Raw genomic sequence first — 57,444 nt, forward strand, 5'->3', positions numbered from 1 at the left:
GCTTCGGCTTCGGCTTCGGCTTCGGCTTCGGCTTCGGCTTCGGCTTCGGCTTCGGCTTCGGCTTCGGCTTCGGCTTCGGCTTCGGCTTCGGCTTCGGACAGGTCTTCTTCTACGGGTTCAGCCGGGTCAACAGGCGTATCTTCCTGCCGCAGATCAGTTTCAACTGCATCATCCGCTACGAGGGGTTCCACCGGCTTTTGATCGGATTTCTTCTTACCAGCCACCGCAATATTCCCCTTATCGAATCCAAATTCAGATGAATAACAGCCCAGGTTAAGTTAATCGGGGACCTCGCCACCCTCAACCCGCAACACATGTTTCACAAGCTTTTTAACAGCTTTACGCATTTTCTTGGGTGTCGGATGTTTTGCGATCTTCAGGTGCTCATAGCCCAAGGAATAAAGGGGATCAGCCGTAGCCTGGCTGATCGCAACCAGCCAAAGGGGGGCCGATCCGGCCCAGATATCGGCAAAATGTCGCGCCGTGCGCGGCGAGAAAAGCGGAGCAATTATCGGCAGATTTCCTCTGGCGGCCTCGGTTGCCTCGGGTGTTAGCGGCAACAACCGCTGCTGATAGACCGGCTGTTCCCGAACGGTCAGACCAGATTCGGTCAGGCGGCCAGCGACATTGCCCCGTGTATGCTCACCCCGCAGGTGCAAAAGGGGGCTTTTGGGCCGATGCTTGAGCAGATGCCCGACCAATTCTTCTGCCGTGGTTCCGACCATCTTGGCCTGCCACCCATACCCTTTCGCGGTACCGGTTGTTGCGGGTCCCACGCAATAGGCCGGCAGAGTTCGGTCAACACCTTTCGAGACCGCAGCATTCACCGCATTGGCCGATGTAAAGATCAATCCTTTTACACCTTTGGTATCCACTGCAACTGGTAGAGGCCAGATTTCCATGATCGGCGAATAGAGGACCTGAACCCGGGACCTGATGCGGGTTGGCAGCTGCTCGACAAACCTTTCCGAGGCGGAGCGAGGGCGGGTCATCAACAAAAACAACGTGTGGCGCCTTGACCCTTCAGGATTGTTTGCATCCGCGCAGGGTGATACCCCGCCGTATATACATGATGCAACGGATCAGGGTGATGGTGCAAACACTTACCGTATTGGGTTTGGAAAGCAGCTGTGACGACACAGCCGCAGCCGTCGTGCGCCAGACCGAAGGTGCCAAAGCCGAAATCCTGTCTTCTGTGGTGCACGGTCAAACCGATCTGCACAGCGCCTTTGGCGGTGTCGTGCCCGAGATTGCAGCCCGTGCGCATGCCGAAAAGCTGGATGTCTGCGTTATGCAGGCGCTGGACGCCGCTGGTCTGTCGCTGCGCGACATGGATGCCATTGCTGTCACCGCCGGGCCCGGTCTGATCGGAGGGGTCATGTCCGGTGTCATGTGCGCCAAAGGGCTGAGCGCCGCCACGGGCCTGCCGCTGATTGGCGTCAATCATCTTGCGGGTCACGCCCTGACACCCCGCCTGACGGACGGCGTCGCCTTCCCTTACCTCATGCTTCTGGTGTCGGGCGGCCATTGCCAATACCTGATCGCCCATAGCCCCGAGCAGTTTACCCGCCTGGGCGGCACCATCGACGATGCGCCAGGGGAAGCCTTTGACAAGACCGCTCGCCTGCTGGGCCTGCCGCAACCCGGCGGCCCGTCTGTCGAGGCTGAGTCCCGTGATGGTAATCCCCAGCGGTTCCGCTTTCCCAGGCCACTGCTCGACCGGCCCGGCTGTGACTTGTCTTTTTCGGGGCTGAAAACAGCGTTGATGCGGATGCGCGACCAGATCGTAGCCGACAAGGGTGGGCTGACCCGTCAGGACCGTGCTGATCTGTGCGCAGGATTCCAGCAGGCCATAGTGGACACATTGGCCGAGAAAACCCGCCGCGCGATTGATCTGTACCTTGATCACAACCCTGTTGATCCCGTTGTCGCGGTCGCAGGTGGGGTGGCAGCGAATTCGGCTATTCGGACAGCATTAGAGTCTGTTTGTGCGCAGCAAGGCGCTCGGTTTACAGCACCTCCGCTGGCTTTGTGCACGGACAATGCCGCGATGATTGCCTATGCGGGTCTTGAACGCATTCGCACCGGCGCGCGCGACGGTCTGGACCTGACTGCCCGCCCCCGCTGGCCGCTGGATCAACGCAGCCCGGCCATGCTGGGCAGCGGTAAGAAAGGGGCCAAGGCATGAACGTATCTGTCCTGGGATCCGGTGCGTTTGGTACCGCTTTGGCGATCTCGCTGTCAGGCAACGGGCCGGTAACTCTGTGGTCCAGAAACGCCGATCAGGCGCGGCAGATGCACGAGACGCGCGAAAACTCCACCCGGCTGCCTGGGGTTTCCTTACCCACGAACATCGCCGTAACCGCAAATATCGCTGAGGCGTCGAAGGCTGACATTCTGCTTTTAGCCGTTCCTATGCAGCAATTGCGCAGCGCCTTGCAGGATCACGCCCCGGTGCTGCGCGGCAAGACACTGGTCGCTTGCTGTAAGGGGATAGAGTTGGATTCTGGCCTCGGGCCCGTTGCGGTCATCAGGGATGTTGTCCCCGACGCCCCGATCGCTTTGCTGACAGGGCCCAGTTTTGCTGATGACATAGCGCGCGGTTTGCCCACTGCGTTAACGCTGGCTTGCGGTCATACGAATCTTGGCAAAGCATTGCAGACCAAACTGGCCACTGCAAACCTGCGCCTCTATCGGACCACTGACACCATAGGTGCTGAACTTGGTGGGGCGCTGAAGAACATCATGGCCATCGGTTGCGGCGCAGCAATCGGCGCGGGGCTGGGGGACAGCGCCCGGGCCGCGTTGATGACTCGCGGTTTTGCGGAAATGCAGCGCTTTGCCACCCTGCGTGGCGCGCGCTCTGACACCCTGATGGGTTTGTCCGGGCTTGGGGATCTGGTGTTGACCTGCTCCTCAGAACTGTCCCGAAACTACCGTTTTGGCCTTAGTTTGGGTCTGAGCCAACCATTTGACCAACATACTACCGTCGAAGGCGTCGCCACCGCGCGCGCCATGTCAGAGATTGCCGTCAAGGAAGGGCTGGACATGCCCATCAGTACAACTGTGGCGGATCTGAGCCATGGTGCCTACAGTGTGACCGAGGCCATCCAAAACCTGCTCAATCGCCCACTCAAGGAGGAATAACATGCTGATCGCACTCATCGCCCGTGACAAAGCCGGGGCACTGCAGACCCGGTTGGACAATCGCGCGGCCCATCTGGCCTATATCGAAGAAACGGGTGTTGTATCGCAGGCAGGGCCGCTGTTGGATGGCGACGCCATGATCGGTTCGCTGGTTGTGCTCGACGTCGAAGATCTGGCTGCTGCGCAAAACTGGGCAGATAATGACCCCTATGCGAAGGCTGGATTGTTCCAGTCGGTTGAACTGATTCCCTGGAAAAAGGTGATCGGCTGATGGCATATTGGCTTTTCAAGTCCGAACCTTCGACCTGGAGCTGGGAACAGCAAATGGCCAAGGGGGACACGGGCGAGGAATGGGACGGTGTGCGCAACTATCAGGCGCGCAATTTCATGCGTCAGATGGCCATTGGGGATTGGGGGTTCTTCTACCACTCTCAAAAGGACAAATCGGTTGTGGGTATTGTCGAAGTATGCGCCGAGGCACATCCCGACAGTTCCACCGATGATGAGCGCTGGGAATGCGTGGATATCAAGGCCGTCCGACCCTTTTCCAAACCCGTGACACTGGACCAGATCAAGGCCGACGAACGGCTTTCCGACATGGTGCTGGTGAAAAACTCTCGTTTGTCGGTTCAGCCGGTAACAGACGATCAATGGAAAGTGGTTTGCGCCTTGGGTGAAACGCAGCCGGATTAACCTGCCGTCCTGTATCAGGTGCAAAACTTCTCAAACGTCCGGCAAGGTGTTATGTTTCCAAGGGCTACGCCGGGTAGGGATCTGAAGGTTATGATTGCTCTGGTCGTAACCGCTTGGTGTTGTTCGGATAAATTCGATATGTTTTGAAAGTTTGAACCCCGTGTCTGACACTGAAAACGGCAACGGGACACTCGATAACACCGTTGCTGCGAAAAGCACGAAAACCTGGGAAGCGCGCCTGAAAGAGGCGCGGGAGAAGCGCGCGTCGGTGCTTGCGAAGGCGCAGGAAGAACCTGTTTCGACATCTGTCCAGACAGACAATCCTCCCCCTCCGGATGATACAGATACTGAGCAGATCGTTTCCGAGCGGGTCCGTTCGCTATATCTGGACAAACCGCGCGTCAGAAAAAAACGGAAAACTTGGGTCGCGTTAGTACTGCTTGCCCTTTTGTGTGGGGCCGCCTTGCAATGGGTCGTTGCAAATCTTTTTGATGACTGGCCATCCGCAGACGCAGAAGATCAGGCTGTTCTGAATGCGCTTTCTGAAACCTTTCTGGTCCCGGAAGAACCGCCTGAGGCTGCAACCACCAGCCTGCCGGACCCGAAAGACACCCCTTCGCCAGAGGATCTTTTGGTTTCAGGGGCCTCCGAGCCTGAGCCTCTCTCAATACCCGCTGACTTCAGCAAACCCTTGGACGAGCCAAATAGCCGGTCAGTCGATCCGGTTATTTTGGATCAATCCGATGCAACGCCCGCCCAAGAACCGGAAAACGCTGTCTTGCCGGAAAGCGAGTTTGCAACCGGCCCGAATCCTGAAGCGGCAACGGAGAAGCCGGAAGTTTCCTTAACGCCGCCCAAGATTTTCATTCCTGCCCAGATGGAACCCATGTTGGCCGTCGCAACTTCTTCAGACATTCAAGCCGCGATTCCAGCCCGGTTTGATCCACGATTTCGCAATCTCAATCCGCTGAACAAGGGCGGATTATCGCAGACATCACAGATAGCCCATGATCCCGTTCCGCAAGAGATCGACACACCCGCCAATCGACCCTACACCGAGGTGAAACCGCTTCTTTTGGCGCCAGCCATTGGTCTGGAGGTCTCGCTTTTTGTACCGTCGAGAGTTTCGCAAGAGACCAGCAACCGGGCATTGGAACTGCTTGCCCGAGGTCAGGCAACGGTGGTGGCAACAGCTCGGGTGGGATACCGGGTCCGAGAAACCCAGGTCCGGTTTTACCATCCCGATGACGCCGAAAACGCCGCGATGGCCGCCGATGCACTTGGGGGTATCGCACGGGACTTCACAAGCTCGGGCAGCAAGACGCGCCCGGGGCGGATCGAGGTTTATCTGGAAGGCAGCGGCGGAAATGCGGACGATAATTCAACCGTTCAGCCTGACAGCGCAGAAAACCTTATCGCGCGTATCCTAAAAGAGTTCAGATGAATAATGAGGGAAGGTTCTGACGATACAGAACCTTCCCTACCCCCGCGTGCTCCCTACTCACCACACGCGTATGGAAATGTCTGGTTCTGACCGTCCTGGTCACGGTTTGACCTTAGCCCAACCGCGCCCAGCATTTCAAACGCCAAGTCCTTAAAAAACAACTCAAATACAAAACGCCCGCCGGGAAGACGACAGGCGTTTCAGGAATACGCGGTAAGATCAGCCGTAAACGGCTTCTTTTCCGAAATGCTTGGTCAGCATGTAATAGACCACGGCGCGGTATTTGTTGCGCTCGGACATGCCATAGGTTTCCATGGCTTTGTTGATCGCTGCCATCAGCTCGGGACCATCGGACAAGCCCAGTTTCTTGATCAGGAAGTTGTTTTTGACGGTTTCCAACTCGGACTCCTGGCTGGCTGCAACAGTTGCCGCATCTGCGTCATAAATCGCCGGGCCGCAACCGATTGTGACCTTGGTCAGCAGGTCCATATCGGGGTTCATCCCACATTTGTTTTTCAGATCTTCAGCGTATTTGGCGATCAGCTCGTCGCGCTTGCCCATGTCCTAATCTCCTTTATCCGTCAATCCGGCACCAATCACCGATAGCCGAGATTAGACGTGTCACAGGTCTGCCAAAAAGGATAAAAAACTGCGTTTCCTCCCCCTTAACGGGGGCTGGAAGGCACAGGATGCAAGACCTATCTGCAGTACCCCCAGCCAGAACCTTGCAGGTGGAAATGATCCGCGTGCAAGCGATTGAAGTCCGGGCCCAGAACCACACGAAACCAGTCGCACGCGCCCCTCCAGATCTGTCGCAGGAACGCGGGTTCGGCACCAGAGCCCTGCCAGTCATTTAACAGGGTCAGCACGCGGCCATCGCTCGTCTCTACACCGATGATATCGATCGAGTCAGCACGGGCATGGCTGCTCCATCCGTTGTTTTCACCCTTCAGGGTGCGCATGCGCCTGCAATTGTAACTTCCGACATGGCGCAATCGGGCAATACCGGTTCCAAGCAGTTCGTGCGCGGCCGGCTGCACGACATGGTGTTCCCACATCGCCAGACGCAATGTTGTGGCGCAACTGGTTTCAACGGCTTCGATATGCGAGGTGGCCAGGCGGGTCAGAAGGCCGCGTGCGGCAATTCTACAGTTCTGGTCAACGACCAGATCCTCCATCGCCTCGAAATGAACGCCCGCTTCGGCCAACGTAGCCCGACACTGGGTTTCGTCCGCCACGGCGCGGTTCAGTTGATACCTGGTGACCGGCGTGACCGGCGCGCTGACTATTAGGTCGCGCAAAGGGTTCCAGTGTGATGGCACCGGTGTCTTTGGATGCGCCAACAGCACCCAGCCGCCGCCGCCCAGCACGATCAGCACAACCAGAACCCTGAAAACTAAGAACGCCGCCGAGTAAAGAAACCGGCGGCGTCCGTTGTTCTGCGTCATCGTCAGACGACAATCAGTAGCGGTAGTGTTCCGGCTTGTATGGACCTTCCGGTTTGACACCGATGTACGCCGCCTGATCCGCATCCATCTTCGTCAGCTTCACGCCGATGCGATCCAGATGCAGGCGGGCCACTTTTTCGTCCAGATGCTTGGGCAGGATGTAGACCTTGTTCTCGTACTGATCACCCTTGGTGAACAGTTCGATCTGTGCCAGAACTTGGTTGGTGAACGAAGCCGACATCACGAAAGACGGGTGACCTGTGGCATTGCCAAGGTTCAGCAGACGGCCTTCGGACAGCAGGATCAGACGGTTGCCCGAAGGCATCTCGATCATGTCCACCTGCTCCTTGATGTTGGTCCACTTGTGGTTCTTCAGGCTAGCCACCTGAATCTCGTTGTCGAAGTGACCGATATTGCCAACGATGGCCATGTCCTTCATCTCGCGCATATGCTCGATGCGGATCACGTCCTTGTTGCCGGTGGTGGTGATGAAGATATCCGCGCTGGCAACTTCGTCTTCCAGCAAGGTCACTTCGAACCCATCCATCGCAGCCTGCAGCGCGCAAATCGGGTCAACTTCGGTCACCTTCACGCGCGCACCCGCGCCGCGCAGGCTGGCGGCCGAGCCCTTGCCCACGTCGCCATAGCCGCAAACCACGGCAACCTTACCGGCCATCATGGTGTCGGTGGCGCGGCGAATACCGTCAACCAGCGATTCCTTGCATCCGTATTTATTGTCGAATTTCGATTTTGTGACCGAGTCATTCACGTTGATCGCCGGGAACGGCAGATGGCCGTCTTTCACCAGCTGATACAGACGGTTCACGCCGGTGGTGGTTTCCTCGGACACGCCCTGAATCTGGTCGCGCATCTTGGTGAACCAACCGGGACTGGCCGCCATGCGCTTGGCGATCTGCTTCTTGATCACCTCTTCCTCTTCCGAACCCGGAACTGGGATGATGTCTTCGCCCGCTTCGGCACGTGCGCCCAGCAGGATGTACAGGGTCGCGTCGCCGCCATCGTCAAGGATCATGTTCGGACCATCTTCAAACAGGAAGGATTTATCCAGATAATCCCAATGCTCTTCCAGCGTCTGACCCTTGATGGCGAAGACGGGAATGCCCGCCTCGGCGATCGCGGCGGCGGCATGGTCCTGAGTCGAGAAGATGTTGCACGACGCCCAGCGCACATCCGCACCCAGCGCAACCAGCGTTTCAATCAGAACGCCGGTCTGGATGGTCATGTGCAGCGACCCAACGATACGCGCACCTGTCAGAGGCTTGCTGTCCCCATATTCCGCACGCAGGGACATCAGTCCCGGCATCTCGGTTTCGGCAATATCCAATTCCTTGCGGCCGAACCCGGCAAGCGAAATGTCTTTAACGATATAGTCCACGGCCATCAGGCGCTCCATTTTCGGTAAATCACAGTCCCGGCTGCCCCTAGCACTCCTTGGGGCAGGTGGCAACTTTGAAGACTGTTACCGGAAGCCTGGTGGCCGCTTTCAGCTTGGCGTGCCTTCGATTTTTATCTTTGGTATCGCTTCAAAAAAATCGGTGCCAACGGCAACAATACAACTGATCCCGTTCGCATTGGTTACCAAAACGGTATAACTGCCCGTTTCCTTCGAGGCCCAGACCTCCATCACAGATTGCGCGTCGCGCGTCTTTTGCAAACCGCCAAAGGCCAATTCCTCGGCGTAGTTTTCCTGCAATTTGGCGACAATATCGTCGCGATCTGCGCAACTTCGGGCAAAAGCTGGTGGGGCGGTCGCGGCCATTCCAAAGGTCAGGGCAATGGCGAATAAACGCTTGAACATGACAAACTCCTATCGTTTCGCGTTTCACGGTCGAGAGGAGCACACCGGGAGAAGCATGTGCCCCCCTCGGTTTTGATGTCGGGATCATGGCGCGCCGTTTCAAAGCACAAATGCTCAAGAAACTGTTGGCAGCAAGTGATCCAGACAGGTACATCATAGCACAAAAATATGGCGCAATCGCGTCCGGTCAGGCGAGGCATAGCAAAATGGCAACACAACCCAGGGCATGGCAGCGCATGTTATCGGGGCGTCGGCTGGACCTGCTGGACCCGACCCCGGTGGATATCGAGATAGAAGATATCGCCCATGGGCTTGCTTTTGTGGCGCGCTGGAACGGGCAGACACGCGGCGATTTCGCCTATTCCGTGGCCGAACACTCTCTGTTGGTTGAGGAACTCTTCGGCAGAATAGCCCCCAAGGCACCCGTCAAGTGGCGGTTGGCAGCCCTGTTACATGACGCGCCGGAATACGTGATCGGCGACATGATTTCGCCGGTCAAATCCGCCGTCGGCCCCGGTTACGGCGCCTTGGACGACCGGCTGGCGGCGGCGATCCACATCCGGTTCGGTTTGCCTGCTGAGGTACCAAAAGCGATGAAGCGGCAGATCAAGAAGGCCGACAAAATCAGCGCCTGGATGGAGGCCACCCAAATCGCGGGCTTTTCCGAGGCAGAGGCGACAAAATTCTTTGGTCGCCCGGATAAAGCGGTGATGGAGGGATTGGAGATCACGCTAAGACCACCGGTCGAAGTAAGGAAAGCCTACACAGATCGGCACACAGTGCTTCTCGCGCTACTTTAGCGACGTGCAACCTGAACAGCTAAAGGAAATGGTGAAATGAGCGCGAAACGGCCGATTGGGAACCGGATCTTGCTTGCAACAAATTTGGTGCTGATCCTGGCGCTAGCAGCCGTGTTGATCAGAACTGGGTATCTGGCGAAGACAGTACGCAAGCTTACCGGAGCGCATACTCCCGTCACAGAAACTAAACACTATCAGACAATGGTGTGGCTGCACAAACGACCGATTTCCCAAGCTCTAGCGTCACCGAATATTCAAATCGCATTTATTGGTGATTCCATCATCGAGGGATGGCTAACCAGCAACATCGTTTCAAACGCATTGAATCTGGGAATCAGTCGGGACACAACCCAAGGCTTAATAGCAAGGGTACACCCGGAGCTCATCACTCATGTTCCGGTCTGGTACTTGGGTGTTGGGGTTAATGACGCCCTGAACGACACACCTCTGGAGGAGATTCCGAAATATGTTAAGCAGTTAGCGGATGTGTTCACCTCCGTAGACAGATTGATCTGGCGCGCCGTTCTGCCTGTCGCCGGCGAAACTTGGACTATCGAAAACGAAGCGTTTCGAACCGCCTACAACATTGCAGCACAACAAGCTTGCTTGGAAATGGGAAACTGCACGTTTCTCAACTCCCCTCCCGGGTATAGTGATAACATCGACAAGTGGACATCGGACGGCCTACACCCCAATCCAATCGGTTATCGTCACCTGACACAGCAGCTTTGCGCTGAAATAAAGTGCTCCCTTCAGTGACGCTGAGTGGGGTTTTTTGCGGTGATTAGGTTATAGTCTCAACGCGGACTGCGCTTCGCCAGTATCCTCTGCAATGTCCGGCGATGCATGTTCAGCCGACGCGCCGTTTCGCTGACATTGCGGTCGCACAGCTCATAAACCCGCTGGATGTGCTCCCAACGCACGCGGTCCGCGCTCATGGGGTTTTCCGGCGGTGGCGGCAGTTCGTCACCCTTGGCCAGCAGCGCATTGGTGATGTCGGTGGCGTCGGCGGGTTTCGACAGATAATCGGTTGCGCCGATTTTTACAGCGGCGACTGCGGTCGCAATCGCCCCGTACCCGGTCAGAACCACTACCCGGCTGTCAGGGCGTTTTTCGCGCAAAACTTCAACCACATCCAGACCGTTGCCATCCTCCAGTCGCAGATCAACAACCGCGTAAGCCGGTGGGCGGGCGGTGGAAATTGCGCGGCCTGCGGCGACAGACCCTGCAGTTTCGACCTCGAATCCACGCTTTTCCATGGCCTTGGCCAAACGTCTCAGGAACGGCTCGTCATCATCCACCAAAAGCAGGGATTTATCAGGGCCGATATCAAGCTGAGAACTGTCTGCCATATGTTAGGTCTTTCCGCTATTTCATGCCTTTGGCTTAAACATGAGTAATAGCAGCGCAGAAACAAAGGTCAAACAACCTTGTTAAGGCGCGGCCTGGTCCAGAAAGCACCCGACCTTGTCCGCCATCTGTTCGGCGGTGTCATCGCGCTTGAAGAATTCAAGGAAACCATGTTCGGGCGTCACCAGATAGGTGAAGGTGGAATGGTCAACAAGGTAGAATTCGTCGCTTTTATCCTGTGCCTTGTAATAGGTCTTGTAAGCCTTGCTCGCCGCCCTGACCTGTTCGGGCGAACCGGTCAACGCAATCGTCTTGCCGCCAAGATTGAAGGCATAATCATCCACAACCTCGGGCGTGTCCCGTTCGGGATCGATCGAGATGAACAGCGCCGTTGCCGACTGCCCGCGCTGGTTCAGGATATCCACGGCCTCAACATTGCGGGACATGTCAAACGGGCAAACATCGGGGCAGAATGTATAGCCGAAATAGACAAGTGTGGGTTCGGTGATCACGTCTTTGTCGGTCACCGTCTCACCTTTGCCATTCACCAGTTCAAACGGCCCGCCGATAGCAGCGGTCCCCCCGGCAATCTGCCCGGATCGGCACTGTGCAAACTGGTCGCCGGAACCGCCCCCACGCGTCAAAAGCCACATCGCACCAAGACCGATGGCCAGAACGAGAGTTGCAAGAATTGCGTATAGGCGGGTCATTTCGGTTTTCCGGTCGCAAGGAGTTGTTGATCGTTTCGGCCGGGACACCTAACAAGATGACCAGCCTTTGCAACAGGACATAAGCGACCGATGGCAGATTCCAATCAGACTTTTTGGCGCGGCCAGGAACGCAGCAGCTGGATCCGCCTGCGCACCCTGATCCTGTTGAGATGGGTTGCCATTTTTGGTCAGATCACCGCCATCACCGTGGCCCAGAAATACTATCACGTGCAGCTGGAACTGGGCCTGTGCTATCTGGCCATCGGGATCTCGGTCATGGGTAACCTGACTGCCATTCTGTTGTTTCCACAGAACAAGCGGATGTCCGAGTTCGAAAACTTCCTGATGGTTCTGTTCGATCTGCTGCAACTGTCGATCTTGTTGTATCTGACGGGCGGTCTGAACAACCCCTTCGCCCTTCTGCTTTTGGGGCCGGTCACGATTTCCGCCAATGTCATGAGCACACGGTCGACCTTGATAGTTGGGGCTGTTGCGATTGTTCTGACCACCCTGCTGGCGGAATTCCACCTGCCGCTGCGGACCAACATCGGAGTGTTTCTGGACATTCCGGAAATCCTGCTGTTTGGCAATTGGGCGGCTATTATTATCGCCATCGTCTTTATCGGTGCTTATTCTCACCGCGTCAGTTCCGAGGTTCAGTCCATGTCCGAAGCGCTGGCTGCCACCCATATGGCGCTGGCCCGCGAGCAAAAATTGACCGATTTGGGTGGCGTGGTAGCCGCTGCCGCGCACGAGTTGGGCACCCCCTTGGCCACGATCAAACTGACAAGTGCGGAACTGATCGAAGAGCTGGACGACCGTCCCGACCTCAGGGAAGACGCCGCCTTGATCCGTGAGCAGGCTGATCGGTGCCGCGACATTTTGCGCGATATGGGTCGTGCCGGAAAAGATGACCTGCATTTGCGGCAGGCTCCGCTTTCGACGGTGGTGAACGAAGCCGCCGAACCGCATGTCGACCGGGGCAAGGTCGTTCATTTTTCTGAAGGCCCGACGCAGGACGGAGACGTGCTGCAACCCTCGATCCTGCGAAAGCCCGAGATCATTCACGGGCTCCGCAACCTGATCCAGAATGCCGTGGATTTCGCCCGCGCGAATGTCTGGGTCGAAGCCGAATGGACAGACAGCAGGATCACCGTCAGCATCATGGATGACGGGCGCGGCTACCCGTCGCACATGATTGGACGCATCGGTGATCCCTTCATGCGCCGCAGACGGGCCGAAGCCGACCTGCGGACCCGGCCGGAATACGAAGGCATGGGACTGGGACTGTTCATCGCAAAAACGTTGCTGGAACGCAGCGGTGCCGAGCTGAAATTCGCAAATGGCACGGACCCGTATCAGCATCTGACTGATCACAAGGACAGGACAGGCGCGATCGTCAAAGTCTCGTGGCCGCGCAACCTGATTGACGCGCAAAAGGGTGACACGCCGGTTCCATCCGGTTCCAACAAACGCATTCAAGTATGAGTTAAGGAGCCGTTAACCTATCCTGCCCATAGTCAGCCGGGGTTTGTTCTACCTTGGGGATATTCATGGCCGACTGGATCATTCTGGCCGCGATCAGCCTGGTATCGGGATGCTTTGCCGTGCAGTGGTTATTGCCACGCCAGACGCAACGCGACGATGTCTTTGGTTTGTTTTCGACAACATCCCTGTTCGATGCGGTATTCCTGTTTGATGGTGATCACCTGATCAGCCACTCCGATATCGCGCTTGCCGGGTTCGAACATGTTGGAAGCTGGCAGGACTTGCGCCGCCTGCTGCAAAGGGATTTCCCCACCTTCCCCGAAACACCCGAAAAGGTTCGTGATCAAAATGTACTGGTAATCTCGGCCATTGATTGCACAGTCGAACGCGAAGTCGTGTGTGAATGGATCGACGGGATTGTCCGCGTGCGTCTGCACGAACCGGCCAGAGTACCTCCGACTGGGTCAAGCACGCTGAGTGAACCGAGCCGTTTGGCCATGGAACAGGCCCCCTATCCAGTATGGTTGCTGGATCACAACAGCCAGGTGCAATGGTGCAATGCGGCTTATGTCACGCTTGTTCGCCGGGCGCGTGGTCAGGATGCCGATCTGACTGCCCCGCTGTTTCCGGGCACCTCTGATGCGCCGTCGCTTGGAAAATCAAGGGTTTCGGTAGATGTGACTGGGACCAACAGCAAGTTGTGGTTCGACCTGACGCAGATCGAACAGGAAGACGGGCGGTTATGTTACGCCACAGACATCAACGCCATTGTCGAAGCGGAAACCGCGCAACGCAAGTTCGTGCAGACCATGACCAAGACGTTTGCTCAACTTTCGATCGGCCTGGCCATTTTCGATCGCAACCGGCAACTGGCGCTGTTCAACCCGGCCCTGATCGATCTGACCACGTTGCCGCCGGATTTCCTCAGCTGCCGCCCAAATATCAGCAGCTTCTTCGACCGGCTAAGGGATCAGCACATGATGCCAGAGCCCAAGAACTACCGTACATGGCGGCGTCAGATGAACGACCTGCTCGAAGCAGCCGAGGGCGGCAATTACCACGAAACATGGTCGCTTCCCTCTGGCTCGGTTTATTCTGTAAGCGGCAGGCCGCATCCCGACGGGGCTGTTGCGTTTCTGTTCGAAGATATTACGGCAGAAATCACGTTAACGCGCCGCTTCCGGTCCGAGATGGATCTGATGCAATCCATATTGGACAAGCTGGCCGATGCAATCGCTGTATTTGCCGATGATGGCACCCTGGCCCTTACCAACTACGCCTACGAAAAGCTTTGGGGCAGCGCACAGGAAATCGGCTTTCAGACCGACACCATCACCGATGTCACGCGGCATTGGCAGGACCATTGTGTCGCTACGCCGATCCTTGGAGAGATCCGGGATTTTGTCGAAATGCGGGATAATCGGGCGGAATGGACGGCTGAAATCCGGATGCGGTCAGGTATCACTTTGGACTGCACGGTTTCACCGGTTCATAATGGTGCGACGATCGTGCGGTTTGCACCCGTGGATATTCTGACAAAAACAGCTCCTATGAAACAGATCAGCGCCTGAACCGGGGTTGCAGCCGATTGGGCAGAACGTCATTGTGGCGCCATGACGACGCCCCCCCAAACCCTGACCTTCAGATCGCCCGATGAAACCGCAGATTTTGCGACCCGTGTCGGGTCTTCGCTTGGTTCCGGGGATGTCCTGTTGCTTAGTGGTGCAATCGGCAGCGGCAAGACGCATTTCGCACGCAGCCTCATTCAATCACTCATGCCTGAGCCGGAAGATGTGCCGTCACCCACATTCACTTTGGTTCAGACCTACGACACCCCGGCCGGTGAGATCTGGCACTGCGATCTTTATCGGCTGAACGCGTTAGAGGAAGTGGATGAACTGGGTTTGGTCGATGCCTTTGACACAGCAATCTGCCTTGTGGAATGGCCGGAAAAGCTGGGCGCACTAGCCCCTGCCGCTGCGTTAAAGCTGGCCTTCGAAACAGACCCTGACACAGAAGATACCCGCCACGTGTCCTTGTCATGGACCGATCCGAAATGGGTAAAAAAGCTGGAGAGTGCAGGATGACAAACAGGACAGTCCTGGCAGAGGCCCTTATTGCACAAACTCCTTGGGCCGGGGCAACGCGTGCACCACTGGCCGGCGACGCATCGAACCGCCGGTACGAACGCGTGACCGATCCGGTCAGTGGGCGAACGGCTGTCCTGATGGATGCGCCACCTGACAAGGGCGAAAGCGTCGAATCGTTTGTGCGTGTTGCTGAGTATCTGCGTTCGATTGGACTGAGTGCGCCCGAGATTTACGCAGAAGACGCTGAATATGGATTTCTGCTGCTGGAAGATCTGGGTGATGATCTGTTTGCACGTGTTCTGAAAAAAGACCCGTCCAAAGAACGCCTTTTGTACGAGGCCGCGACAGACGTGTTGCTTCACCTGCATCAGGCCCCATTATTGTCGCTACCGTCCTACGACCCGGCCCTGATGACGGACCTGGCGGCGCTGGCGCTTACGAAATATGCCGCTGGAATTCAGGGCAATGTTGATCAGGACGTTCTGGACCGGTTCGAACTTCGGTTTGCCGATATTCTGCACCGAGAAACCTCTGGGGACAAAGTTGTCATTCAAAGGGACTATCACGCGGAAAACCTTCTTTGGCTGCCCGAGCGCGACGGCATAAGGCGCGTCGGATTGCTGGATTTCCAATTGGCCATGCTGGGGCACCCCGCCTATGATCTGGTGTCCTTGCTTCAGGACATTCGCCGCGAAGTTTCGGTCGGGACAGAAATGCAGATGATCAACCGCTATATTGCAGGGTCGGGTATGGATGATCACGAGTTTCGGACCGCGTACAGCGTATTGGGCGCGCAGCGAAATCTTCGCATCCTTGGCGGTTTTTCGCGGCTGGCAACCGATTACGGCAAGCCGCAATATCTGGACATGATCCCGGCGGTCTGGTCGCACCTCATGCGGGATCTGGAACACCCTGCCCTTGTTTCGGTGGCCTCGCTGCTGCACGACGCTCTGCCCCGACCAACACCTCAGAATTTGGCCAGGCTGAGGCCCCAATGACCGGATCACCCTTTGCCGTAATGTTGTTTGCCGCCGGGTTTGGCACCCGTATGGGCGCGTTGACCAAGGACCGACCCAAACCGCTGATCGAAGTGTCCGGGCGCGCCCTGATCGACCACGCGCTGGATCTTGTCGACAACCTTGGCCCTGTTCGCACAGTGGCAAACGTGCATTACCACGCCGATCAGCTCGACGCGCATCTCAGGCCCAAAGGCATTCTGATATCGCGGGAAGAGCCGGAGATTTTGGAAACCGGCGGCGGGTTGCGCGCAGCCCTACCATTGCTGGGCACCGACCCTGTGTTCACACTGAATACCGACGCAATCTGGTCCGGCCCAAATCCATTGATGCTGCTGCAAAACGCATGGGACCCGTCCCGCATGGATGCACTTTTGATGTGTGTTCCGACTGCGCAGGCCATTGGTCACAACGGGCCGGGTGATTTTACCGCTGATCGGTTGGGGCGGATCACGCGTGGACCCGGATTGGTTTACGGGGGTGCACAGATTCTCAAGACACAAGGGTTGCACGCCTTCTCGCAGCCAGCGTTTTCGTTGAACCTGCTTTGGAACCAGATGCAGGATCAGGGGCGTTTGTTCGGCATTGAGTATCCCGGTCGCTGGTGTGATGTGGGTCACCCCGATGGGATCGCTCTGGCCGAGGATTTGCTGGCAGATGTTTGACCCCGGACCCCTGCCCCGCGTCTTCGCCGTCCCGCCCGGTACGGATTTCCCCAAGGCGTTGGTCGACGGCCTGAGGCGGCGTTGTTCAGGCCCGCCCGAAGCTATGGCGCGGGTGGAACTGGTGTTGAACACGCGGCGTATGGAACGGCGCGTACGTGACCTGTTCAATCAGGGGCCGCCTTGCCTGCTGCCCCGCATCTCTCTGGTTACCGATCTGGGGGACAGTGCTGATCTGGCGCATATTCCACCTGCCATTCCGCCCCTTCGGCGGCGTCTGGAGTTGACACAGCTGGTCGCCAAATTGTTGGAACAACAACCGGATCTGGCCGCGCGGTCGTCGGTTTTTGACCTGTCCGACAGTCTGGCGGCGCTGATTGACGAAATGCAGGGTGAAGGTGTGTCGCCGGACACAATCCGGGGGCTGGATGTCAGCGACATGTCCGGCCATTGGGCGCGGGCTCAGACCTTTATTGGTATCGCAGATCATTTCATTGACACGGGCTCGCAGGTGATGGACGCGCAGGCCCGCCAACGCCGCGTGGTCGAAAACCTGATCGCCCGCTGGCAAACCGATCCCCCCCTGCATCCGGTTATACTGGCCGGGTCGACCGGTTCGCGCGGCACCACGCTGATGCTGATGGACGCCGTCGCGCGCTTGCCGCAAGGGGCGCTGGTACTGCCCGGATACGATTTCGACCAGCCGGATCACGTTTGGGAAGGGTTGGATGATGCGTTGACTTCGGAAGATCACCCGCAATACCGGTTTCGCAAGCTGATGCACGGGCTGGGCCTGTCACCCGGTCAGATCACCCCCTGGACAGACCTGAACGCCCCCTCGCCTGCCCGTAACCGTCTGGTTTCCCTGGCTTTGCGCCCGGCCCCGATCACCAATGCCTGGATGAGCGAAGGCCCGAAACTGGCTGATCTACTCGGCGCAACCAAAGACCTGACACTGGTCGAGGCGCAATCACCGCGGGACGAGGCTTTGGCCATTGCCCTGCGCCTGCGAAAGGCTGCTGAAACCGGTCAGACCGCCGCCCTGATCACGCCCGATCGCATGTTGACCCGTCAGGTCAGCGCCGCGCTGGATCGGTGGAACATTCTGGCGGATGACAGCGCCGGTTTGCCGCTGCAACTCTCTCCTCCGGGCCGGTTTCTGCGACATGTGGCTGGTCTGTTCACGCGCCGTCTGGAGGGCGAGGCGCTGCTTACCTTGCTAAAACACCCTTTGTGCCATGACGGCAGTGAACGCGGTAACCATTTGCTGCACACGCGTGATCTGGAACTGGACCTGCGCCGCAATGGCCCGCCATTTCCGGATGGCACCAGCCTCACCGCATTTGCAGTACGCAAAGAAGCCCCCGAGGCCTGGGTTCAATGGGTTGTTCACCACTTCTGCGATCAACAGATCGGTGGCGAGTTGGCGCTTTCCGACTGGGTAGATCGGGTCACAACACTGGCCGAGGCGATCTCGGCTGGCAGTGCAGGTGAAACCGGCACGTTGTGGGACAAGAACGCGGGTCAAAAGGCACTGGCAGTGCTGAATTCCCTCAGGGATGAGGCGCAACATGGCGGGCCGATGACAGCCCATGATTTTGCCGATCTTCTGGGCGCGTTGCTTGCAGGGGAAGAGGTCCGCGACCGCGACGCGCCACATCCGCATATCATGATCTGGGGCACACTCGAAGCGCGGGTACAAGGTGCCGACCTGTTGATCCTTGGCGGATTGAACGAAGGCAGTTGGCCAGAAGCTCCGGCTCCTGACCCCTGGCTGAACCGGCAGATGCGTGACAAAGCGGGGTTGTTGCTGCCCGAACGGCGGATTGGCCTGTCGGCGCATGATTTTCAACAGGCCATCGGCGCGCCCGAGGTCTGGCTAACCCGCGCAACCCGCTCGGACGATGCGGAAACGGTGCCGTCCCGTTGGGTGAACCGGCTGACAAACCTGTTGCAAGGCCTGCCTGAGCAGGGTGGCCCCCAAGCGCTGGCCGAAATGCGCGCCCGTGGCCAAAACTGGCTGAATTGGTCCGACGCTCTGGAAGACGCGCCGCGCATTGACCCCGCGCAACGCCCATCCCCGCGCCCGCCAGTTGCCGCGCGTCCACGTCACCTGTCAGTAACGGAAATCAAGCGGCTAATTCGCGATCCTTATGCCATCTATGCCAAGCATGTGCTGCGTTTGAAACCTCTCGACCCGCTTGTCCAGGCACCCGACGCGTTGCTGCGGGGGATCGTAATCCACGAAATCCTCGAACATTTCGTCAAGGATAGCGTGCTCGACAACGCCTTGCTGACGCGTGAGAATTTCCTGAAGCGCGCGCACGCATTGCTGGAGCAGCATGTCGCCTGGCCCACGGCGCGGCACCTGTGGCTTGCGCGACTGGAACGGATCGCAGACGACTTTATCAGCGCCGAACTTTCGCGCCGGGGTGATGGCGGGCCAGTGGCCTTTGAAGCGGCGATGAAGCTGGCGCTGAACCCGCTGGATTTCACCATAACAGGGCGCGCCGACCGGATCGATCACAACAGCCGGGGGGCCTTGCGGATCATCGACTATAAAACCGGCGCGCCTCCGACAGAAAGCCAGCAGTCCAAATTCGACAAGCAATTGCTGATCGAGGCCGCAATGGCCGAGCAGGGCGGTATCGAAGGGCTTGACCCGATGGCGGTGGCAGAGGCGATCTTCATCGGGATGGGTGGTGCCTATAAAGAGGTGCCCGCGCCGCTGCTGAAAGAACCCGCCGACAAGGTTCTAGCCGAGCTGAAAGAGCTGATTTCGGCTTATTTAGAATCTGATCAGGGGTATTCGTCCCGCCGAATGCTACACAAGGATACGGATATCGGTGACTATGATCATCTGGCCAGGTTCGGCGAGTGGGACCGGACAGCCGAAACGCGCCCCGAGGATTTGACATGAGCGCGCGCAACGAAGCAACCGAACGGCAGGTGCAGGCCGCGCGACCAGATGCCTCGACCTGGCTGGCCGCCAATGCGGGGTCTGGAAAGACACGGGTTCTGACCGATCGGGTGGCGCGCCTGCTGCTGGGTGGCGTCCAACCGCAGCACATTCTTTGCCTGACCTATACCAAAGCCGCTGCCAGCGAGATGCAGAACCGGTTGTTTGACCGTCTTGGCAAATGGGCCATGCTGGAAGATGCCAGGCTGCAAAAGGACCTGGCCGAATTGGGCGTGACTGGCACCATCGATTCAGATCGATTGGCCCAAGCGCGCACCCTGTTTGCCCGCGCCATTGAGACGCCGGGTGGCTTGAAGATTCAGACAATTCACTCTTTCTGCGCCTCGTTGCTGCGTCGTTTCCCGCTCGAGGCCGGGGTCAGCCCGCAGTTTTCGGAAATGGAAGACCGTGCGGCAGCTTTGCTAAGGGAAGAAATTGTTGAAGATTTTGCAGAAGGCCCGCAGGCCGGGCTGATCGAAGACGTGGCCCGGTTTGTCACCGATACAGGCTTTGACAAGCTGACTGCGGCGATCACCCAGAAACGCAACCTGTTCGCGCAGCAACTGGATTGGTCTGATCTTCTGCAACGCTTCGAACTGCCCTCGCATTTCGACGATAATGCGTTGTTCCAAAGCGTTTTTCAGGGTGGTGAGGTCCAGCTGATCCAATCAATGCTGCCCGTATTGCTCGAAAGTGGCGGCAATAATGCCAAGGCTGCGGCAAGGCTGGCAGGGTTCACCGACGCACGATTGGCTCACTTGCCCATGCTGGAAGACGTGCTGCTGACCGGAAAAGGCGCAAAAGAACCGTTTACCGCCAAGACCAACGGCTTTCCCACCAAACCCCTTCGCGAAGGTGCGCTGACTGACCGGATGCCTCAACTCGAAGCTCTCATGCTTCGGGTCGAGGCCGCGCGTGAACGCCGACTGGCGCTGGTTGCCGCCCAGAAAACCGCCGTTTTGCACCGCTTTGCCGCTGCATTTCTACCGGAATATGAACGCCGCAAGCAGTTGCGGGGGTGGCTGGATTTCGACGACCTGATCCTGCGCGCACGTCAGGTTCTGAATGACCCGGCGGTGGCCGAATGGGTGCTGTACCGTCTGGACGGGGGTATCGACCACATTCTTGTCGACGAAGCGCAAGACACCAGCCCCGATCAATGGGATGTGGTCGAAAAACTGGCTCAGGAATTCACCAGTGGGGAAGGGGCCCGATCAGGGGTCGAGCGCACGATTTTCGTGGTCGGCGATAAAAAGCAATCGATCTATTCCTTTCAGGGCGCCGACCCGCAGGCTTTTGACCGGATGCAGGAAGAGTTTGACCGAAAACTCGCTGAATCAGGCTCTAAACTGTGGGATTCGACGCTGGAATATTCATTCCGATCCTCCAGCGCGATCTTGTCTCTGGTCGACACGCTTTTTGAGAACCGCGCCGATGCGGGATTTCAGAAGGAAAGCCAGCACCGCGCCTTCAAATCCGATTTGCCCGGTCGGGTTGATCTTTGGCCCGTCGTCGAGAAAGTCGAAGACGCGGAAGAGGGGGATTGGACCGATCCGGTGGACCGGCCCGGATCGCGGCATCATACCGTTATTCTGGCCAAACGGGTGGCTGAGACGATCAAAGAAATGATCGATGGCGGCGAAACGATCCCTGAAGACGGGGACACGCAGGGCCAGTTTGTTCGACGCAAAGTGCAACCGGGTGATTTTCTGATCCTTGTGCAACGCCGGTCCGACTTGTTTGCCGAAATCATTCGCGCCTGCAAGGTTGCCGGGCTTCCCATCGCCGGGGCGGACAGGCTGAAAGTGGGTGCCGAACTTGCGGTCAAGGATCTGGCTGCGCTGCTTAGCTTTCTGGCCACGCCCGAAGACAGCCTGTCGCTGGCGACAGTTCTGAAATCCCCACTGTTCGGATGGTCCGAGCAGCAGCTTTTCGATCTGGCCCATCGGCGGGAGGAGCAATTCCTGTGGGCTGCTTTGCGCAGACGCGCCGACGATTTCCCCAAAACCCTGGCCGTGCTGAACGATCTGCGCAGTCAGATCGACTTTCTGCGCCCCTATGACCTGATCGAACGCATTCTGACCCGACATGACGGGCGGCGAAACCTGTTGGGCCGATTGGGACCCGAGGCAGAAGACGGTATCAATGCCCTGCTGTCGCAGGCGTTGGCCTACGAGCGGACGGATATCCCCAGCCTGACGGGATTTCTGGTCTGGATGCAGACCGACGATCTGGAAATCAAACGACAGATGAGCGGGGTCGGCAATATGATCCGGGTGATGACGGTGCACGGCTCGAAAGGTCTGGAGGCTCCGATCGTCATTCTGCCGGATACCGGCAAACGTCAGCCGCCACGCGACGCCGAAATCATGGTGGCAGACGGGACACCGCTGTGGAAGGTTTCGGCAGACCAATCGCCAAACCTGATCACTCACGCCCGGTCAGAGGCGCGCACCCGCGAGGAAAACGAACGGCTTCGCCTGCTATATGTGGCTCTAACACGGGCCGAAAAGTGGCTGATCGTGGCGGCGGCGGGTGATTTGGGTAAAGATGGCAACAACTGGTACCAGATGGTAGAAGCGGCGATGGAAAAGGCCGGGGCAACGCAACTGCCTGGTTCAGATAAACGTCGGCTGTCCCATGGCGACTGGGATGGGTTGCCATTGGTCGAGCAGTCAGTTGCATTGGCCAAACATGCAGAACTGCCCGACATGTTCCTGCACCCCGCACCAGAACCAGTTGTACCGGCGGCCTCTATCAGCCCTTCGGATATGGGTGGTGCCAAGGCGTTGCCGGGTGACGCTGGTCTGGATGAAGACGCTGCCAAACTGCGCGGAACCCGCGTGCACCTGCTGCTTGAGCATCTGCCCAAAGTCACGCAGAACCACTGGCCAGAGCTTTGTGCCCGCCTGCTGCCCGAGATGAGGCAAGAGGATCAGGGCGCATTGCTGACCGAAGTCACAGGCGTGCTGACATCCGAAAGCCTGCGACACATTTTCACGCCGGACACATTGGCCGAAATACCTGTTACTGCCGACCTGAACGGGCAGCGAATGTATGGGATTGTCGACCGCCTGATCGTGACAGACACCGAAGTCCATGTGATTGATTTCAAATCAAATGCCACCGTTCCGAACCGGGTCAAAGATTGCCCCGAAGGGTTGCTTCGCCAAATGGGCGCGTATGCGCAGGCCCTGTCGCAGATCTATCCAAACCATAAGATACGCACCGCAATCCTCTGGACAAGAACGGCAAATCTTATGTGGCTGCCACACGATCTTGTGACGGATGCCGTGGCCTGCACCCAGATATCTTGACCTTACCTACTGCCGCCCCTACCTTCACAGCCCAAGCGCATTTCATTCAGGAGACATAATATGTCGACCGTAGCCGTCACCGACGAAACCTTTGACGCCGAAGTCAAGAACTCGGACGTTCCAGTTGTAGTGGATTTCTGGGCCGAATGGTGCGGACCCTGTAAGCAGATTGGTCCCGCACTGGAAGAGCTGGCCGCTGAATATGGCGGCAAGGTCAAGATCGCCAAGGTGGACGTGGACAACAACCCGAACTCTGCCGCCGCCATGGGCGTGCGCGGCATCCCGGCGCTGTTCATCTTCAAGGACGGTCAGGTTGTATCGAATCGCGCAGGCGCTGCCCCCAAAGCCGCGCTGCAAAGCTGGATCGACGAATCCATCTGATCTGGCGATAACAGATTGTTCAAAAGGCGTCTCAGATCGGGGCGCCTTTTTTGTTGAAGCAGCGGGGAAGCCAATGGCAAAAACGCGCGTTCTTGTAGAGTTCGGGATGGGCACATCCCTGCGCCGGATGGACTATACCGAGGCGTCGCTGCGGGCGATCAGAGACGCGCTGTGGCACAACTCGGTCAATATGGCCGAGCTGTTTGGTTTCCCGAAAGAGGTGATGATCATCGATGCCGAAATCGGCGTGCAGCAGCCGGATCAAGTGGATACCGACGCCCTCAAAGCCGTTTTCCCTTATGGCCAGCCCAACATTACCGTCACAAAGGGTGGGCTGGACATCGAAAAACCGCATGGCGACGGCCACACGGTCATCGCCAATGCTGCACTGATCGTTTCTTTCGACATGGAACCGACGCAATGAGTGAAAAGCGGATCATCCTGGAAATGGGCACTGGCAATGACCTTTATGGTCAGGATTATACCAAAGCAGCCCGCCGCGCGGTTCAGGACGCGCTGCATCATTCATCCATCACGCTGTTTTCAAAACTGGGGATCGATCACAACGAAATGCGCGTGCGCGTGACAATCGGCGTTCAGAATCCGGAACAGGTGAACTGCGAGCTGGTTGCTGTCGACTTGCCACGGGGCCGGGCCGAGGTTCGCGCGGTTAAAGGTGGTATGGATATCGCCGATGAAGAAGCTGGCACTCTGCACGTCATTGCAACTGCCGCGGTCGAGGCCTTTTTACCCGATCTTGCCGGGAAATACGCCCAGGGCTGAGCAACGAAAAAGCCGCTCGGAAATCCGGGCGGCTGGTTCGGTTTGACGATCTGTCGGTTGGATCAGATTTTAGCGATATCCGCGCGGCTCAGACCGATATCGTCCAGCTGCGTGTCGCTGAGTTCCGACAGAAGGTTCCGTGTTTTACGGGCTTCATTCCATGCGACAACATTGTCGAATGCATTGATGAAAACGTCCGCCACGTGCAGGATGGTAGCTGCTCCGAGCGGCGCATGAATATTAGCTGTAGTTGCCATGTGCGCAGTCCTTATTGAAGAAACAGCCGACCCGTCGTCGGTTGTGAGCCTCATCTAGTACCGCTTGGCCGGACTCACAATTGCTGGTCCGGTAACCCCGATTTGCATTTTTTGCATATCTTTTGGGCAGTTTGGCAATGGGTTGCGCCAACAACCGGTCCGGCCCATATATACCGCCAGCAAAAGCGGAGACGATCATGGCAGATAGCGACTTTCCCGGTTGGCACGGCACAACGATTATTGGCGTCAAGAAGGACGGTCATGTCGTCATTGCCGGCGACGGTCAGGTGAGTCTGGGTCAGACGGTGATCAAGGGCACTGCGCGCAAGGTGCGCCGCCTGTCTCCCGGAGGGTTCGAGGTCGTGGCAGGTTTTGCCGGATCGACAGCGGATGCCTTCACATTGCTGGAACGGCTCGAAGCCAAGCTTGAGGCTACGCCCGGTCAACTGGCCCGCGCCTCGGTTGAACTCGCCAAGGACTGGCGCACCGACAAGTATCTGCAAAAGCTTGAGGCGATGCTGATCGTGACAGACGGCAGGGATCTGCTGGTCATCACCGGGGCAGGGGACGTTCTGGAACCCGAACACAATGTGGCGGCCATCGGTTCGGGAGGCAATTTCGCTCTGGCCGCCGCGCGTGCCATGATGGACAGCGACAAATCCGCAGAAGACATCGCCCGGCAATCCATGGCCATCGCAGCAGATATCTGCGTCTACACCAATGGCAACCTGACGGTTGAGACGATCTCAGGCTAAAAGCGCCTTGATCTCTTTGCCTTTCCATCGGCGGTGCATGCCGACCAGCCCCAGGATCGCTGCAACGATCACGATGTAATAGGGCACGCGGATATCGATGCTCATCAACCCGCCACCGATCAATGACATGATCCCCCCCGCAAGACAGAACACGGCGGTGGCCACGCCCATGGCCCAGCCCTGATCCGCCTCGCTCACGCTTGAGGAGAACAGGCCCAACAGCGTTGGATAGGCGATGCCGAACAGGAAATAGAAGAAAAACACGGGGACATAGCTGAATACACCGCTTGGGCTGAAGGCAAAGGCAAACCCGCAAATGACCATCACCACAAGCGACGTGTAAATGATCGCGTGTTTGCTGAACCTTTCCTGGGCAGGCTTCACCAGGAACGTACTGGAAAAGGCCAACGCCACACCGATGACAACCATCGCCACGCTGCCCCCGATGACCCCATACCCGAATGCGCTGGTCAGGAAATTGTCGACAAACACGTAGAATGTGACATTGGCGATCATGAAAAACGAATAGACCGGCAAGATTTTCAGAACCAAAGGGTGTTCGCCAACTGCGATCAGACTGTCGGTAATATCGCGGGGACGAAACACAAAGGGCTCGCGCTTGGTTCGGGTGTCCTTGAAAAACAGAAGCACCAGAAGAATCGCGATCAACACCAACACGAACGCGCCATAGAACGGGGTTTTCAGCGTGGCAAAGCCGCCAAACAGCGCCGAATCCGACAAAACCGCGCCGATGATCGGCCCGCCGACAAGGCCAAAGCTGACACCTGTCACGATGTAGCCCATGTTTCGGTCCCGGTCAGACGCGTCAGTGCTGCCATCGATCATCGCTGCCTGCGCGATGGGCTGATTGCCCGCAGTGAACCCGGTAATCGAACGGCCGACGATCAGCAGAAGCAGGTTATTGAGATAAAGCGCCACAATGGTCAGCGCATATCCGGCCAACGCCCCCCCAAGGCAGACCAGCAGCGCATTCTTTCGCCCGATCGAGTCAGACACTTTCGAGACATAAACAACACCCAGAAACCACGACAGGAAAAAGCATCCGATCACCAGACCATAGTAAAAATGCCTACGGCCCACTGGCGTGCTTTCCGGCAGAAAACCCGAGCTCGTTTCCATGATCAACGAATTGATGATGGGAAAGACCAGACCTTGCCCAATCAGATCCACAAACACCACAAACAACAGGGTAATCTTGGCAATCTTCGTCATTCTGTATGCTCCTGACGCTCGTAACCCTGACGCAACCGTAACAGAGGGTTCGTGTTTTCCCCAAGCAAAGGATTTGCAAACCGCATGAGGCATTGTTAACCAACGCGGCCAAGACCCGCGGTTTGCTTGTTTTCATCAAAGCCATGATTACCTAGACCGCATCACGCAAATACGACCGAGAGGATTGCCCTTTGACCGACCTGACCCCGCGCGAGATTGTCTCGGAACTGGATCGATTCATTATCGGGCAAAAGGATGCCAAGCGCGCTGTGGCCGTTGCCCTGCGCAACCGCTGGCGCCGCAAGCAGTTGCCGGACGATATTCGCGAAGAGGTGTATCCAAAAAATATCCTGATGATCGGCCCCACCGGTGTCGGCAAGACCGAGATCAGCCGCCGCCTGGCCAAGCTGGCGCGCGCACCCTTTATCAAGGTCGAAGCCACGAAGTTCACCGAGGTTGGCTATGTCGGCCGCGACGTGGAACAAATCATCCGCGATCTGGCCGATGCCGCCATTCTGCAAACACGGGAATTCATGCGCGAAGACGTCAAGGCCAAAGCCTATCAGGCCGCCGAAGACCGCGTGATTGACGCCATCGCTGGTACGGATGCCCGTGAAGGCACACGAGAGATGTTCCGCAAAAAGCTCAAGGCGGGTGAACTGGATGAAACGGTCATCGAACTGGACGTCGCGGACAGTTCAAACCCAATGCCGATGTTCGATATCCCAGGACAACCTGGCAGTCAGATGGGGATGATGAATCTGGGCGATATCTTTGGCAAGGCGTTTGCCGGGCGCACTGTCAGGAAACGTCTGACTGTCGCCGAAAGCTATGACGTGCTGATTGGAGAAGAGGCAGACAAGCTGCTGGACGATGAGACGGTCACCCGCACCGCATTGGAATCGGTGGAACAGAATGGCATCGTTTTTCTGGACGAGATTGACAAGGTCTGTGCCCGCACAGAAGCGCGTGGCGGTGATGTAAGTCGCGAAGGGGTGCAGCGCGACCTGCTGCCTCTGATCGAAGGCACAACCGTCTCGACAAAACACGGTCCGGTGAAAACCGACCACATCCTGTTCATCGCATCCGGTGCGTTCCATATTGCCAAACCGTCAGACCTTTTGCCCGAGCTGCAAGGCCGTCTGCCCATCCGGGTAGAGCTGCGCGCGCTGACCGAGGAAGACTTCGTGCGCATCCTGACTGAAACAGACAACGCACTGACCCGGCAGTATACAGCCCTCATGGCCACCGAAGAGGTCACGGTTGGGTTTACCGAGGATGGTATTGCCGCCTTGGCACGGATCGCAGCCGACGTGAACCAGAGCATTGAAAACATTGGTGCGCGGCGGCTTTATACTGTCATGGAGCGGGTCTTTGAAGAGCTGTCATTCACTGCACCAGACAGGGCCGGAACAGAAATAACTGTCGACGCACAATTCGTGGACGACAATCTGGGTGAATTGACCAAATCAGCAGATTTGAGCCGTTACGTTTTGTAGCTGCTCGGGTCCGATACTGCCGCTTTTCCCTTTTGCCAACTGGAAGCGTGGCGGTTTGTCTGAGGCACGCCACGTTGGAGGCACGTGGCGATCGAACCTCAACTGGGAAATTGAGGCCGAAATGCCTGGACAATGCGGTCTCAGGGGGCAGGTGTTTAGCGTTTTTTCGCCAAAACGTACCCAGTGGTAGTGGAACAACCTTGAAATTGCGCCCTTAAGTTGACACTAGGCACTTGCATTTATTGGCAAAGGTTATCTGATCGTGTCCATCACTCCTGTTCTTCTTTGCGGTGGTTCTGGCACCCGTCTTTGGCCGCTGTCCCGGAAATCCTATCCCAAGCAGTTTACAGCGATCACCGGGGACGAGACCCTGTTTCAATCCTCGGCCCGGCGCGTGTCAGGGTCGGACTATGATGCACCAGTAGTGGTGACCGGATCTGATTTCCGGTTTATCGTGACTGAACAATTGCAGGCGGCTGGCATTGATCCAGGCACGATTCTGATTGAACCTGAGGGGCGCAACACCGCGCCGGCGGTTCTGGCGGCAGCCCTCCATGTGGCAAAGTCCGACCCCGAAGCCCTATTGCTGGTTCAGCCCTCCGACCATGTTGTACCTGATGCTGACGCCTTTCGTGCAGCCGTGGCTGCAGGTATTCCAGCAGCCCAAGCCGGGCAGTTGGTAACCTTTGGGATAACACCGGATCGGCCCGAGACCGGCTATGGCTATCTTAAACTGGCTGGAGCACCGGAGGGCACCGCTCCTGTCAAACTCGACAGCTTTGTCGAGAAACCAGATGTTGAAACCGCCTCTGCGATGATGGCCGACGGCAAGCATCTGTGGAATGGTGGCATTTTTCTTTTCAGGGCCTGTGACGTCATCGCCGCTTTTGAAACCCACGCCCCGACACTGATGGCTCCGGTCCGGGCCGCTTGCGAAGCTGCCAAAACGGATTTGGGTTTTCTACGGCTGGACCCAGAGGCCTGGAAGCAGGCCGAAGATATCTCGATCGACTATGCGGTGATGGAAAAGGCCGACAACCTGAGCGTTGTTCCATTTTCTGCTGGCTGGTCTGACCTGGGTGACTGGGGTTCGGTTTGGCGTGAGGCGGGACCGGATGACAACGGAGTTGTGGCCACAGGTAATGCGACCTCAATAGACTGTAATGACACGCTTTTGCGTTCTGAGGCGGGTAATTTGGAAGTGGTCGGCATCGGCCTGAAGGACATAATCGCTGTGGCTACATCCGACGCGGTTTTGGTGGCGGACAAATCCCGTGCGCAAGACGTGAAGAAGGCTGTCGAGGCGCTCAAAGTCAAGGGCGCAAGCCAGGCCACCATTTTTCCCAAGGATTTCCGCCCGTGGGGTTGGTTTGAAAGCCTGGTGGTTGGCGGACGTTTTCAGGTCAAGCGTATTCATGTACACCCCGGCGCAGCACTATCGCTACAAAGCCATCACCACCGGTCCGAACACTGGATTGTTGTTGAGGGAACCGCGAAGGTGACCGTCGATGACGACGTCAAGCTGGTCACTGAAAACCAGTCCGTATACATTCCGCTTGGCGCTGTGCATCGCATGGAAAACCCAGGCAAGGTTCCAATGGTGCTGATCGAAGTGCAGACCGGAAGCTATCTGGGCGAAGATGACATCATCCGCTATGAGGACGTCTATTCCAGGGTCTAGGACACGGTTGGATAACCGCTTTAGACTGACCGGGTGGCCGAAGGAAAACGGAAATGGAAAACGATCTCAATGCAGCCAAGAAGCGGCAGGTTGTCTATGACCTGACCGAGGTGCTTTTAGCCTCGACCGGTAAGCTGCGTTATTACGGGATCGCCAGGGTCGTTGCCGAGATTGGCACTGAGCTCAGAAAACAGGACGCGTCCGTCAGATTCGCCGTTTTCTCGCAGGGTCATAATGAACTTCTAGAAGTATTCCCAACCATACGAGCAGATGGTGGCGTTGACCTGAACGTTCCAATCGGTATCCGGCAATTGCGCGTGCGCAGTCACCACTACACCAAGTCAATTATGAGGGATCTGGTGCTGGCGGCCGTCAGACCGCTGGTCGGGCGCAGAAACCGCAAAGCCTGGGAGGCGATAGCCCCAGACATGACGCCCATCGACATGTCTGGAAAGACGTTGGTGAGTTGTGGGCGGCCCAAGTTGATCGTTGAAATCCTGTGCACTCTGGATCGTAAAGGGGTTTCTTGCGATATCATTCCATTGCTGCATGACATGATCCCCATGCACGATTTTGAACACCAGCTGGCAAGTTTCCCGCGCAACTTCATAGGGGATAACCAACTGCTGGTTTCCCGCGCCAAGGCGCTGTTAACAAACTCCGAATTTACGCGACAGGAAGTTCTGGACTTCTCCGAAAAAGGTGTTCTGCCGGAAGCGCCAGAGGTCTACGCAGTCCCCTTGGTTCATGAATGCCCCGAGGGAACCGAGCAATCCGAGCAAGATATTCCGGATAATCCATATATCATGACAGTTGGATCGATGCTGGGCCGCAAGAACCTGGATGTCGTATTCGAAGCATTGCGCATTCTGAAGCGTGACGGGAAAGACGTACCCACTTTGGTTCTGGCAGGGGCGTTGCGTCACAAAACAAGCACCTATCTGCAATCAGACGAATGCACAACGATCCGTGAGCACGTGGTCTTCCGCGAGAACCCCAATCAGACAGACCTTGTAAACCTGTACAAGAATGCTTTGGCACTTGTCATGCCTAGCCGAATGGAGGGCTGGGGTTTACCCGCCGGTGAAGCCTTGTGGTTCGGTACACCAGCGCTTTGCTCTACTGCGGCGGTTCTGAAAGAAGTGTGCGGAGATCTTGGTGTCTATTTCGATCCAGATCGGCCTGATCAACTTGCAAACCATATCACAAGGCTGCTGACAGATCCGGAGTTCGCTCAGAACCTTCGCGCACGCATTGCTGCGCATAAACCGCAGCTTCGCGCTTGGTCGAACGTTGCAGCGGACGTGCGAGCGGTATTGCAAAGACTGGACTAACGGGACCGTTACCCATCCCGGCAATAGAGCCCATAAACTTTGAAAGGACTGTCATGCCTGGCAATTCCCCTCTAAAATGTCACGTGGTTTTGGTCCAATCGACCTCGGCGCTGCGCGCAGGTCTCAGCATTACTCGGCATTCTGTCAGGCAGACGCCACACTCGCCGTCAAGAGTCAGCCCTTCTGTTGTGTGAACCTCAATTTTCCAGAAAAGCGCGATTACTTGCTCATGAAGTCGAGTTAGTCGCAAAAGCCCTTAAAATCAGTACACTTCGGTATTACTGCGAAACAATCCAAGAAGATGAGACCACTTCATCTGGCAGACTGCATGGAGAGTAAGCTATGAACGCCCCTACGTTTAACCAAGATGGCAAAAAAGTATTCTTCGATATCTCAGGACTAATCGACTATATCAAAAAAGTTGATCGCTACTCGGGCATTCAGCGTGTTGTTGTTGAGTTGATCTCAGAGTTTTCTAAACTAAGCGATCCAAAGCTTGTTTACCTTTGTTGGTGCGATGCAAACTCCGGTGTTCAGCGCTGTTTGCTTCTGGAGGAAATGGGTCGAGAAACCCTTACGTCGCCAGCTAAGCTGCGGCAGATTTTCTATCCTTGGAAATCCGCGCGCTCAAATCTTCCAATGTTGGACGGGTACCGGAACCGCCCTGCAAAGTATTTCTTCCACCGCACCAAATTGGATGTGATGAGCTTTCTCAGAAGAGAGTCCGTATTTCGAAAAAAGGACATGTCATCAGAGATGTGGCGCGCGGCCCGGCGGAAGAAAGCACCAGTCGAAACCTCGGGGTCTCGCCGAACCGAGCAACCTTTGTTCGATGTGGCAATAGAAGGTGACCATCTTGTGCTTCTGGACAGCAGTTGGCTGGCGCGCCACACTCAGGCGTTCAAAAAGGCGAAAGCGAATGGGATGGAAGTACATTCGCTGGTGTACGATCTGATCCCTATCGTGGCACCACAGTTTACAGCTGGAAGCATGCCTTATGTATTTTATGACTGGCTTTTAGACAGTCGGGAGTACACAAGCCGCTACATGACAATCTCTGAGGCGACCCGGCAGGATCTTTTACGCTTTTTTCAAGCACACGATATCCAGAGAAATGCGACCGCTGTTCCCTTGGCGCAGGCGGGGTTGTCCAAGATTGGGCTCGAAGACGAGAATGCCCAGAAACAAGGGCCCGTGTCTTCGCGGATTTCGTTCGACGCTTTCCCCCATCTTGAAGACGCCAGCCAGCTAAGTGTCCACCTGCGGAAAATTATTGGTGAGCCTTATGCGCTTTGTGTTGGTACGGTCGAACCACGCAAGAATATCTGGCGCACCGCGATGGCGTGGAAGTACCTTGTTGATCAGGGCCATGTTGATCTGCCTAAGCTTGTGTTTGCCGGCCGCAAAGGCTGGCTTACAGACGAGTTCGATAACCTATTAGAGGGGACAGGCGATATATACGGCTATGTAAGCATGGTTGACGGACCAACAGATGAGGAGCTTGGCGTCCTTTACAAGAACTGCCAGTTCGTGCTGATGCCGAGTGTTTACGAGGGATGGGGCCTGCCCGTGGGCGAGGCGTTGGCCTACGGAAAAACGGCCGTAGTCGCCCAGAATAGCTCGCTCGTCGAAGTAGGAATGGATCTTGTTGAATATTGTGATGCAATGAGCGTCCAAAGCATCGGCGAGGCCGTCTTAAGGCTCAATAACGCTGCCCACCGTTCAGAACTGGAAGAAAAAATCAAAACCGCGCCACTGCGCAGTTGGTCAGATGTGGCTCGGGATATGGGGCGGGCAATGTACGCACCCAAAAAAACCGATGCATATTGACGTCTTTCACGACTTATCGCAGGCCCAATCTTTCATCAGAAAGTCCGCGCTCTTGGTTCTAAGCTTGGGTTCGCAGGTTTCAATTCCAATACAGAGCTTTGAATTGGCCAGTTTTGTAGCCCTTGCGCGTGAAATAATACTAAAGCGGTCTTGCACACACTACTAAGTTGACAAAAAAGCACTGCTCATGTCGGCCAGGATTTTCCGACAGGCAAAAGACAAAACAGAAAGGGATTAAGAGTGACAAAAACTGCTATCGTCACAGGTATCACAGGACAGGATGGTGCCTATCTCGCTCAGCTGTTGCTGAACAAGGGTTATAACGTCGTGGGGACCTTCCGTCGGGTTGTTTCCACGAATTTCTGGCGCATTGAAGAGCTTGGTATTCGTAACCATCCCAATCTGGATCTGTCGGAACTCGACCTGACTGACATGGGGACAATGATCCGGCTTATTCAGAAGGTGGAACCGGATGAGATCTATAACTTGGCGGCTCAAAGCTTTGTGGGCGTCTCGTTTGAACAACCGCACACAACCGCACAGATCACCGGCGTTGGCGCACTTTATTTGCTGGAAGCTATCAGAATAGTGAACCCCAAAATCCGGTTCTACCAGGCTTCCACTTCCGAAATGTTCGGCAAGGTTCAGGAAGTACCGCAGCGCGAGACGACTCCGTTCTGGCCGCGCAGCCCCTACGGTGTTGCCAAACTATACGCGCATTGGATGACCATCAATTATCGAGAAAGCTACGATATATTCGGCAGCTCAGGCATTCTGTTCAACCACGAAAGCCCTTTGCGAGGGTTGGAGTTCGTAACACGCAAAATCACTGACGCGGTTGCCAAAATCAAACTGGGTCAACTTGATTGCCTTGAGCTGGGCAATCTTGACGCAAAGCGCGATTGGGGGTTTGCCCGGGACTACGTGGATGGCATGTGGCGTATGCTGCAAGCTGATGAACCCGATACATTTGTACTGGCGACCGGTCGCACCGAGACAGTGCGGGATTTTGTCGCCATGGCTTTCAAGAGCGCGGGTATCGAGCTGCGTTTTGAAGGTGAAGGTGAGAAAGAAGTGGCGGTGGACGCCGAGGGCAGCCGTGTTCTTGTGAGGATTAGCCCCAAATTCTATCGCCCTGCTGAAGTGGATTTGCTGATTGGCGACGCGAGCAAGGCAAAACAAGAGCTTGGTTGGGAGGCGACAACATCTTTGGAGGAACTCTGCCAGATGATGGTTGAGGCGGATCTTGCACGTAACGAAAAGGGTGTGTCCTTTTGATGCCGGCACCCCGAGTTCTGATTACCGGACGCTATGGCTTTACCGGACACTATGCCGCAATAGAGCTTGCAGAAGCAGGGTGGGACGTTTGGGGCACCGGAACAAATCCGGCCCCCAAGCCTGATTCCCAATATCTGGAAGCAGATTTGACAGATTCATCGGGTCTAGAGCAGGTCATTACCCATGTCGCTCCGGACGCGGTGCTGCATTTGGCAGGGGTCGCATTTGTGGCACACGGAACCGCCGAGAGCTTTTATCAGGTCAATCTAATGGGGACGCGGTGCTTACTAGAAGCGCTTGCCAACACCGGACATGGCCGCAAAGCCGTCGTTCTGGCCAGTAGCGCGAATATCTATGGTAACGCCGCCGTGCCATCCATAGGGGAATCTACCCCCCCGGCACCTGTTAACGATTACGCGGTTTCAAAACTTGCAATGGAGCACATGGCCCGGCTGTATAACGACCGTCTTCCTGTCGTTATTGCCCGACCATTCAATTATACCGGTCTTGGCCAGGACCCCAAGTTTCTTGTTCCCAAGATCGTTTCTCATTTCCGGCGTAAGCAGCCACAGATAGAATTGGGAAACCTGGATGTCGCGCGGGACTTTTCCGATGTACGCGATGTTGCGCGAGTATACAGGTTGCTTCTGGAAAACGCGCCCGAAGGTGAAACCGTGAATATCTGCTCCGGTAAAGCAACCGCGCTGGCAGAGATTCTGGACATGTGCCGAACCATAACCGGCCATGAGATCGAGGTGGTGTCTAATCCTGCCTTTATGCGTGCACAAGAAATCAAGGTTCTGATGGGCGATCCCACACTTCTGGAAAACCTGATCCCGATCGGCATCCGTCACACTCTGGAAGAGACGCTGAAATGGATGCTGAAGGAGTGACCTGAAGCATCTCGATTGCCGCCGCCAGAGGTTCTTGGCAGAACAATCGGCCGTAGCATCCGGATACCATCGCCAACTGGATTGTATATGAACTGCAGGAAAAGGTGATTGGATCTCTGATTCACATCACCGTTTATGGCCGTCTACTTTCTTATCCAGAACGGCTTGGGGTCAGAGTGATATCAGATTAAGGGTGTTTTGATCCTTCGCCGATCACACCTAAGCTGGCAGATCCTCTGACCTAATACGTAACGCGAAGGAACGCGTGATTTCCGAGCCAGAAACGGGATGACCTCTGTCCTGACTTGTACTAACAATCAGGTAAATATCCGAGAAAAGCGCGATCATCTCGGACAAAACCATGCAAATGTGAAAGTACGGAGTATGACTGACACCTTCTATCGCGATTTCGAGGCACGATTTCGTGGCGATCCTTCTCTTATTCGGGAGCGTTTGCGAGTATACCAGCCCTTCCTGTCGCCACTCGCCGCTCAGAAAGGGGACGCACAGGCGCTTGATCTGGGATGCGGTCGAGGTGAATGGCTGGAAATTCTGGAAGAGGCTGGCCTGAGTGCACGTGGCGTCGATATCGACAAGGGGATGCTTGATATCGCTCACCAAAAAGGTCTGGCGGTTGAACAGATGGAGGCGCTGCCGGCGTTGAAAGCGCTGCCAGACAACACGCTTGCCCTAGTGTCCGCATTTCATTTGATCGAGCATCTGCCTTTTGACGATATTCGCGAACTGGTAACAGAGGCGCACCGTGTTTTGCGCCCTGGTGGGCTTTTGATTTTGGAAACACCCAATCCGGAAAATCCACTTGTTAGCTTGGTCAATTTTCATCTTGACCCTACGCACTTGCGACCGCTGCCTCCGGGGTTAACCAGTTTTCTCACCGAGCATGTCGGGTTCGAGCGCAACGTGATTCTTCGTTTGCAGGGCAGTGAGCCAAGAGAGGAAACAGCTGCTCATTTGATCAGTCTTTTCACAGATGTTTCGCTTGATTATGCAGTGGTAGCACAGGTTGATGGACCAGAGATCGATGCTCTGGATGAGGCGTTTTCGCTTCGAATTGGGATGGACCTGATCCAAGGTGTCTACCGGTTTGACAGAGCATTATCAGAGATTCACCGGGCGCTGGGCAACGTTCCACCTCTCGCCACGGAAGTGTCGAGCCTTCGCGATGATATCATGCAACTGCAAAGAGCGCACACAATGACCCAAGTTCAACCCAAGCGTGGAGCGCTTGAAAAAATGCTGTTCCGCACAACGAACGGGCGTCCAGTCCGGACATTGCGGAGGCTGCTCTTCCACGCGAGCGGTAAGCCGCGCGGGATATTTCGTAGGTGGGTATTGAATCACGACGGATCTCCTCGGCGCCAATTCCAGCAATGGATGGCAAGCCCGGAATATCTGGCGCTACACTGGCCGACGAGCCAACGCTTGAACGCAGCACCTAAATCCTCAGAAGACGATGGCAACGGGGCAACTTTCCTTTCAGGGGAGGCTGAAATCTCGACAACAAAATGGGCTTCACCCGAACCCTTCGTGCAAAACTCGGAACTCGTCATGTCGCGCGGTGCCGAAGGAGGGCACTGGATAACGCACCGAAATGATTCCGTGATTGGCGGGTCTCTTCGTCAGACTGGCCAGTTCCAGGAGCACGCCATTGATGATGTAATGCAGATTCTTGCCCAAAATGGGCATGAAATCGCGACGTCATGTTTCGTGGATATCGGAGCGAATATCGGCTCCCATTCGATCCATGCGGCACGGCGTGGTTTTGACCGCGTTATCGCTTTTGAACCAGACCCGCAAAACTTTCGACTTTTGCGCGCTAACACATTCCTGCACGAGGTAGATCACAAGGTGTCCTGCCACCAAATGGCAGTATCGGACAGAAACGGCACGATGCAGATGGAGCTCTCGCCTTCCAATTTCGGAGACCATCGCCTTCGCGTCTCAGGCGACATCGCGAATAATCTACATGATGAGGGCGATTGGATCCTTCAGGATGTGCCGGTTCGGACCTTTGACAGTTTAGTCGAGGATGGCCTGCTGCCTGAAGACGGGCCCGATTTGATTTGGATCGATACGCAAGGGCATGAAGGTCACGTGCTGGCCTGTGCAAAAAGAATGGCCACAATGCGTTGCCCGGTTGTGCTTGAGTTTTGGCCCTATGGTCTTGAGCGTTCCGGGGGTTACAAAATGTTACGCGACGCAATCGCATCACGCGACGATATCCGGGTCATTGATCTTGGCACATCTAACCCGAATAGCCTAAACCAGCAATCTCTTGATGCGCTTGATCAGATGTACGAGGCATTGCGGCAAGGCGAGTCCAAGGCCGGTTCTCCGCATACTGATCTTTTGCTGATGCCAAATCTTACAGGCTCTTGATACCATTGTTACAATTCAACTACGGAAACCTATCGTGAAACTGCGTCGGGTCTTATCGCGCTTCTTGCATTCTTCCGAAACGCTGCCTTTGTCTGCGCCGGCCCCGCAGATGACTGCAGCTCATCTCGCTGAAATTGCGGAGCGCCAGGAACGGTTACTGCTGGCCACTGGGCAGGTTGCTGCCCGGCAGGTTCAGGCGATGGAAAGGCTTGAATGTATCGCCGACGCAGAATTCCGCATCCATTCTCAATTCGGGGAAGATGGCATTATCGAATGGTTGGTCTCGCAACTGCCAAGCATACCACGCGTCTTTGTTGAGTTTGGAGTTGAAAACTATACCGAAGCGAATACGCGCTTTTTGGTGCGCCACAGGGGGTGGCGCGGTCTGATCATGGATGGGTCAGCCGCGAATATTGCGTATGTTCGGGCAGATCCAATCCACGTCTTCAATGACATAACGCCCGTTGAAGCCTTTATTACTGCGGAAAATATCGACACTCTGCTGATCGAACACGATCTGTCGGGCGAAATTGGCATTCTTAGTGTCGATATTGACGGCAACGATTATTGGGCGCTGGATGCGATTAGCTCCGTATCTCCGGCGATACTGATTGTTGAATACAACGCGATCTTTGGTGATTTGCATAACCTGACTGTCCCTTACGATCCGGGCTTCGAGCGTTTCTCGGCACATTATTCAGGCCAGTATTATGGTGCATCTCTGGGTGCGTTCAAAATGCTGGCCGCTGCGAAAGGGTATCAATTTGTCGGAACAAACTCGGCCGGCGTGAACGCATTTTTTGTACGTGATGACCTCTCCTCACATATCACATCAAAACTTGATACATATCGCGCATGGCCATCCCGGCATCGGGACTCGCGGGATGAGAATATGGCAATGTCCTTTTTTCGCGGGCTCGATCGTGCAGAACTTATTTTGGATAAGCCTGTTATCGATCTGTCGTCGGGCAAGACGCTGACCCTCCGAGACCTGGGCCCGCTTTACAGTGATCACTGGATAAGCGAAATGTAGAGACCTTAGCCAACCCTGGAACCGCTGACCTTAATTCAGATAGCTGGATCGCGTTACCTAAAAGTGTATTCCATGACAATTCATTAGGTAGATTTCAGTGTATTTACTGTTTGGAGTCGGTCTTCGGAATCACGGCTTTCGGCGGTCGCGGTTTTGCTCAGCTCCGAAATGCTGCTAAAGGCGGCACGATGCCCGGAAACTTGTTTACTGGATAAGTTAAATCTTTGTCTTCAAGTGTGTAGGGGCCGGGACGTCCACAGGGGCTCACTCTTGTTTTCGTCACAACCCTCTGGCCTTTGGGTGCGCCTGTTTGCGTGTAGCCAGCCTTTGCCTGCATGTTCTGAGAATCGAATCATGTTTCAAAATCCACATACTTTTGTGAAAGCGTGGATATTTGGGTTTTTTTGTTTGAGTATTTGTTGATTTGTAGGATTATTGTGGGATGTGTTGAGATGAGATCGAGGCGAGACCGCCAAATGGTCGTTCCTGATTTGTAACCGCTCCGGGATCGCAATCATCGTTAAACAGGATAGAAACAAATGCTGAATCCAAAGACGTCACAGACCGATGAAAGCACCGACCTGCTGTCTCATGCGGTAAAGATAGCCGACTTGGCCAGCGAAGCAGCGCGGGGGTATTTTCGTGGCGCGCTGGGGGTTGAGTTCAAATCGGATGAAAGCCCGGTGACACAGGCCGACAAGGGTGTTGAAGCGCAGGTTCGCGCCTATCTTGGACAGCATTTTCCCGATCACGGCGTCTTTGGCGAAGAACATGGGTTCGAGGGTCAGGATTGTCGCGAGGTTTGGATCATCGACCCGATCGATGGAACCCGGTCATTCCTGTCCGGGCATCCGCTGTTTGGATTTCTGTTGGGGCATCTGGTTGACGGTAAACCGGATATCGGCGTGATCGGAATGCCGGCGATAAATGAAATTTTCACCGGCGTTGTTGGCCGGGGCGCCACGTTGAATGGCCGTGAGATCACGACTTCGGCCCAAACGCGGCTGGATCAGTCCATTCTTTTTGTAAACGAGGGGGATAAGATCTATCGCGATCATCCGGCGCTGTTCGACAGGCTGATGCAGTCTGGACAGACCAGACGGTTCGCCTATGATTGCTACCCCCATGCCCTGCTGGCGGCGGGCCATGTGGATGCTGTGATCGACTATGACCTTCAGCCCTATGACTACCTGCCGGTGATGGCCGTGGTTGAAGCTGCGGGTGGGGTGATGACAGATTGGGAGGGTCGGCCGCTTGACCTGAACTCCGACGGCCGGGTGATTTCAGCGGCAACACCCGAACTGCACGGGGAGATGCTGGATTTGGTGAACGGGTAGGATCATGGCGATAGTAAGCTTTCTCATCAGCCTGGCCGGAGCCACGATGCTGCTACTTTACGCAGTGCGGATGGTCCGCACAGGGATCGAGCGCAGCTATGGGGCTTCGTTCCAGCGCCTCATGACGGGCCAAAGCCATTATGCACAGGCTTCAATGGTCGGCATTGTAATGGCGGTGGTTCTGCAAAGCTCGGCAGCGGTTGCCCTTTTGACATCGGGTTTTGCTGCTGGGGGGTTCCTGACCTTTCCCACCGGCCTTGCAATCGTGCTGGGCGCTGATCTCGGTTCGGCGCTGATCATTCAGGTTTTGTCGTTCCAGCTGGGTTGGCTGATACCATTGCTTCTGGCGGTTGGTGGGTATCTGTTTGTCAAGACCGAGGCCAAGAAGCCCCGGCAATTGGGGCGCATCCTGATGGGGATTGCGTTCATCCTGATCTCATTGCGCTTTTTGCGCGAAGCCATGGACCCGATCCGGGACAGTGCCTTTCTACCTGCCGTCGCCGAGTATCTGGCGCGCGACTATATTACAGCGTTTCTGGTCGGCGGCGCGCTGGCCTTTGTTATGCATTCCTCGGTCGCGGCGATCCTGATGTGTGTGACGCTGGTCCAGATCGGCGCAATCCCATTTGCTGCCGGGCTGTCGCTGGTATTGGGGGCCAATTTCGGTTCAGCTTTCATACCTGTTTGGCTGAGCAGGGGGATGGAAATGCCTGCCAGGCGCATACCCTTTGCCAACCTGGTCTTGCGCGGCAGCTGGGCGATTGTCACCCTTTTCGCAGCGACTGCGGCACTGCGTGCCGGTGTTCTGGGGGATTTGCAGGGCGGTCAGATGCTGGTCAATGCGCATCTGGCGTTCAATGCTTCGTTGCTGTTGCTGGCACTGCCGTTCTGCGGGCGATTGCGCGCGCCGTTCGAGCAGTTTTTTCCGGACCCGAAATCTGCGAATGCGCTGGCCCAGGCAGGTCGCCCGGCCAGCGCGCTGGATGTGCGCACCGCCGGCAGCCCGTCTCAGGCGCTGTCCAGCCTCAAGCGTGAACTGCTGCGGATGAGCGATCTGGTCGAGTCGATGTTCCGCCCGTCACTGGAATTGTACCGCAGCGGCGACAAGGACCAGATACGCGCCGTAAGGGACATGGACGAAGATGTGAACAACTGCCTGTCGGGTATTCGAAAATTCGTGGCTGCCATTCCCGAGGAGACATTCGGAAAGCAGAACGCAAAAGTGGCGCGCGACCTGATGGAATACGCAATCCGCCTGGAAACTGCGGGCGACGTTGTTGCCAAGCGGTTGACTGTTCTGGCGGGCGACATGCGGAAAAAGGGCGCTTCATTTTCAAAAGAGGGCTGGTCGGAACTGGTTGAGATGCACGAAGGCATCCTGGCCAACCTCAAACTGGCCTCAAACGTTCTGATCTCGGACGATCTGGAAAGCGCCCGTCTGCTGAGCCTTGAGAAAACCGAAATCAAACGGGCCGAGCGCGACAGCCGCAAACGCCACCTCAAACGCCTGCAGCACGGCAGTACGGAAAGCTTTGAGACCAGCGATATACACCTGGAAACCCTGCGCGCGTTCCGTGAATTCAACAGCCACATCGCTGCGGTGGCCTATCCGATCCTGTATCGGAACGGGCAATTGCTGGAAACCCGCCTGATCGAAGAAATGCCGCACAAGGAACAGGACGAGGATACGGAGGTCTAGGTCCAACAGCACCGGCAGAGATCGGTTCCGTACGAATACGGTCTGTTACAGATTGTAACCGCTCGGGCCAGTTTCTGCCGCTTTTTCGCGTCGCCGTGCTGGACGCGGGATTAGAATAAGATAGCGTGTCGGCAATTGGTTCCGGGGGCTGTCCGTGCTGCGTTTTTTAATCTTCATTCTGTGTCCGGTCGTGCTGGCGGCATGTGTTGACCGGACTGTATCCGAAACGCTTCCATCTGCATTGGAAATCGGAACTCCCGAAACGGTTTTTGCGGCCACGACGCGTGCGCGCGAGCCCGATGGCACGTATGGATTCCGCCGCGCAGAACGCCTGCAATTTCTGGAAACCACCGTGTCGATACCACCGGGGCGTTCACCGGGAAGCCTTAAATTTTCATACGCAAACCCTGACCCGAGAAAACAGTTCGTGCTGGCAGAGGTAGATCAGCTAAGCGGACCGCAACAGCTGAAAGACAGGCTGAGTGGGGCCGAGGAAGTTACGATTTTTGTGCACGGCTATAACTCCACTCAGACAGAGACATTGTTCCGGGCCGCTCAGCTGTCGCATGATATCGGCATTCCCGGTCAAATCCTTGTCTATTCATGGCCCAGCCGCGCGACAGGCTATGGTTATGCCTATGATCTGGACAGTATGTTGTTTGCCCGTGATGGGCTGGAAGAAACCATTCGTCTACTCAAGTCCATGGGGGTCAAGCGAGTAGCCCTTGTGGCGCATTCAATGGGCGGCGCGCTGGCAATGGAGATGATACGGCAAACCGAACTGAAACAGCCGGGCTGGGCAAAGCGAAATCTGGAAGGCCTTATTCTGATATCGCCCGATCTGGATGTGGATGTTTTTCGGTCGCAGATGAACAGTATCAAAAATCCTCCTGATCCTTTTGTCCTGATGGTGTCCAAGAAAGACAAGGTCCTGAACGTCTCCGGCCGGTTGAGGGGAACCGCCGATGGTGAAAGGCTTGGCAATATCGGATCGGCCGAGAAGCTGTCCGATTATCCGATTGAAATCCTGGATACGACTGCCTTCAACAGCGATGCGGAATCCTCCCACTTTGTGGCTGCTACTTCTCCGGCCTTATTGACTATCCTCCGCTCTGTGCGCCGGGTCAGCGAAACATTTGGGCGCGATGACCGGCGCGGGATCGACATTCTCGTGCCGCCAAGCCAGCGCAATCCTGCTGGCGCCACAGAAATCGTGCTGACTGAAACCGGCCAGGCCCAGGTAAGTAATCCGTGACGCGGGTTTCCCTGCACCGGTTTCTTGCGGACAACGCGACCTGGCTTGGGGCCGGCGTTCTGCTGACATTTCTGTCCAGTTTCGGGCAGACCTTTTTCATCTCGGTCTTTGCTGGTGAAATCCGCTCGGAATTTGGCCTCAGCCACGGCGCATGGGGTGGGCTGTACACGTTAGGCACGACCCTGTCCGCCGTCGTGATGATCTGGGCCGGAGGGTTGACGGATATCTTCCGCGTACGGGTTTTGGGCCCGGTTGTGCTGGCGGGACTGGCGTTGGCCGCGATTGCAATGGCGCTGAACACTTGGCTGCTGCTGTTGCCGTTGGTGATTTTTTTGTTGCGGTTATTTGGGCAGGGGATGAGCACGCATCTTGCCGTGGTCGCAATGGCCCGCTGGTTCACGGTTACGCGGGGCAAAGCGCTTTCCATAGCGTCCACCGGCTATGCGCTTGGCGAGGCGTTGCTGCCGCTGATCTTTGTTGGCGCCATGGTTTATCTGGATTGGCGTTGGCTGTGGATTGCCGCGGCGGGCATCACGGCGTTGGGTATTCCGATCCTGATGCGGCTGCTGCGAGAAGAGAGAACTCCACAAAGCCTCGCCAACGCGTTTTCAGCATCGGGAATGCAGGGAAAACACTGGACCCGCCGGGACGCTCTGTTCCATCCCCTGTTCTGGTTCATGGTGCCATCAGTGCTTGGGCCATCCGCATTTATCACCGCGTTTTTCTTTCATCAGGTTTATCTGGCTGATGTGAAGGGGTGGCAGCATATCCAGCTGGTGGCGCTATTTCCGATCTTTACCGGAATATCCCTGCTGTCCATGTTTGCATCTGGCTGGGCGCTGGATAAATGGGGAACCGCCCGGATCATGCCCTACTACCAGCTTCCGATCGCACTTGGGTTCGTCATTCTGGGCATGACAAACTCGATCAGCGGCGCAACCCTAGGGCTGGTCTTCCTGGCTTTGACCGTTGGGGCAAACAGCACATTGCCCAGCGCATTCTGGGCCGAATTCTACGGAACCCGACATATCGGTGCGATCAAGGCGATGGCCGCGGCTGTCATGGTTCTTGGATCAGCCATAGGTCCCGGCCTGACTGGCGTCCTGATTGACCTTGGCATTTCGCTGAATACGCAGTTCATCTGGATTGGCGTATTCTTCGTGCTGGTATGCGTTCTGGTCCAAACCGGCATTTCCCGCTCCCGGCGGGATCTTTAGCGCACTCGCCTGAGATAGACGTAATAGGCGCCGTCGCCGCCATGGCTGATATGCGCGGGTGTGATCTGCATCACCGCCTGCGCCAACGGCGGTATGGACAGCCAGTGCGGCACCTGATTGCGCAGAACGCCGCGCGGGGTGGGGATCGGGCCGGGTTCGTCGCGGTCCTTGCCTTTGCCGGTTACCACCAGAACCAGTCGCTTACCTTGTGCCTGTGCGCTCAGGATAAAGCGGATCAACGCAGGATGGGCCGTATCAACCCGCATACCGTGAAGATCCAGCTTGCCTTCGGGCTTTAGCTTACCGCGTTTCATCCGGCCAAAAGCCTTGATATCCATCTGAACAGGCGCGGCACGCAGCGCATCCGTCACCGATGGCTTCAGATCGTTTGGATTAGGTTTCGGCTGAAGGTTCTGACCAAGCTCAAACACCTCAAACCGGGGTTTTGGTGATTTTCTGGGTCTGGGTTTCGGCAGGGTGGTCGGATGGACGGTCTGAGGACAGTCCGGATGCAGACGCTCGGCCTGTTTGGTGACCTTGCGCCAAAGCTCGATCTCATCGGTTGTCAGTTTGCGCCGGGTCATCAGAATTCATCCGGCAACAGGGCATAGGCGCGCTGAATAGGCAACAACAGAACCATCCGACCCGGATCTTTCAGCCTGCCCGCAGCCTGTCCGGCTTCTTCACCGGTACCGAAAAAGATGTCCGCCCGTTGCGCACCTTTGATGGCCGCGCCTGTGTCCTGCGCGATCATTAGCCGTCGCAACGGGTTTTCACCGTCCTTTTCCACCCAGACAGGTGCGCCCAATGGTGTATAGGTGGGGTCCGCCGCAATCGAGCGCATTGTCGTGATCGACCGGTTCATCGCCCCCAAAGGTCCAAATTCGGGGGCAACGCGTGAAACTTCGCGAAAAAACACGTATGACGGGTTGTGAAACAGCAGCTCGGCACCAGCCTCGGGGTTCTTGCGCACCCAGGCACGGATCATCTGGGCGCTGACCTCATGCGCACCCAGAACCCCACGTCGCACCAACTCAACACCAATCGACCGATAGGGGTGACCATTCGCACCACCATATCCAACCCGCAGCGCACCACCATCCGACAATCGAATGCGCCCCGAGCCCTGAATTTGCAGAAAGAACAGCTCGACAGGGTCGTCGACCCAGGCGATCTCTAGCCCGCGGCCCTGCATCACATCACCGGTGAGGATGTCACGACGGCTCAGCCATGGTCCTTCGGCACGGGCTTCGGGCGGCATCTTGTAGATCGGGTATTTGAAACGGTCTGTCCGGGTGCGCGCGCCGTCAAGCTCGGGTTCAAAATAGCCGGTAAACAGGCCCTCTTTGTCATCCTGGACCAGAACAGGGCGGAAGAATAACTCGAAAAAGGCGCGGGCGGCATCCGGTTCATATGTTCTGGCCACACCACACAAGGCGCGCCAATCCGGGTCATCCAGATCACCGCACGTGTTCAGAAATACGGAAAGGGCCGCGCCGTGGTCGTCCTCGGCCCAGCCCTGCAGATCGTCAAACGACAGTATGGATCGCGTTGCCTCGGCTTCGGCAGCGCTGGCGATGGTCATTGCACCCACCAGTAAAAGCGACCGAAGCGTTGCAATCATGCGTCCGTGGCGACAAGCAGCCAGTTTGGATCGTCCTTGCCCATGACGCGGGCAAAGGTCCAGCTGTCCTTCTGGCGCTTCACAGTATTCGGGTTGCCTTCGACAATATCGCCTCCGCGATCGCGCACGACCGAGGTCAGCTCCCCCACGAACTTCATCGTGATTTCGGCCTGGTTCGTATCCTTGTCGAATTTCACATCCGTCAGGGTGGTTTCCCGTACGCCGATGAATTCAGCCTCGATGGTCAGGCCCTGATCTTCGCGCGCTGCCACGACCGAAACGAAAGTCTCGAACACCTCTTCCGAAAGGAAAGGCTGGATTTCATCCAGATTACCCCTTTCAAACCCCATCACGATCATCTCATACGCACCGCGCGCACCCTGAACGAACTCACTGACCGAAAAACCGGGCTCGACCCGTTTCATCGCAGCCAGTGTTTGCGCCTGTTCGCTGTCTTCGGCGACATGGTCAGTAATGTCATGATCCGGGCCGCCATCGATCACCTCGAAACCGCGGCGCGATTTATGGGCTTCGGGCTGTTGCTGCACAGGCGGTTTTTCAAAGCCTTCACGCGTGCCCAATACGCTTTTGAGGCGCAGGATCAGGAAAATGGCAATTCCGGCCAGGACCAGGAGCTGGATCATAGGGTTGTCGCTCATTTCATTCTCTTTTCAACGCCGCGACTTTGTATACACGGCCTCATGCCACTATGTAGGTGACAGTGAGTGGCAAGTCCACAGCCCGGCCTAAGGGAAAGGATAACGCAAATGTACCTGTTCTTGGCATTTTTGTTGGTGCCCATAATCGAAATCGCGCTGTTTATTCAGGTTGGTGGTTTGATTGGGTTGTGGCCGACACTTGCCATCGTAGTAATGACCGCGGTTCTGGGCACGGTTTTGGTACGGACACAAGGTCGCATGGCGCTTGGACAGCTGCAACGGTCCTTTGCCGAATTGGACGATCCGACCGAACCGCTGGCCCATGGGGCAATGATCCTGTTGTCGGGCGCTTTGTTGCTGACACCGGGCTTTTTCACTGATGCCGTTGGTTTTGCGTTGTTAGTTCCCGGTGTCCGCATCGCCGTTTTCCGCTATCTGAAATCCAAGGTTACCGTGACCCAGTTCCAGATGGGGCCGGGCCCCGGATATCAAAACCGCGGGAACCCGTTCGATCAGGGCGATATCATCGATGGGGAATTCACCGAAGTTCGGCCAAAAAAAGACCCCTCGAAGCCTTCGAAATGGGTGGAAGGTCCCCACCAGCATTGAGGTGCCGCGCCCAACTTGTTAAGCAGTGGCGAATTTCATTTTTGGAGTAGATCCATGGCCGAAGAAAACGCTGCAGAAAACACTGCGGCCCAAGCCGCCCCGCAGGTTCAGATGCGTGTTCTGGGGCAGTTCATCCGCGATATGTCCTTTGAAAACGTGATGGCGCAAAAGGGCGTTTCCGGAGACGTACAACCCGAAATCGCCGTTCAGGTGAATCTGGACGCCAAAAAACGCGCGGCGGACCATCAGTTCGAAGTTTCGATCAAGCTGAACCTGACATCCAAAGCCAAAGGCATGGATGACATTCTGTTCCTGTGCGAACTGGACTATTGCGGCATGTTCCACGTGGAAGGTGTGCCAGAAGATCAGCTGCACCCATTCCTGATGATCGAATGCCCGCGCATGTTGTTCCCGTTCCTGCGCCGCATCGTCAGCGATATCACCCGCGATGGCGGCTTCCCGCCGGTCAACCTGGACAATATCGATTTCGTCGCGCTCTATCGCAACGAGTTGATGCGCCGTCAGGCCGAACAGGCCCAAAAAGCCGACGCGTAAGGTTTTGACCCGTGCCTGACTGGATCAGGCGCGGGTCCACAAGGCATTCTCGCCAAGTTTTTCAACGAAAGCTTCATGTGCTGCGCGTTCATCCTCGGTGATCCGGGATGGCAATGGTGTGCTGCGCGGTGCAGCTCGCCAATCATCGCTGCCACCGTCCGCAGAAGACGCGGATGTCGACAGTCCAAAATCAGGCTGCCTTCCACCGATCAATTCCAGATAAACCTCGGCCAGAATTTCCGAGTCGAGCAACGCGCCGTGCAGCACACGGTTCGAGTTGTCGATATTGAAGCGACGGCACAGCGCATCCAGTGACGCCGGAGAGCCGGGGAATCGTTTACGGGCAATTGCCAGTGTATCCAACGCCTGCTCCATCGGGATAAGTGGGGCACCCATCCATTTCAGCTCGGCATTCAGGAACTTCATGTCGAATGAGGCGTTGTGGATCACCAACCGCGCATCGCCAACAAATTCGCGAAACCCATGGCCAACCTTTGCAAAGACCGGCTTGTCTTTCAGCGTCACTTCGCCCTTTTCCGGCGGGCGCGGGGTATCCAGCAGATCGGGACCAATACCGTGCACGCCAAACGCTTCTTCCGGCATCGAGCGTTCGGGGTTGATATAGACGTGATAGGTTTCACCGGTGGTAACGTGGTTCCACAGCTCAACGGCGCCGATTTCCACGATCCGATCCCCGCTTTCGGGGTCAAACCCGGTGGTTTCGGTATCCAGTACAATCTCACGCATGTGCCATCCCCGCCCGTATCTGCCTGACCACATCCTGCACCTGCGCGCGGGCGTGGTCCAGAGTATCGGTCACGATCACAAAATCCGACCGTGCGCATTTTTCATCGTTCGGCATCTGTTTGGCGCGGATTTGCTCGAACTGCGCCTCGGTCATCGTGCCCCGTTCCATAACGCGCCGCTTTTGGTCTTCGGCCGGGACCGAAACGCAGGCCACCGCATCCATTGCTGCATCACCGCCCGTTTCAAACAAAAGCGGAATATCGAACACCAGGATGTCGCTTGTAGCGCTTTCGCGAAATTCTGCGCGGTCAGCAGCGACCAGTGGATGCACAATCGCCTCAATCGTTTTCAACGTGGTCGGGTCATCCGCGATAATCCGTTTCAACGCGTTTCGGCTAACCGCCCCGTCAAGTATCGCATCAGGAAAGGCTGCCCGCATTGGTTCAACCGCTGCTCCACCAATGGCATACAGCCGATGCACCGCCGCATCCGCATCCCACAATGCGCACCCTTCTTCAACGAACATCTGCGCCGTGGTGCTTTTCCCCATACCGATTGAGCCTGTCAGGCCAAGCGCAAAACTCATGCCAGGGCCGCCGCGCGCGTATCCGCGTCTACTTCGGGGCGGACCCCAAACCAGCGTTCAAACCCGGGAACGGCCTGATGCAGCAACATCCCGAGACCATCGACCGTGGTGCATCCGGCCTCCTCAGCAGTTTGCAGCAGGCGGGTTTTCAACGGGGCATAGACCAGGTCCGTTACCACGGCACCGGGCTGCAACCCATCCAGCGGCACGCGCAGCTCTGGCTGGCCCTGCATCCCCAGTGAGGTCGTATTGACCACCAGTTCGGCGTTTTCGATGACATTCCCCGCCTGAACCCAATCGACCACGCGAATGCGTTGGCCGAACTCTTCCTTCAGATGATCCGCGCGGGCGCGCGTCCGGTTGGTCAACAGGATTTCCGGCACTCCGGCATCAGACAAGGCCTGCAAAACGGCACGGGCAGCACCCCCGGCACCAAACACAACCGCCGGGCCATCTTTCGCATTCCAGTCAGGTGCGCCACTGCGCAGGTTTTCCATAAACCCGTACCCGTCAGTGTTATCTGCATGTATCGAACCATCATTTCTAAACACCAGCGTATTTGCAGCACCGATCACGGTTGCACGGTCAGAAACGTGATCTGCGATCTTCAACGCCGCTTCTTTGTGCGGAACGGTCACGTTGGCCCCGACAAAGCCCGCTTTGGGCAGGGTTCGCAGCACAGTCTCCAGATCAGCAGAGGCGACGTCCATCGGGATATAATGCCCGGCAAGCCCATAGGTCTTTAACCAATGCCCGTGCAGCTTGGGAGAGCGCGAATGCCCGATGGGATGCCCAATCACTCCGGCCAAAGGAACCCGATTGTCCGTCATTGCTCGATCATCCCTTTGACAGCCAGAAAATTGAGAAGCTCTAACAGGGGCATACCCAAAACGTTAAAATAGTCGCCGTCAATGGTGGCGAACAGGCGAACGCCTTCTTCTTCCAGCTTGTAGGCTCCGACGGCATGGCGAATGCTGTCCCAGTTCCGCGCAACATAGTTTTTCAGATAGGCGTCAGAACTGGCCCGCATCCGCAAACGCACTTGCCCTACATGCCTCCAGATCGGCTCACCGTCCTGATAGATCACAGCTGCGGACAAAAGCATGTGCCGCTTGCCGCGCATGGCTTTCAGTTGGTCCAGCGCCTGTTCCGGGGTTTCGGGCTTTGACAGCAGCAGCCCTTCGAAATCCAGCACCTGATCACACCCGATCACCATAGCACCGGGGTTCTTGTCACTGACCTTACGCGCTTTGATCTCAGCCAGCGTATCAGCAATATCGCGTGGCGAAGCATTTTCTGCCAGCAACGCCCTTTTGACCGCCTCTTCATCCACGCGCGCCGTTTGAACCGCAAACAGCACACCTGCGTTCCTTAGCAACTGCGCGCGAATAACAGATCCCGAGGCCAATAGAATGGGGACAGACATGTGGAAAACCCCGTGTGCAAATTGATGAGAGTTCTGGAGTGTTTTGTATGGTTTTCCGGTTGACACGCAACCCCGGGAATTTTGTGGCAAAGATCCCCGAGTCGCTCAAATCTCATCCTGTCGGGACAAGGATAACTCCAACTCTTGGGATAACAGATCTATCCAGCGATACCCATCGGGTTATCCACAGATCAAGTATGGCAGAACCATTGTAAATATTTGATTTTTATATTAATTTCCCACTGTCAACAGAATCACTGGCGATCTCAGATATTCTGTCCCCTTGGGGAAAACGCTAGGGTAAGAAAGTAATCCACGGATTTTTGGCATCCTACAAAACCATCATCCTTTTTCTTTTCTTATTTTTTTATTAGGGAGAGTTCCGAACAACGTTCGGAGCCGGCATGACAGACCTTCTTTTCACGATTTACCCGTGGGTGAAGTCATTACATATCATGGCCGTGATCTCATGGATGGCCGGCTTGTTCTACTTACCCAGACTGTTTGTTTATCACGTCGAAAAAGCGCAGACCGTAGAGGGCGCGCAAGACATCTTCTTTGAAATGGAAGACAAGCTGCTGCGGGTGATCATGCGCCCCGCGATGGTTGTAACCTGGGTATGCGGGCTGATCATGGTGTTCACACCGGGGATCGTCGGATGGGATTTTGCATGGCCCTGGGTCAAAGGTGCGGGCGTGATCGCGATGACCTGGTTCCACCATTGGCTTATGGCCCGAAGGAAGGATTTCCTGGCAGGCCAGAATAAGCTCACTGGGCGGCAGTATCGCATGATGAACGAGGTTCCTACCATTCTGATGGTTGCCATCGTTCTGGCGGTCATTCTGAAGTTCTGAACGCCTGTTTGACTCCGAACGGCGCTGCGCTTATGTAGATCACAACACGCCCGTCCGGGCGGCGTATTTTCCGTACTGAAATTCCACTTCAAGCCGCGTTCTTAGCGGTGAAGGTATATATCATGTCCAATGAATCCCTGAATCTGGCCGACCTGAAAGCCAAAAGCCCCAAAGACCTTCTGGCCATGGCCGAAGAACTGGAGATCGAAAACGCCTCGACCATGCGCAAGGGCGAAATGATGTTCCAGATTCTGCGCGAACGTGCCGATGATGGCTGGACCGTCGGCGGTGATGGCGTACTGGAAGTGCTACAGGACGGGTTCGGCTTTCTGCGCTCACCCGAGGCGAACTATCTGCCGGGTCCTGACGATATCTATGTCTCGCCCGATATGATCCGTCTGCACTCGCTGCGGACCGGGGACACGGTCGAGGGCGAGATCAAGGCGCCGGATGAGAATGAGCGTTATTTCGCGCTAACCAAAGTCACCATGATCAACTTTGAAGATCCCGAAAAGGCCAAGCACAAGATCCTGTTCGACAACCTGACGCCTCTGTACCCGGATGAGCGTCTGAAGATGGAAATCGAAGATCCCACCATAAAAGATAAGTCGGCGCGCGTGATCGATCTGGTTGCGCCGATCGGTAAAGGTCAGCGTTCGCTGATCGTGGCACCGCCGCGGACCGGTAAAACCGTGATCCTGCAGAACATCGCGCATTCGATCGAACAGAACCATCCGGAGTGTTATCTGATCGTCCTGCTGATCGACGAACGCCCGGAAGAAGTGACCGACATGCAGCGCTCGGTTAAGGGTGAGGTTGTGTCGTCAACCTTCGATGAGCCCGCAACGCGTCACGTGGCCGTGTCGGAGATGGTCATTGAAAAGGCCAAGCGTTTGGTCGAACATAAACGAGATGTTGTTATTCTTCTCGACTCGATCACAAGACTTGGTAGGGCGTTTAACACCGTTGTTCCGTCCTCGGGTAAAGTTCTGACCGGTGGTGTGGATGCGAATGCGTTGCAGCGGCCCAAGCGTTTCTTCGGTGCGGCCCGGAATATTGAAGAGGGCGGATCGCTGACCATTATCGCCACCGCACTGATCGATACCGGCAGCCGGATGGACGAGGTGATCTTTGAAGAATTCAAAGGTACTGGTAACTCGGAAATCGTTCTGGACCGCAAGATTGCAGACAAACGCGTGTTCCCGGCGATCGACATCCTCAAATCCGGTACTCGGAAAGAGGACCTGCTGGTCGACAAGGGCGATCTGGCCAAGACCTTCGTTCTGCGCCGTATCCTCAACCCGATGGGCACCACCGACGCAATCGAGTTCTTGTTGTCGAAGTTGAAACAGACGAAGACAAACGGCGAGTTCTTCGATTCGATGAACACCTGACACAGGTCTTAGACCCCAGCGAGGCCTTCGAATGGATACGATATTCGCCTTGGCCAGCGCGCAAGGCAAAGCAGGGGTGGCGGTCATTCGCCTCTCTGGCCCCGAAGCGCACTCCGCAGCCGCATATCTGTGCGGCGCGGAACTGCCCAAGCGGGGAATGGTCTTGCGCACCCTGCGGGATCAGGATGGATCACGACTGGATGATGGTCTGGTTCTGACCTTTCAGGCACCGGCAAGTTTCACCGGTGAAGACGTGGCAGAACTTCAGATCCATGGCAGCACGGCCTCGGTCAATGCGGTTCTGCGCTGTTTGTCGAACACCGATGGGCTGCGACTGGCGGACCCGGGTGAGTTTACACGCCGGGCCCTTGAAAATGGCAAGATGGATCTGACACAGGTCGAAGGCCTGGCAGATCTGATTGACGCGGAAACCGAGGCACAGCGTAAGCAGGCCCAGACCATTCTGGCCGGTGAGCTTGGCACGCTGGCCGAACGCTGGCGGCGCGATTTGATCCGCGCGGCATCGTTGCTGGAAGCTGTCATAGATTTCGCTGATGAAGACGTCCCCACCGACGTCACACCGGAAGTCCGCGATTTGACAAGCGGAGTTCTGGCAGATCTTCGTCGAGAAGCTGATGGGGTAAAGATCGCCGAGCGTATACGTACCGGATTTGAAGTGGCTATTGTCGGTCTTCCCAATGCAGGAAAATCAACCCTGCTGAACGCCCTTGCGGGGCGCGAGGCTGCGATTACTTCGGAATACGCAGGCACAACCCGGGACGTGATCGAAGTTCGAATGGATTTGGCGGGCTTGCCCGTGACATTGCTGGATACGGCCGGGTTGCGGGATACTGAAGATCACGTCGAAAATCTTGGGATCGAGCTGGCTCGTAAACGGGCAGATGCGGCAGACTTGCGTGTTTTTCTGGCCGAAGCACCCGAAGATCTGGGTGTGGCCATGCAGGATGGCGATATCCATGTTCTGCCTAAAGCAGACCTGAGGGAAGGTACGACTGAGGGTGTTTCGGGAAAGACAGGACAGGGGATTGATGCGCTTGTCGACCAGATTTCGTGGGTATTAAGCGATAGAACCACTATACATGGTATAGCCACGCGTGAGCGCCATCGTGCTGCGATGAACAAGGCATCGGATTCACTTGCTGCTGCGATCACGGTTCTGGAATCAGGCCCGGACCTGTATGATATCGCTGCGGAAGAGTTAAGAACCGCCATACGGGCGCTTGAATCTCTGGTCGGTAGAATAGATGTCGAGACACTGTTGGATGAAATCTTCTCCAGCTTTTGTTTGGGAAAATAAGGATTGTTTCACGTGAAACATTCAAACTTTGATGTCATCGTGGTTGGGGCCGGCCATGCCGGTACGGAAGCCGCGCATGCTGCTGCCAGGATGGGCGTGAAAACCGCTTTGGTGACTTTATCTGCGACTGATATCGGCGTCATGTCCTGCAACCCGGCCATCGGTGGGTTGGGGAAGGGACATCTGGTACGAGAGATTGACGCGCTAGATGGTGTAATGGGCCGTGTTGCTGACCAGGCTGGCATCCAGTTCCGACTGTTGAACCGGCGAAAAGGCCCGGCTGTTCAGGGTCCCAGAACGCAGGCTGATCGCGCCTTGTACCGGGCGGCGATGCAAAACGAAATCAGCAATCAGGAAAACCTGTCCGTTATCGTTGGGGAAGTTGTAGACTTTCTGATGAACGGACACTGTGTCGCCGGTGTCGTGCTCGGAGATGGGTCGGAAATTCACGCGAAAGCCGTTGTTCTGACTTCCGGAACCTTTCTGCGCGGCGTCATCCATATCGGCGACGTGTCACAGGCTGGCGGACGGATGGGAGATCGCCCGTCAATAAAACTGGCCGAGAGGTTGGATAGCTATAACCTTCCGTTGGGACGCTTGAAAACCGGCACACCGCCGCGTCTGGATGGGCGAACGATCGACTGGTCGGGCTTGGAAAGACAGGATGGGGATGAGGATCCGACCTTGTTCTCTTTCCTGTCAACATCGGTTGTCGCGCCTCAGATCTCCTGCGGTATTACACATACCAATGAAAAGACGCATGAAATCATCGAAGCAAACCTCTCAAAATCGGCGATGTATGGTGGCCATATCGATGGCATAGGCCCAAGATACTGCCCTTCGATCGAGGACAAGATTGTGCGCTTTGCAGATAAGGACTCGCATCAGGTTTTCCTTGAGCCCGAAGGCGTAAATGACCACACGATTTATCCCAACGGTATTTCAACGTCACTGCCTCAGGACGTGCAATTGGAATATGTTCGGTCGATCAAAGGGCTTGAAAAAGCGGATATTCTGCAACCCGGCTATGCGATTGAATATGATTATGTGGACCCTCGTATCTTAACTGCGTCCTTGTCGCTACCCGACGTTCCGGGACTATATCTGGCAGGGCAGATCAACGGAACCACAGGATATGAGGAAGCCGCAGCACAAGGAATGGTCGCCGGCCTCAACGCGGCGCTGGATGTACTGGGCCGCGAACCGGTCATTTTCACCAGATCAGACAGCTACATCGGCGTGATGATAGACGACCTGACGACTCGTGGTGTGGCAGAGCCCTATCGAATGTTTACCTCCAGGGCTGAATTCCGACTGTCTTTGCGGGCAGACAATGCCGATCAACGGTTGACGCCGATTGGTTTGGAACTTGGTTGTGTCGGAGAGAAGCGACAGGCACATTTTGAAAAGAAAATGAACCAGCTTGATGCGGCGAAATCCAAGCTGACCGCACGCACATACACACCCAAGGAAGTTCTTTCGGCTGGGATCAACGTCAACCAGGATGGAAACCGCCGAGATGGAATGGCGATTCTGGCATTTCCGGATACATCCTTCGAGGACTTGTTCCCTCTGATACCTGATCTACAAGATGTAGACGTGGCGATCCGGCTTCAAATCGAACGCGACGCGCTTTACGCAAACTATATCGATCGGCAAAAGCGCGATGTTGAGGCCATGAAGCGGGATGAATCCTATGTTATCCCACGTGAGTTTGACTATTTTGGCTTGGACGGGCTGTCTTCTGAGATGAAGCAAAAATTGTCGCAGGCCAAGCCATCAAACATAGCGCAAGCAAGCCGTGTCGAAGGCGTTACTCCGGCTGCCCTGACCCTTGTTCTGGCGAAATTGCGCCGGGATCAACGAGCACGCCAGGCATGACGGTCGATTATTCCAAGTTTGATGACTTGAATGTTTCACGTGAAACATTTGAGCGTCTGAAAATCTATGTTGATCTGGTGAACCGCTGGAACCCCAGGATAAATCTTGTTTCACGCAATAGTCTGGAATTCATCTGGGACCGACATATTCTGGATTCTGTCCAGGTTTTTCGATGCGTTGAAACGTTTGACACCTGGGTGGACCTTGGCAGTGGCGGCGGGTTCCCCGGAATGGTGTGCGCCATCATTGCTGCCGAGGAGGTTCCGGCCGCCAGTTTCTCTCTTGTGGAGAGCGACCAGAGAAAATCGGCTTTTCTTCGTAACGTCGCCCGTAAATGTGGCGTGTCGTGTAAAGTGATTACCAAGCGGATCGAGGAGGTTGACCCCCTGGGCGCAAACATCGTTTCGGCGCGTGCGCTGGCGGATCTGCGTACACTGTTATCATTTTGTGACAGGCATTTAGGTGAAAATGGGAGCGCGCTGTTGCCCAAAGGTGCAAGCTGGAAAAAAGAGCTGGAAGAGGCGCGTGAGGAATGGAATTTCGATGCTGAGGCCATTACAAGTTTAACTGAACCTCAAGCCGTTATCCTTAAGATCAAAGGAGTATCACGTGGTTGATCTGTCTCGACCGTCCGGACCCCGGATAATAGCGGTTGCCAATCAGAAGGGCGGAGTAGGGAAAACAACCACAGCAATCAACCTGGCGGCAGGACTGGCCGAAGCTGGTTGCAGGGTATTGGTGGTTGACCTCGATCCGCAAGGGAATGCATCCACCGGATTAGGGGTCGAAGATCGGGATTGGACCACTTATGACCTCATCCTGGACGATGCGCCTTTGGAGGCAGTGGTTCAGGAGACGGAGATTGAAAACCTTCTGGTTGTCCCTGCAACGGTTGACCTGAGTTCGGCGGATATCGAGCTGATTTCCAACGAAAAACGCAGCTATTTACTGCACGACGCACTGCGTCAGACGGCGGTGGATGCGTTTGAACTGGATTTCATCCTGATAGATTGCCCGCCATCGCTTAACCTCTTGACGGTAAATGCGATGGTTGCCGCCCATTCTGTCCTTGTGCCGCTGCAAAGTGAGTTCTTTGCATTGGAGGGTCTTTCGCAATTGATGTTGACGATCCGGGAGGTCCGGCAAACTGCGAATCCAGACCTGAGAATCGAAGGTGTTGTGTTGACCATGTATGACAACCGCAACAACTTGTCCCGTCAGGTCGAAAAGGATGCGCGTGACAATTTGGGCGAGATGGTTTTTAAGACGAAGATACCCAGGAATGTGCGGGTCAGCGAAGCGCCATCCTATGCGCTGCCGGTATTACAGTATGACTCGGGATCACTTGGTGCGATGGCGTATCGGCATCTGGCCCGTGAGATTATGCATAAGAACAACAAGACCGCAGCATGAGCGGTGGTGAGGAGGCCGACATGAGCACCAGGAAAGCGAAATCCAGAGGGTTGGGCCGGGGATTATCCGCACTCATGGCGGACGTTAATCCAGAGGCGGGCAACCGAGTACCATCTGACGTGCGCAGACCTGATCTGAAGGTTCCGATTGAAAAGCTGAAGGCAAACCCAAATCAGCCGCGACGCACATTTCAGCCCGAACAATTGGATGAGCTTGCCGCGTCGGTTCGGGAAAAAGGTATCATCCAACCCTTGATCGTACGTCCAACAGGGGTTGGAGAATACGAAATCGTCGCTGGTGAACGCCGGTGGCGGGCTGCTCAGATGGCGCAGCTGCACGAGATCCCTGTGATTGTGCGCGAATTCGATGATACCGAGGTACTGGAAGTTGCGATCATCGAAAACATCCAGCGCGCTGATCTGAACGCAGTGGAAGAGGCCGCCGGATACAGGCAGTTGATGGATCGCTTTGGCCACACGCAGGAAAAGCTTGCTGAGGCTTTGGGGAAAAGCCGCAGCCATATTGCGAACCTGTTGCGGCTTTTGTCTCTGCCAATTGACGTGCAAACTC

56 protein-coding genes (1 of these 56 only partly in view) are annotated in these 57,444 nt (G+C 56.1%); 39 read left to right on the forward strand and 17 right to left on the reverse strand.

Features of this window, described 5'->3' with window-relative positions; genetic code table 11:
* Positions 1 to 224: hypothetical protein (locus tag ACR0AD_RS08650; protein WP_480486847.1), on the reverse strand; the 224-nt coding region annotated here is incomplete at its 3' end.
* Positions 225 to 278: 54 nt separating this feature from the next.
* Positions 279 to 992: a uroporphyrinogen-III synthase gene (locus tag ACR0AD_RS08655; RefSeq protein WP_480486848.1), complete on the reverse strand. Its 714-nt coding sequence runs from the start codon at positions 990 to 992 to the stop codon at positions 279 to 281.
* A gap of 98 nt (positions 993 to 1,090) precedes the next feature.
* On the opposite strand from ACR0AD_RS08655, the gene tsaD reads away from it, so the two are divergent.
* The 5 genes from tsaD to ACR0AD_RS08680 all read left to right on the forward strand — a co-directional run bounded on the left by tsaD (position 1,091) and on the right by ACR0AD_RS08680 (position 5,284).
* The gene (gene tsaD / locus ACR0AD_RS08660; RefSeq protein ID WP_480486850.1) at positions 1,091 to 2,188 is read left to right on the forward strand and encodes a tRNA (adenosine(37)-N6)-threonylcarbamoyltransferase complex transferase subunit TsaD; all 1,098 of its coding nucleotides are present in this window, start codon (positions 1,091 to 1,093) and stop codon (positions 2,186 to 2,188) included.
* Complete coding sequence (locus tag ACR0AD_RS08665; RefSeq protein ID WP_480486852.1) at positions 2,185 to 3,147, forward strand: NAD(P)H-dependent glycerol-3-phosphate dehydrogenase; 963 nt, start codon at positions 2,185 to 2,187, stop codon at positions 3,145 to 3,147. The genes tsaD and ACR0AD_RS08665 overlap by 4 nt, the downstream gene beginning before the upstream one ends.
* A gap of 1 nt (position 3,148) precedes the next feature.
* Positions 3,149 to 3,418: a YciI family protein gene (locus ACR0AD_RS08670; protein WP_480482615.1), complete on the forward strand. Its 270-nt coding sequence runs from the start codon at positions 3,149 to 3,151 to the stop codon at positions 3,416 to 3,418.
* Positions 3,418 to 3,840 (forward strand): EVE domain-containing protein, encoded by a 423-nt coding sequence (locus ACR0AD_RS08675; protein WP_480486854.1) that lies wholly within the window; start codon positions 3,418 to 3,420, stop codon positions 3,838 to 3,840. Before ACR0AD_RS08670 ends, ACR0AD_RS08675 begins: the two co-directional genes overlap by 1 nt.
* A gap of 160 nt (positions 3,841 to 4,000) precedes the next feature.
* Positions 4,001 to 5,284, forward strand: a complete 1,284-nt coding sequence (locus ACR0AD_RS08680; RefSeq protein ID WP_480486857.1) for a hypothetical protein — start codon at positions 4,001 to 4,003, stop codon at positions 5,282 to 5,284.
* A gap of 219 nt (positions 5,285 to 5,503) precedes the next feature.
* On the opposite strand, the gene ACR0AD_RS08685 is transcribed toward ACR0AD_RS08680, so the two are convergent.
* From ACR0AD_RS08685 to ACR0AD_RS08700, 4 genes are all read right to left on the reverse strand, one after another.
* Complete coding sequence (locus ACR0AD_RS08685) at positions 5,504 to 5,845, reverse strand: DUF2853 family protein (RefSeq protein ID WP_267366309.1); 342 nt, start codon at positions 5,843 to 5,845, stop codon at positions 5,504 to 5,506.
* Between the two features lie 137 nt (positions 5,846 to 5,982).
* Positions 5,983 to 6,732, reverse strand: coding sequence for an extensin-like domain-containing protein (locus ACR0AD_RS08690; protein ID WP_480486859.1), 750 nt, complete (start codon positions 6,730 to 6,732; stop codon positions 5,983 to 5,985).
* Positions 6,733 to 6,745: 13 nt separating this feature from the next.
* Positions 6,746 to 8,134, reverse strand: coding sequence for an adenosylhomocysteinase (gene ahcY / locus ACR0AD_RS08695; RefSeq protein WP_267366313.1), 1,389 nt, complete (start codon positions 8,132 to 8,134; stop codon positions 6,746 to 6,748).
* Positions 8,135 to 8,236: 102 nt separating this feature from the next.
* Positions 8,237 to 8,551, reverse strand: coding sequence for a hypothetical protein (locus ACR0AD_RS08700; RefSeq protein WP_480486861.1), 315 nt, complete (start codon positions 8,549 to 8,551; stop codon positions 8,237 to 8,239).
* A gap of 206 nt (positions 8,552 to 8,757) precedes the next feature.
* Here ACR0AD_RS08700 and ACR0AD_RS08705 point away from each other — a divergent pair, with 206 nt between their 5' ends.
* Positions 8,758 to 9,351: an HD domain-containing protein gene (locus ACR0AD_RS08705; RefSeq protein ID WP_480486863.1), complete on the forward strand. Its 594-nt coding sequence runs from the start codon at positions 8,758 to 8,760 to the stop codon at positions 9,349 to 9,351.
* Between the two features lie 36 nt (positions 9,352 to 9,387).
* On the forward strand, positions 9,388 to 10,110 hold the full coding sequence (locus tag ACR0AD_RS08710) for an SGNH/GDSL hydrolase family protein (protein WP_480486865.1): 723 nt from the start codon (positions 9,388 to 9,390) through the stop codon (positions 10,108 to 10,110).
* A gap of 38 nt (positions 10,111 to 10,148) precedes the next feature.
* Here ACR0AD_RS08710 and ACR0AD_RS08715 read toward each other — a convergent pair whose 3' ends face one another.
* Positions 10,149 to 10,703, reverse strand: a complete 555-nt coding sequence (locus ACR0AD_RS08715) for an ActR/PrrA/RegA family redox response regulator transcription factor (protein ID WP_050604676.1) — start codon at positions 10,701 to 10,703, stop codon at positions 10,149 to 10,151.
* A gap of 81 nt (positions 10,704 to 10,784) precedes the next feature.
* Entirely contained in the window at positions 10,785 to 11,411 is a 627-nt protein-coding gene (locus tag ACR0AD_RS08720) for an SCO family protein (protein ID WP_209598516.1), read from the reverse strand.
* Positions 11,412 to 11,501: 90 nt separating this feature from the next.
* Here ACR0AD_RS08720 and regB point away from each other — a divergent pair, with 90 nt between their 5' ends.
* From regB to ACR0AD_RS08770, 10 genes are all read left to right on the forward strand, one after another.
* A complete protein-coding gene (gene regB / locus ACR0AD_RS08725) occupies positions 11,502 to 12,899 on the forward strand; it encodes a sensor histidine kinase RegB (protein WP_480486867.1) in 1,398 nt (465 codons plus the stop codon).
* A gap of 65 nt (positions 12,900 to 12,964) precedes the next feature.
* Positions 12,965 to 14,470 carry a PAS-domain containing protein gene (locus tag ACR0AD_RS08730; RefSeq protein ID WP_480486869.1) on the forward strand — a complete coding sequence of 502 codons (1,506 nt, stop codon included), beginning with the start codon at positions 12,965 to 12,967 and terminating at the stop codon, positions 14,468 to 14,470.
* A gap of 42 nt (positions 14,471 to 14,512) precedes the next feature.
* Positions 14,513 to 14,986, forward strand: a complete 474-nt coding sequence (gene tsaE, locus ACR0AD_RS08735; RefSeq protein WP_480486871.1) for a tRNA (adenosine(37)-N6)-threonylcarbamoyltransferase complex ATPase subunit type 1 TsaE — start codon at positions 14,513 to 14,515, stop codon at positions 14,984 to 14,986.
* Positions 14,983 to 15,987, forward strand: a complete 1,005-nt coding sequence (locus ACR0AD_RS08740) for an aminoglycoside phosphotransferase family protein (protein WP_480486873.1) — start codon at positions 14,983 to 14,985, stop codon at positions 15,985 to 15,987. The genes tsaE and ACR0AD_RS08740 overlap by 4 nt, the downstream gene beginning before the upstream one ends.
* The gene (locus ACR0AD_RS08745; RefSeq protein WP_480486875.1) at positions 15,984 to 16,670 is read left to right on the forward strand and encodes a nucleotidyltransferase family protein; all 687 of its coding nucleotides are present in this window, start codon (positions 15,984 to 15,986) and stop codon (positions 16,668 to 16,670) included. The genes ACR0AD_RS08740 and ACR0AD_RS08745 overlap by 4 nt, the downstream gene beginning before the upstream one ends.
* Entirely contained in the window at positions 16,663 to 19,587 is a 2,925-nt protein-coding gene (addB, locus tag ACR0AD_RS08750; RefSeq protein WP_480486877.1) for a double-strand break repair protein AddB, read from the forward strand. Before ACR0AD_RS08745 ends, addB begins: the two co-directional genes overlap by 8 nt.
* Positions 19,584 to 22,943, forward strand: coding sequence for a double-strand break repair helicase AddA (addA, locus tag ACR0AD_RS08755; protein WP_480486879.1), 3,360 nt, complete (start codon positions 19,584 to 19,586; stop codon positions 22,941 to 22,943). Before addB ends, addA begins: the two co-directional genes overlap by 4 nt.
* A gap of 60 nt (positions 22,944 to 23,003) precedes the next feature.
* Entirely contained in the window at positions 23,004 to 23,324 is a 321-nt protein-coding gene (gene trxA, locus ACR0AD_RS08760) for a thioredoxin (protein WP_209505247.1), read from the forward strand.
* 73 nt (positions 23,325 to 23,397) lie between these two features.
* The gene (locus tag ACR0AD_RS08765; RefSeq protein WP_480486881.1) at positions 23,398 to 23,748 is read left to right on the forward strand and encodes a Lin0512 family protein; all 351 of its coding nucleotides are present in this window, start codon (positions 23,398 to 23,400) and stop codon (positions 23,746 to 23,748) included.
* Positions 23,745 to 24,107: a Lin0512 family protein gene (locus tag ACR0AD_RS08770; RefSeq protein WP_480482586.1), complete on the forward strand. Its 363-nt coding sequence runs from the start codon at positions 23,745 to 23,747 to the stop codon at positions 24,105 to 24,107. Before ACR0AD_RS08765 ends, ACR0AD_RS08770 begins: the two co-directional genes overlap by 4 nt.
* Before the next feature lie 62 nt (positions 24,108 to 24,169).
* Here the strand turns inward: ACR0AD_RS08770 and ACR0AD_RS08775 are convergent, their stop codons facing one another.
* Positions 24,170 to 24,364 carry a DUF1127 domain-containing protein gene (locus ACR0AD_RS08775; RefSeq protein ID WP_209505251.1) on the reverse strand — a complete coding sequence of 65 codons (195 nt, stop codon included), beginning with the start codon at positions 24,362 to 24,364 and terminating at the stop codon, positions 24,170 to 24,172.
* Between the two features lie 197 nt (positions 24,365 to 24,561).
* Between ACR0AD_RS08775 and hslV the strand changes: the two genes are divergently transcribed.
* Positions 24,562 to 25,119 (forward strand): ATP-dependent protease subunit HslV, encoded by a 558-nt coding sequence (hslV, locus tag ACR0AD_RS08780; RefSeq protein ID WP_480482584.1) that lies wholly within the window; start codon positions 24,562 to 24,564, stop codon positions 25,117 to 25,119.
* Here hslV and ACR0AD_RS08785 read toward each other — a convergent pair.
* Entirely contained in the window at positions 25,111 to 26,352 is a 1,242-nt protein-coding gene (locus tag ACR0AD_RS08785) for an MFS transporter (protein WP_480486882.1), read from the reverse strand. The two genes, hslV and ACR0AD_RS08785, sit on opposite strands and share 9 nt — an antisense overlap.
* A 191-nt stretch (positions 26,353 to 26,543) precedes the next feature.
* Here ACR0AD_RS08785 and hslU point away from each other — a divergent pair, with 191 nt between their 5' ends.
* The 12 genes from hslU to ACR0AD_RS08845 all read left to right on the forward strand — a co-directional run bounded on the left by hslU (position 26,544) and on the right by ACR0AD_RS08845 (position 43,808).
* Entirely contained in the window at positions 26,544 to 27,851 is a 1,308-nt protein-coding gene (gene hslU / locus ACR0AD_RS08790; RefSeq protein ID WP_480474422.1) for an ATP-dependent protease ATPase subunit HslU, read from the forward strand.
* 262 nt (positions 27,852 to 28,113) lie between these two features.
* Entirely contained in the window at positions 28,114 to 29,532 is a 1,419-nt protein-coding gene (locus tag ACR0AD_RS08795) for a mannose-1-phosphate guanylyltransferase/mannose-6-phosphate isomerase (protein WP_480486884.1), read from the forward strand.
* Positions 29,533 to 29,585: 53 nt separating this feature from the next.
* Positions 29,586 to 30,866, forward strand: a complete 1,281-nt coding sequence (locus ACR0AD_RS08800; RefSeq protein WP_480486886.1) for a glycosyltransferase family 4 protein — start codon at positions 29,586 to 29,588, stop codon at positions 30,864 to 30,866.
* Positions 30,867 to 31,208: 342 nt separating this feature from the next.
* Complete coding sequence (locus ACR0AD_RS08805; protein WP_480486888.1) at positions 31,209 to 32,696, forward strand: glycosyltransferase family 4 protein; 1,488 nt, start codon at positions 31,209 to 31,211, stop codon at positions 32,694 to 32,696.
* Between the two features lie 240 nt (positions 32,697 to 32,936).
* A complete protein-coding gene (gmd, locus tag ACR0AD_RS08810) occupies positions 32,937 to 33,974 on the forward strand; it encodes a GDP-mannose 4,6-dehydratase (protein WP_480486890.1) in 1,038 nt (345 codons plus the stop codon).
* Positions 33,974 to 34,867, forward strand: a complete 894-nt coding sequence (locus ACR0AD_RS08815; protein WP_480482568.1) for an NAD-dependent epimerase/dehydratase family protein — start codon at positions 33,974 to 33,976, stop codon at positions 34,865 to 34,867. Before gmd ends, ACR0AD_RS08815 begins: the two co-directional genes overlap by 1 nt.
* A 384-nt stretch (positions 34,868 to 35,251) precedes the next feature.
* Entirely contained in the window at positions 35,252 to 37,267 is a 2,016-nt protein-coding gene (locus ACR0AD_RS08820) for an FkbM family methyltransferase (RefSeq protein ID WP_480486891.1), read from the forward strand.
* Between the two features lie 34 nt (positions 37,268 to 37,301).
* Positions 37,302 to 38,300, forward strand: a complete 999-nt coding sequence (locus tag ACR0AD_RS08825; RefSeq protein WP_480486893.1) for a hypothetical protein — start codon at positions 37,302 to 37,304, stop codon at positions 38,298 to 38,300.
* Positions 38,301 to 38,839: 539 nt separating this feature from the next.
* Positions 38,840 to 39,637 (forward strand): inositol monophosphatase family protein, encoded by a 798-nt coding sequence (locus ACR0AD_RS08830; RefSeq protein ID WP_480486895.1) that lies wholly within the window; start codon positions 38,840 to 38,842, stop codon positions 39,635 to 39,637.
* Between the two features lie 4 nt (positions 39,638 to 39,641).
* The gene (locus ACR0AD_RS08835; protein ID WP_480482560.1) at positions 39,642 to 41,336 is read left to right on the forward strand and encodes a Na/Pi cotransporter family protein; all 1,695 of its coding nucleotides are present in this window, start codon (positions 39,642 to 39,644) and stop codon (positions 41,334 to 41,336) included.
* A gap of 154 nt (positions 41,337 to 41,490) precedes the next feature.
* Entirely contained in the window at positions 41,491 to 42,591 is a 1,101-nt protein-coding gene (locus ACR0AD_RS08840) for an alpha/beta hydrolase (RefSeq protein WP_480482558.1), read from the forward strand.
* Positions 42,588 to 43,808, forward strand: a complete 1,221-nt coding sequence (locus ACR0AD_RS08845; protein ID WP_480486897.1) for an MFS transporter — start codon at positions 42,588 to 42,590, stop codon at positions 43,806 to 43,808. The genes ACR0AD_RS08840 and ACR0AD_RS08845 overlap by 4 nt, the downstream gene beginning before the upstream one ends.
* On the opposite strand, the gene ACR0AD_RS08850 is transcribed toward ACR0AD_RS08845, so the two are convergent.
* The 3 genes from ACR0AD_RS08850 to ACR0AD_RS08860 are packed head-to-tail and all read right to left on the reverse strand — an operon-like array spanning position 43,805 to position 46,091.
* Positions 43,805 to 44,392 (reverse strand): Smr/MutS family protein, encoded by a 588-nt coding sequence (locus ACR0AD_RS08850; protein WP_480486898.1) that lies wholly within the window; start codon positions 44,390 to 44,392, stop codon positions 43,805 to 43,807. The two genes, ACR0AD_RS08845 and ACR0AD_RS08850, sit on opposite strands and share 4 nt — an antisense overlap.
* Entirely contained in the window at positions 44,392 to 45,432 is a 1,041-nt protein-coding gene (mltA, locus tag ACR0AD_RS08855; RefSeq protein ID WP_480486899.1) for a murein transglycosylase A, read from the reverse strand. Before mltA ends, ACR0AD_RS08850 begins: the two co-directional genes overlap by 1 nt.
* Positions 45,429 to 46,091, reverse strand: a complete 663-nt coding sequence (locus ACR0AD_RS08860; protein ID WP_480482550.1) for a Tim44/TimA family putative adaptor protein — start codon at positions 46,089 to 46,091, stop codon at positions 45,429 to 45,431. The genes mltA and ACR0AD_RS08860 overlap by 4 nt, the downstream gene beginning before the upstream one ends.
* 108 nt (positions 46,092 to 46,199) lie before the next feature.
* Between ACR0AD_RS08860 and ACR0AD_RS08865 the strand changes: the two genes are divergently transcribed.
* Both ACR0AD_RS08865 and secB read left to right on the forward strand, forming a co-directional pair.
* Positions 46,200 to 46,700, forward strand: a complete 501-nt coding sequence (locus ACR0AD_RS08865; protein WP_480486901.1) for an FxsA family protein — start codon at positions 46,200 to 46,202, stop codon at positions 46,698 to 46,700.
* Positions 46,701 to 46,754: 54 nt separating this feature from the next.
* A complete protein-coding gene (gene secB, locus ACR0AD_RS08870) occupies positions 46,755 to 47,255 on the forward strand; it encodes a protein-export chaperone SecB (protein ID WP_209506872.1) in 501 nt (166 codons plus the stop codon).
* Between the two features lie 24 nt (positions 47,256 to 47,279).
* Here the strand turns inward: secB and dnaQ are convergent, their stop codons facing one another.
* From dnaQ to ACR0AD_RS08890, 4 genes are read right to left on the reverse strand one after another with little or no spacing between them, the layout of a single operon-like run.
* Complete coding sequence (gene dnaQ / locus ACR0AD_RS08875; RefSeq protein ID WP_480486903.1) at positions 47,280 to 48,002, reverse strand: DNA polymerase III subunit epsilon; 723 nt, start codon at positions 48,000 to 48,002, stop codon at positions 47,280 to 47,282.
* Positions 47,995 to 48,588 (reverse strand): dephospho-CoA kinase, encoded by a 594-nt coding sequence (gene coaE, locus ACR0AD_RS08880; protein WP_480486905.1) that lies wholly within the window; start codon positions 48,586 to 48,588, stop codon positions 47,995 to 47,997. Before coaE ends, dnaQ begins: the two co-directional genes overlap by 8 nt.
* Positions 48,585 to 49,418: a shikimate dehydrogenase gene (locus ACR0AD_RS08885; protein ID WP_480486907.1), complete on the reverse strand. Its 834-nt coding sequence runs from the start codon at positions 49,416 to 49,418 to the stop codon at positions 48,585 to 48,587. Before ACR0AD_RS08885 ends, coaE begins: the two co-directional genes overlap by 4 nt.
* Complete coding sequence (locus ACR0AD_RS08890) at positions 49,415 to 50,014, reverse strand: Maf family protein (RefSeq protein WP_480486909.1); 600 nt, start codon at positions 50,012 to 50,014, stop codon at positions 49,415 to 49,417. The genes ACR0AD_RS08885 and ACR0AD_RS08890 overlap by 4 nt, the downstream gene beginning before the upstream one ends.
* Before the next feature lie 404 nt (positions 50,015 to 50,418).
* On the opposite strand from ACR0AD_RS08890, the gene ACR0AD_RS08895 reads away from it, so the two are divergent.
* From ACR0AD_RS08895 to ACR0AD_RS08925, 7 genes are all read left to right on the forward strand, one after another.
* The gene (locus ACR0AD_RS08895; RefSeq protein WP_480486911.1) at positions 50,419 to 50,868 is read left to right on the forward strand and encodes a CopD family protein; all 450 of its coding nucleotides are present in this window, start codon (positions 50,419 to 50,421) and stop codon (positions 50,866 to 50,868) included.
* Positions 50,869 to 50,990: 122 nt separating this feature from the next.
* The gene (rho, locus tag ACR0AD_RS08900) at positions 50,991 to 52,262 is read left to right on the forward strand and encodes a transcription termination factor Rho (protein WP_267364726.1); all 1,272 of its coding nucleotides are present in this window, start codon (positions 50,991 to 50,993) and stop codon (positions 52,260 to 52,262) included.
* Positions 52,263 to 52,293: 31 nt separating this feature from the next.
* Positions 52,294 to 53,580, forward strand: a complete 1,287-nt coding sequence (mnmE, locus tag ACR0AD_RS08905) for a tRNA uridine-5-carboxymethylaminomethyl(34) synthesis GTPase MnmE (RefSeq protein WP_480486913.1) — start codon at positions 52,294 to 52,296, stop codon at positions 53,578 to 53,580.
* Positions 53,581 to 53,592: 12 nt separating this feature from the next.
* Entirely contained in the window at positions 53,593 to 55,461 is a 1,869-nt protein-coding gene (mnmG, locus tag ACR0AD_RS08910; protein ID WP_480486914.1) for a tRNA uridine-5-carboxymethylaminomethyl(34) synthesis enzyme MnmG, read from the forward strand.
* Complete coding sequence (gene rsmG, locus ACR0AD_RS08915) at positions 55,458 to 56,078, forward strand: 16S rRNA (guanine(527)-N(7))-methyltransferase RsmG (RefSeq protein ID WP_480486917.1); 621 nt, start codon at positions 55,458 to 55,460, stop codon at positions 56,076 to 56,078. The genes mnmG and rsmG overlap by 4 nt, the downstream gene beginning before the upstream one ends.
* A complete protein-coding gene (locus tag ACR0AD_RS08920; RefSeq protein ID WP_209506882.1) occupies positions 56,071 to 56,874 on the forward strand; it encodes a ParA family protein in 804 nt (267 codons plus the stop codon). Before rsmG ends, ACR0AD_RS08920 begins: the two co-directional genes overlap by 8 nt.
* A gap of 20 nt (positions 56,875 to 56,894) precedes the next feature.
* Positions 56,895 to 57,444: the 5' portion of a ParB/RepB/Spo0J family partition protein gene (locus ACR0AD_RS08925; protein ID WP_480486918.1), read on the forward strand. The gene runs 347 nt beyond the window's last position; only the first 550 of its 897 coding nucleotides appear in the window; its start codon is at positions 56,895 to 56,897; the stop codon falls past the right edge of the window.

This window comes from Ruegeria sp. BH8 (assembly GCF_056538065.1).

Coding starts and splice junctions, on each gene's coding strand:
- ACR0AD_RS08740 (WP_480486873.1), top strand. CDS start 14,983: ATGACAAACAGGACAGTCCTGGCAGAGGCCCTTATTGCACAAACTCCT.
- addB (WP_480486877.1), top strand. CDS start 16,663: ATGTTTGACCCCGGACCCCTGCCCCGCGTCTTCGCCGTCCCGCCCGGT.
- ACR0AD_RS08720 (WP_209598516.1), bottom strand. CDS start 11,411: ATGACCCGCCTATACGCAATTCTTGCAACTCTCGTTCTGGCCATCGGT.
- trxA (WP_209505247.1), top strand. CDS start 23,004: ATGTCGACCGTAGCCGTCACCGACGAAACCTTTGACGCCGAAGTCAAG.
- ACR0AD_RS08710 (WP_480486865.1), top strand. CDS start 9,388: ATGAGCGCGAAACGGCCGATTGGGAACCGGATCTTGCTTGCAACAAAT.
- ACR0AD_RS08675 (WP_480486854.1), top strand. CDS start 3,418: ATGGCATATTGGCTTTTCAAGTCCGAACCTTCGACCTGGAGCTGGGAA.
- ACR0AD_RS08775 (WP_209505251.1), bottom strand. CDS start 24,364: ATGGCAACTACAGCTAATATTCATGCGCCGCTCGGAGCAGCTACCATC.
- secB (WP_209506872.1), top strand. CDS start 46,755: ATGGCCGAAGAAAACGCTGCAGAAAACACTGCGGCCCAAGCCGCCCCG.
- ACR0AD_RS08815 (WP_480482568.1), top strand. CDS start 33,974: ATGCCGGCACCCCGAGTTCTGATTACCGGACGCTATGGCTTTACCGGA.
- ACR0AD_RS08665 (WP_480486852.1), top strand. CDS start 2,185: ATGAACGTATCTGTCCTGGGATCCGGTGCGTTTGGTACCGCTTTGGCG.
- ACR0AD_RS08685 (WP_267366309.1), bottom strand. CDS start 5,845: ATGGGCAAGCGCGACGAGCTGATCGCCAAATACGCTGAAGATCTGAAA.
- coaE (WP_480486905.1), bottom strand. CDS start 48,588: ATGAGTTTTGCGCTTGGCCTGACAGGCTCAATCGGTATGGGGAAAAGC.
- mltA (WP_480486899.1), bottom strand. CDS start 45,432: ATGATTGCAACGCTTCGGTCGCTTTTACTGGTGGGTGCAATGACCATC.
- regB (WP_480486867.1), top strand. CDS start 11,502: ATGGCAGATTCCAATCAGACTTTTTGGCGCGGCCAGGAACGCAGCAGC.
- ACR0AD_RS08705 (WP_480486863.1), top strand. CDS start 8,758: ATGGCAACACAACCCAGGGCATGGCAGCGCATGTTATCGGGGCGTCGG.
- dnaQ (WP_480486903.1), bottom strand. CDS start 48,002: ATGCGTGAGATTGTACTGGATACCGAAACCACCGGGTTTGACCCCGAA.
- ahcY (WP_267366313.1), bottom strand. CDS start 8,134: ATGGCCGTGGACTATATCGTTAAAGACATTTCGCTTGCCGGGTTCGGC.
- ACR0AD_RS08890 (WP_480486909.1), bottom strand. CDS start 50,014: ATGTCTGTCCCCATTCTATTGGCCTCGGGATCTGTTATTCGCGCGCAG.
- ACR0AD_RS08765 (WP_480486881.1), top strand. CDS start 23,398: ATGGCAAAAACGCGCGTTCTTGTAGAGTTCGGGATGGGCACATCCCTG.
- ACR0AD_RS08850 (WP_480486898.1), bottom strand. CDS start 44,392: ATGACCCGGCGCAAACTGACAACCGATGAGATCGAGCTTTGGCGCAAG.
- tsaE (WP_480486871.1), top strand. CDS start 14,513: ATGACGACGCCCCCCCAAACCCTGACCTTCAGATCGCCCGATGAAACC.
- addA (WP_480486879.1), top strand. CDS start 19,584: ATGAGCGCGCGCAACGAAGCAACCGAACGGCAGGTGCAGGCCGCGCGA.
- tsaD (WP_480486850.1), top strand. CDS start 1,091: ATGGTGCAAACACTTACCGTATTGGGTTTGGAAAGCAGCTGTGACGAC.
- ACR0AD_RS08805 (WP_480486888.1), top strand. CDS start 31,209: ATGAACGCCCCTACGTTTAACCAAGATGGCAAAAAAGTATTCTTCGAT.
- ACR0AD_RS08655 (WP_480486848.1), bottom strand. CDS start 992: ATGACCCGCCCTCGCTCCGCCTCGGAAAGGTTTGTCGAGCAGCTGCCA.
- ACR0AD_RS08885 (WP_480486907.1), bottom strand. CDS start 49,418: ATGACGGACAATCGGGTTCCTTTGGCCGGAGTGATTGGGCATCCCATC.
- ACR0AD_RS08860 (WP_480482550.1), bottom strand. CDS start 46,091: ATGAGCGACAACCCTATGATCCAGCTCCTGGTCCTGGCCGGAATTGCC.
- ACR0AD_RS08715 (WP_050604676.1), bottom strand. CDS start 10,703: ATGGCAGACAGTTCTCAGCTTGATATCGGCCCTGATAAATCCCTGCTT.
- ACR0AD_RS08700 (WP_480486861.1), bottom strand. CDS start 8,551: ATGTTCAAGCGTTTATTCGCCATTGCCCTGACCTTTGGAATGGCCGCG.
- ACR0AD_RS08865 (WP_480486901.1), top strand. CDS start 46,200: ATGTACCTGTTCTTGGCATTTTTGTTGGTGCCCATAATCGAAATCGCG.
- ACR0AD_RS08895 (WP_480486911.1), top strand. CDS start 50,419: ATGACAGACCTTCTTTTCACGATTTACCCGTGGGTGAAGTCATTACAT.
- mnmE (WP_480486913.1), top strand. CDS start 52,294: ATGGATACGATATTCGCCTTGGCCAGCGCGCAAGGCAAAGCAGGGGTG.
- ACR0AD_RS08785 (WP_480486882.1), bottom strand. CDS start 26,352: ATGACGAAGATTGCCAAGATTACCCTGTTGTTTGTGGTGTTTGTGGAT.
- ACR0AD_RS08690 (WP_480486859.1), bottom strand. CDS start 6,732: ATGACGCAGAACAACGGACGCCGCCGGTTTCTTTACTCGGCGGCGTTC.
- ACR0AD_RS08745 (WP_480486875.1), top strand. CDS start 15,984: ATGACCGGATCACCCTTTGCCGTAATGTTGTTTGCCGCCGGGTTTGGC.
- ACR0AD_RS08800 (WP_480486886.1), top strand. CDS start 29,586: ATGGAAAACGATCTCAATGCAGCCAAGAAGCGGCAGGTTGTCTATGAC.
- hslV (WP_480482584.1), top strand. CDS start 24,562: ATGGCAGATAGCGACTTTCCCGGTTGGCACGGCACAACGATTATTGGC.
- ACR0AD_RS08770 (WP_480482586.1), top strand. CDS start 23,745: ATGAGTGAAAAGCGGATCATCCTGGAAATGGGCACTGGCAATGACCTT.
- ACR0AD_RS08835 (WP_480482560.1), top strand. CDS start 39,642: ATGGCGATAGTAAGCTTTCTCATCAGCCTGGCCGGAGCCACGATGCTG.
- rsmG (WP_480486917.1), top strand. CDS start 55,458: ATGACGGTCGATTATTCCAAGTTTGATGACTTGAATGTTTCACGTGAA.
- ACR0AD_RS08730 (WP_480486869.1), top strand. CDS start 12,965: ATGGCCGACTGGATCATTCTGGCCGCGATCAGCCTGGTATCGGGATGC.
- ACR0AD_RS08670 (WP_480482615.1), top strand. CDS start 3,149: ATGCTGATCGCACTCATCGCCCGTGACAAAGCCGGGGCACTGCAGACC.
- ACR0AD_RS08830 (WP_480486895.1), top strand. CDS start 38,840: ATGCTGAATCCAAAGACGTCACAGACCGATGAAAGCACCGACCTGCTG.
- ACR0AD_RS08820 (WP_480486891.1), top strand. CDS start 35,252: ATGACTGACACCTTCTATCGCGATTTCGAGGCACGATTTCGTGGCGAT.
- rho (WP_267364726.1), top strand. CDS start 50,991: ATGTCCAATGAATCCCTGAATCTGGCCGACCTGAAAGCCAAAAGCCCC.